General features: G+C 52.1%; 50 protein-coding genes (1 of these 50 running past the window's edge). 26 read left to right on the top strand and 24 right to left on the bottom strand.

Annotated features, from left to right (window positions below; genetic code table 11):
- From porU to DYU11_RS14185, 11 genes are all read right to left on the bottom strand, one after another.
- A protein-coding gene (gene porU, locus DYU11_RS14235) for a type IX secretion system sortase PorU (RefSeq protein WP_119668375.1) crosses the window boundary here: on the bottom strand, positions 1–1,781 show its 5' portion. Its footprint begins 1,627 nt before the window's first position; the window shows 1,781 of its 3,408 coding nt (coding positions 1–1,781); it begins with the start codon at positions 1,779–1,781; the stop codon falls past the left edge of the window.
- The gene (locus tag DYU11_RS14230) at positions 1,759–2,382 is read right to left on the bottom strand and encodes a hypothetical protein (RefSeq protein ID WP_229365831.1); all 624 of its coding nucleotides are present in this window, start codon (positions 2,380–2,382) and stop codon (positions 1,759–1,761) included. Before DYU11_RS14230 ends, porU begins: the two co-directional genes overlap by 23 nt.
- A 65-nt stretch (positions 2,383–2,447) precedes the next feature.
- A complete protein-coding gene (locus tag DYU11_RS14225; protein WP_119668374.1) occupies positions 2,448–2,645 on the bottom strand; it encodes a hypothetical protein in 198 nt (65 codons plus the stop codon).
- 135 nt (positions 2,646–2,780) lie between these two features.
- Entirely contained in the window at positions 2,781–3,275 is a 495-nt protein-coding gene (locus tag DYU11_RS14220) for a GtrA family protein (RefSeq protein WP_119668373.1), read from the bottom strand.
- A 116-nt stretch (positions 3,276–3,391) separates the two neighbouring features.
- Positions 3,392–4,798 carry an NADH-quinone oxidoreductase subunit N gene (locus tag DYU11_RS14215; protein WP_119668372.1) on the bottom strand — a complete coding sequence of 469 codons (1,407 nt, stop codon included), beginning with the start codon at positions 4,796–4,798 and terminating at the stop codon, positions 3,392–3,394.
- 87 nt (positions 4,799–4,885) lie between these two features.
- A complete protein-coding gene (locus DYU11_RS14210; RefSeq protein WP_119668371.1) occupies positions 4,886–6,364 on the bottom strand; it encodes a complex I subunit 4 family protein in 1,479 nt (492 codons plus the stop codon).
- Between the two features lie 21 nt (positions 6,365–6,385).
- Positions 6,386–8,314: an NADH-quinone oxidoreductase subunit L gene (gene nuoL, locus DYU11_RS14205; RefSeq protein WP_119668370.1), complete on the bottom strand. Its 1,929-nt coding sequence runs from the start codon at positions 8,312–8,314 to the stop codon at positions 6,386–6,388.
- A 75-nt stretch (positions 8,315–8,389) separates the two neighbouring features.
- The gene (nuoK, locus tag DYU11_RS14200) at positions 8,390–8,734 is read right to left on the bottom strand and encodes an NADH-quinone oxidoreductase subunit NuoK (RefSeq protein ID WP_009285338.1); all 345 of its coding nucleotides are present in this window, start codon (positions 8,732–8,734) and stop codon (positions 8,390–8,392) included.
- Between the two features lie 153 nt (positions 8,735–8,887).
- Complete coding sequence (locus DYU11_RS14195) at positions 8,888–9,712, bottom strand: 3'-5' exonuclease (protein WP_119668369.1); 825 nt, start codon at positions 9,710–9,712, stop codon at positions 8,888–8,890.
- A gap of 96 nt (positions 9,713–9,808) precedes the next feature.
- On the bottom strand, positions 9,809–11,308 hold the full coding sequence (glpK, locus tag DYU11_RS14190) for a glycerol kinase GlpK (protein WP_119668368.1): 1,500 nt from the start codon (positions 11,306–11,308) through the stop codon (positions 9,809–9,811).
- 44 nt (positions 11,309–11,352) lie between these two features.
- Positions 11,353–12,078: an MIP/aquaporin family protein gene (locus DYU11_RS14185; RefSeq protein ID WP_119668367.1), complete on the bottom strand. Its 726-nt coding sequence runs from the start codon at positions 12,076–12,078 to the stop codon at positions 11,353–11,355.
- Positions 12,079–12,156: 78 nt separating this feature from the next.
- On the opposite strand from DYU11_RS14185, the gene DYU11_RS14180 reads away from it, so the two are divergent.
- From DYU11_RS14180 to DYU11_RS14160, 5 genes are all read left to right on the top strand, one after another.
- Positions 12,157–13,128 carry a zinc-dependent alcohol dehydrogenase family protein gene (locus DYU11_RS14180; RefSeq protein ID WP_119668366.1) on the top strand — a complete coding sequence of 324 codons (972 nt, stop codon included), beginning with the start codon at positions 12,157–12,159 and terminating at the stop codon, positions 13,126–13,128.
- A 57-nt stretch (positions 13,129–13,185) separates the two neighbouring features.
- Positions 13,186–14,301 carry an alkane 1-monooxygenase gene (locus DYU11_RS14175; RefSeq protein ID WP_119668365.1) on the top strand — a complete coding sequence of 372 codons (1,116 nt, stop codon included), beginning with the start codon at positions 13,186–13,188 and terminating at the stop codon, positions 14,299–14,301.
- A 150-nt stretch (positions 14,302–14,451) separates the two neighbouring features.
- Positions 14,452–15,162 (top strand): MotA/TolQ/ExbB proton channel family protein, encoded by a 711-nt coding sequence (locus DYU11_RS14170; RefSeq protein ID WP_009285332.1) that lies wholly within the window; start codon positions 14,452–14,454, stop codon positions 15,160–15,162.
- Positions 15,163–15,200: 38 nt separating this feature from the next.
- Positions 15,201–15,593, top strand: coding sequence for an ExbD/TolR family protein (locus DYU11_RS14165; protein ID WP_119668364.1), 393 nt, complete (start codon positions 15,201–15,203; stop codon positions 15,591–15,593).
- Positions 15,594–15,706: 113 nt separating this feature from the next.
- A complete protein-coding gene (locus DYU11_RS14160; RefSeq protein WP_119668363.1) occupies positions 15,707–17,290 on the top strand; it encodes an FAD-dependent oxidoreductase in 1,584 nt (527 codons plus the stop codon).
- Here DYU11_RS14160 and DYU11_RS14155 read toward each other — a convergent pair.
- From DYU11_RS14155 to DYU11_RS14110, 11 genes are all read right to left on the bottom strand, one after another.
- Positions 17,259–18,386, bottom strand: coding sequence for a mechanosensitive ion channel family protein (locus DYU11_RS14155; protein WP_119668362.1), 1,128 nt, complete (start codon positions 18,384–18,386; stop codon positions 17,259–17,261). The genes DYU11_RS14160 and DYU11_RS14155 overlap by 32 nt on opposite strands.
- Positions 18,387–18,545: 159 nt before the next feature.
- The gene (locus tag DYU11_RS14150; protein WP_119668361.1) at positions 18,546–20,000 is read right to left on the bottom strand and encodes a DUF1501 domain-containing protein; all 1,455 of its coding nucleotides are present in this window, start codon (positions 19,998–20,000) and stop codon (positions 18,546–18,548) included.
- A 51-nt stretch (positions 20,001–20,051) separates the two neighbouring features.
- On the bottom strand, positions 20,052–23,507 hold the full coding sequence (locus tag DYU11_RS14145; RefSeq protein ID WP_119668360.1) for a DUF1553 domain-containing protein: 3,456 nt from the start codon (positions 23,505–23,507) through the stop codon (positions 20,052–20,054).
- 141 nt (positions 23,508–23,648) lie between these two features.
- The gene (locus DYU11_RS33820; protein WP_262697114.1) at positions 23,649–23,774 is read right to left on the bottom strand and encodes a hypothetical protein; all 126 of its coding nucleotides are present in this window, start codon (positions 23,772–23,774) and stop codon (positions 23,649–23,651) included.
- Between the two features lie 77 nt (positions 23,775–23,851).
- A complete protein-coding gene (locus tag DYU11_RS14140; protein WP_119668359.1) occupies positions 23,852–25,381 on the bottom strand; it encodes a c-type cytochrome domain-containing protein in 1,530 nt (509 codons plus the stop codon).
- A gap of 40 nt (positions 25,382–25,421) precedes the next feature.
- Positions 25,422–27,437, bottom strand: coding sequence for an alpha-amylase family protein (locus DYU11_RS14135; RefSeq protein ID WP_119668358.1), 2,016 nt, complete (start codon positions 27,435–27,437; stop codon positions 25,422–25,424).
- The gene (locus DYU11_RS14130; protein ID WP_119668357.1) at positions 27,437–28,495 is read right to left on the bottom strand and encodes a 6-bladed beta-propeller; all 1,059 of its coding nucleotides are present in this window, start codon (positions 28,493–28,495) and stop codon (positions 27,437–27,439) included. Before DYU11_RS14130 ends, DYU11_RS14135 begins: the two co-directional genes overlap by 1 nt.
- A gap of 94 nt (positions 28,496–28,589) precedes the next feature.
- The gene (gene msrC, locus DYU11_RS14125; protein WP_119668356.1) at positions 28,590–29,075 is read right to left on the bottom strand and encodes a free L-methionine (R)-S-oxide reductase MsrC; all 486 of its coding nucleotides are present in this window, start codon (positions 29,073–29,075) and stop codon (positions 28,590–28,592) included.
- A gap of 6 nt (positions 29,076–29,081) precedes the next feature.
- Entirely contained in the window at positions 29,082–29,588 is a 507-nt protein-coding gene (gene mreD, locus DYU11_RS14120) for a rod shape-determining protein MreD (protein WP_119668875.1), read from the bottom strand.
- A gap of 59 nt (positions 29,589–29,647) precedes the next feature.
- On the bottom strand, positions 29,648–30,484 hold the full coding sequence (gene mreC, locus DYU11_RS14115) for a rod shape-determining protein MreC (RefSeq protein WP_119668874.1): 837 nt from the start codon (positions 30,482–30,484) through the stop codon (positions 29,648–29,650).
- 155 nt (positions 30,485–30,639) lie between these two features.
- Complete coding sequence (locus DYU11_RS14110) at positions 30,640–31,665, bottom strand: rod shape-determining protein (RefSeq protein WP_009285320.1); 1,026 nt, start codon at positions 31,663–31,665, stop codon at positions 30,640–30,642.
- 209 nt (positions 31,666–31,874) lie between these two features.
- On the opposite strand from DYU11_RS14110, the gene DYU11_RS14105 reads away from it, so the two are divergent.
- The 8 genes from DYU11_RS14105 (at position 31,875) to DYU11_RS14070 (ending at position 42,476) form a co-directional block, all read left to right on the top strand.
- Positions 31,875–33,377, top strand: a complete 1,503-nt coding sequence (locus DYU11_RS14105) for a GH3 auxin-responsive promoter family protein (RefSeq protein WP_119668355.1) — start codon at positions 31,875–31,877, stop codon at positions 33,375–33,377.
- A gap of 3 nt (positions 33,378–33,380) precedes the next feature.
- On the top strand, positions 33,381–34,718 hold the full coding sequence (locus tag DYU11_RS14100) for an AAA family ATPase (protein WP_119668354.1): 1,338 nt from the start codon (positions 33,381–33,383) through the stop codon (positions 34,716–34,718).
- Between the two features lie 5 nt (positions 34,719–34,723).
- Positions 34,724–35,314 (top strand): HNH endonuclease family protein, encoded by a 591-nt coding sequence (locus tag DYU11_RS14095; protein WP_119668353.1) that lies wholly within the window; start codon positions 34,724–34,726, stop codon positions 35,312–35,314.
- Positions 35,311–36,483 carry a 1-deoxy-D-xylulose-5-phosphate reductoisomerase gene (locus DYU11_RS14090; RefSeq protein ID WP_119668352.1) on the top strand — a complete coding sequence of 391 codons (1,173 nt, stop codon included), beginning with the start codon at positions 35,311–35,313 and terminating at the stop codon, positions 36,481–36,483. Before DYU11_RS14095 ends, DYU11_RS14090 begins: the two co-directional genes overlap by 4 nt.
- Positions 36,484–36,645: 162 nt before the next feature.
- Positions 36,646–37,962, top strand: coding sequence for an RIP metalloprotease RseP (gene rseP, locus DYU11_RS14085; protein ID WP_119668351.1), 1,317 nt, complete (start codon positions 36,646–36,648; stop codon positions 37,960–37,962).
- 4 nt (positions 37,963–37,966) lie between these two features.
- Positions 37,967–38,476 carry a DUF6702 family protein gene (locus DYU11_RS14080; RefSeq protein ID WP_229365829.1) on the top strand — a complete coding sequence of 170 codons (510 nt, stop codon included), beginning with the start codon at positions 37,967–37,969 and terminating at the stop codon, positions 38,474–38,476.
- A gap of 181 nt (positions 38,477–38,657) precedes the next feature.
- Positions 38,658–41,156, top strand: a complete 2,499-nt coding sequence (gene lon / locus DYU11_RS14075) for an endopeptidase La (protein WP_119668349.1) — start codon at positions 38,658–38,660, stop codon at positions 41,154–41,156.
- Positions 41,157–41,273: 117 nt separating this feature from the next.
- Entirely contained in the window at positions 41,274–42,476 is a 1,203-nt protein-coding gene (locus DYU11_RS14070; protein WP_119668348.1) for an AGE family epimerase/isomerase, read from the top strand.
- Here DYU11_RS14070 and DYU11_RS14065 read toward each other — a convergent pair.
- Positions 42,473–43,933, bottom strand: a complete 1,461-nt coding sequence (locus tag DYU11_RS14065) for a glycoside hydrolase family 140 protein (RefSeq protein ID WP_119668347.1) — start codon at positions 43,931–43,933, stop codon at positions 42,473–42,475. The two genes, DYU11_RS14070 and DYU11_RS14065, sit on opposite strands and share 4 nt — an antisense overlap.
- A gap of 85 nt (positions 43,934–44,018) precedes the next feature.
- Entirely contained in the window at positions 44,019–44,816 is a 798-nt protein-coding gene (gene murQ, locus DYU11_RS14060) for an N-acetylmuramic acid 6-phosphate etherase (protein ID WP_119668346.1), read from the bottom strand.
- 117 nt (positions 44,817–44,933) lie between these two features.
- Here murQ and ilvD point away from each other — a divergent pair, with 117 nt between their 5' ends.
- The 13 genes from ilvD (at position 44,934) to DYU11_RS13995 (ending at position 57,534) form a co-directional block, all read left to right on the top strand.
- On the top strand, positions 44,934–46,634 hold the full coding sequence (ilvD, locus tag DYU11_RS14055) for a dihydroxy-acid dehydratase (protein ID WP_119668345.1): 1,701 nt from the start codon (positions 44,934–44,936) through the stop codon (positions 46,632–46,634).
- 32 nt (positions 46,635–46,666) lie between these two features.
- Positions 46,667–46,924 carry a hypothetical protein gene (locus DYU11_RS14050; protein ID WP_119668344.1) on the top strand — a complete coding sequence of 86 codons (258 nt, stop codon included), beginning with the start codon at positions 46,667–46,669 and terminating at the stop codon, positions 46,922–46,924.
- Complete coding sequence (locus DYU11_RS14045; protein WP_119668343.1) at positions 46,906–47,295, top strand: type II toxin-antitoxin system VapC family toxin; 390 nt, start codon at positions 46,906–46,908, stop codon at positions 47,293–47,295. The genes DYU11_RS14050 and DYU11_RS14045 overlap by 19 nt, the downstream gene beginning before the upstream one ends.
- 57 nt (positions 47,296–47,352) lie before the next feature.
- Positions 47,353–49,095 carry a biosynthetic-type acetolactate synthase large subunit gene (gene ilvB / locus DYU11_RS14040; RefSeq protein ID WP_119668342.1) on the top strand — a complete coding sequence of 581 codons (1,743 nt, stop codon included), beginning with the start codon at positions 47,353–47,355 and terminating at the stop codon, positions 49,093–49,095.
- 4 nt (positions 49,096–49,099) lie between these two features.
- On the top strand, positions 49,100–49,633 hold the full coding sequence (gene ilvN, locus DYU11_RS14035) for an acetolactate synthase small subunit (protein ID WP_119668341.1): 534 nt from the start codon (positions 49,100–49,102) through the stop codon (positions 49,631–49,633).
- 30 nt (positions 49,634–49,663) lie between these two features.
- The gene (gene ilvC, locus DYU11_RS14030) at positions 49,664–50,707 is read left to right on the top strand and encodes a ketol-acid reductoisomerase (protein ID WP_119668340.1); all 1,044 of its coding nucleotides are present in this window, start codon (positions 49,664–49,666) and stop codon (positions 50,705–50,707) included.
- 48 nt (positions 50,708–50,755) lie between these two features.
- Positions 50,756–51,334 (top strand): O-methyltransferase, encoded by a 579-nt coding sequence (locus tag DYU11_RS14025; protein ID WP_119668339.1) that lies wholly within the window; start codon positions 50,756–50,758, stop codon positions 51,332–51,334.
- 54 nt (positions 51,335–51,388) lie between these two features.
- Entirely contained in the window at positions 51,389–52,657 is a 1,269-nt protein-coding gene (gene ilvA / locus DYU11_RS14020) for a threonine ammonia-lyase IlvA (protein ID WP_119668338.1), read from the top strand.
- A gap of 6 nt (positions 52,658–52,663) precedes the next feature.
- On the top strand, positions 52,664–54,067 hold the full coding sequence (gene leuC, locus DYU11_RS14015) for a 3-isopropylmalate dehydratase large subunit (protein WP_119668337.1): 1,404 nt from the start codon (positions 52,664–52,666) through the stop codon (positions 54,065–54,067).
- A 12-nt stretch (positions 54,068–54,079) separates the two neighbouring features.
- Complete coding sequence (gene leuD, locus DYU11_RS14010) at positions 54,080–54,673, top strand: 3-isopropylmalate dehydratase small subunit (RefSeq protein ID WP_119668336.1); 594 nt, start codon at positions 54,080–54,082, stop codon at positions 54,671–54,673.
- A 72-nt stretch (positions 54,674–54,745) separates the two neighbouring features.
- A complete protein-coding gene (leuB, locus tag DYU11_RS14005; RefSeq protein ID WP_119668335.1) occupies positions 54,746–55,819 on the top strand; it encodes a 3-isopropylmalate dehydrogenase in 1,074 nt (357 codons plus the stop codon).
- A gap of 11 nt (positions 55,820–55,830) precedes the next feature.
- Complete coding sequence (locus DYU11_RS14000) at positions 55,831–56,970, top strand: 2-isopropylmalate synthase (RefSeq protein ID WP_119668334.1); 1,140 nt, start codon at positions 55,831–55,833, stop codon at positions 56,968–56,970.
- 99 nt (positions 56,971–57,069) lie between these two features.
- On the top strand, positions 57,070–57,534 hold the full coding sequence (locus DYU11_RS13995) for a hypothetical protein (RefSeq protein WP_119668333.1): 465 nt from the start codon (positions 57,070–57,072) through the stop codon (positions 57,532–57,534).
- Positions 57,535–57,671 lie beyond the last annotated feature (137 nt).

Raw genomic sequence — 57,671 nt, 5'->3', positions numbered from 1 at the left:
TCCCCTGCCATTTTATCAACATCCTGCTGATGGATATTGAAATCGCCGTCGTCCGCAACGAGCATAACACGCGTCTGCCAGTCGCCGGTCAGGGTTGGGTCGTTTGCGTATCGGATGAGTTTATCGACAACCGTCCGGGCTTCTTCACGCGATTTCACAGGAAGCCGGCCAATGCCAATATCTACCTTGTGATCGCCAGCGGTGTTTTCTACCCATTCGCCTTCATTGGCATCCATGAATCCGTAGTAATCATCCGACGAATAGCTATAAACCGGGTGCAGCGACTCGCGGCTTTCATAAACGGGCACCATGTTCGCCAGTTCGGCGGGTTTTAGCTGGTTCAGGATATTACGGTAATCGAACGTAGCATCGCCAAATAACAGCAAATACCGTACCTGGCCGGGCTGTTTCTGGTAAAAATACCGCACCATATCCCGGATCGCCGTTGGGTCAGGCTGTCCCGACCCAAATTCGTTGTACACCTGCTGAGTGGTTATCACCGAAACGGAGAGCTTGTCGTGCTGACGCCGGAACTCGGCCAGGCGATCCGCTTCGTCGCGCCAGGTTGCGGGCGTAATGATCAGCAATTCGGGTGCTGCCTGAGCACGAAGGTTCTGGTTTGGCATTGATACCGCCGATACGGGTGTCAACAACTGATTGTCCGAAAAGACGTAGTAATCCCCCAATGTAGCTGAGGACCACATGGCCTCCTGCGCTGCCGAAAGCGAATACATCTGGCTTACCGGGACCAGCGGATTTGTTACGTTCCATACCCGCAGGCTATTGGTTGCCTGCCGAACGGTATAGCGACCAGGAGTCAGCCGCCGAATCCAGACGGGCCGGTCATACTGCCGTAACTCACGCCGAGCCTGGATGCCAATGTAGTCGAGGTAACCCTGAGCAGAATTCACGCCGGCTTTATCGTAAGCAAGGGTTAGCTGCAGAGGGCTCTGTTGAACCGACCTGACCAAGAACGTATCCTGTCTGGCAACCGCCTGGAAATCGTAGCGATAGCCTGACACAGAGTTGAGTCGGATCGTATCGACAATACGGCCATTCAGGCTTAATTGAAATTGGGTTGGCGCAGCCGCACCCGACACGACCGCAGTTCTGATTCGCACAGGCGAGTTCGGTACCAGGCCAGCCATATCAAACGAAAAGGCGCGGGTCGTTTCGAGACTGAAATACTCACCTAATGCAAAGCGTCCGGAACGAACCGAGGTAAGTTTGGTGAGATCTTTTTCATGAAACTGGTAGTCATCAAACGCCGTAATTGCGGTTCCACTTGTACCATTACCGGCGGGTCGTTCGGTAATTCGCAGTCCCGGCGCGGTACCGATTGTCAGGAAGTAAAACGTAGTATCTGAGTAGACGTTGACCTGGTGGGTAAACCGCCGGTTCACTGTATCGTAATGAACAACGTGTGGACTCTGCCCGAAAAACAGCAGCGCATCGCCGGCATCAAACCGACCATCTGCTTCACCGGTCACCTGGATTGCATTTTCCGTCAGATCGGCCGGCCGGGGTACCGCATTGCTTTGCGGCAAGGTGGCGCCACCGTTGCCATACAGACGAAGGAGCTGGGGGTTAGCTGTGGCAAACGCCGGATTCAGCCGGGCTAAGGTAGGCTGGTCAAGCCGGAAGACACCAGATTCAGTTACGCCGATCTTAACCCAGACGCCCGTTTTCAATACCGATTCTGCGGGTTGCGCCAGTGCCGTAACGGCCAGCAACCCGAAGCAGACAGATAGCAGCAGCTTATTTTGTTTCCACCCACGCATGAGCCAGAATTGCGTATGACTTCCCTGAGGGCACCTCTTTACAAACGACGCGAGTCCGGCGCATCGTGCCCCGAACGAAAGTCTTTTTGTTAAGCACAAATGCCTGTCCCTCGGGCACGTCGCGTAATAACCGGCGATCCGTTACGATTGGCTCGGCGATCTGCCTGTCGGCTTTTCGTAATGCCATCATAAGCTCGGGATGAGCGTACGTCGTTGCGGCCGGTTTCTGCATATAATCCTGCAATGGCTTAAGGATGTGAAACGGAAATACGGCCTCGGTTAACAACGGCTGCATCAACCGCTGAAAAGCCGTTTGCCATTCAATACCATGCGGAGCCACTCGACGCCTGCGACGCTGTAGACGCCCGGAAGTTTCAACGTCGGCGTGCGCCACTTCGTGAACATACGTAATCAGGCAGGCAAACGGACTTAAATCAGCATTGACCGTTATCTGCATACGGCCATCCGGCCGAACCCTAAAATCGCCCAAACGCGTCCGACGTGGCTTTGCGACGACAAAATCGAAGGCATATCGTTGCCAGAGCTCCCGGCAATAGATCACTGAAGCCGCCGGCAGGTAGTTTGTGAAGATGTCGGTCAATGTGTAAAAATGAAAAAGCCCTATAAAAATAGGGCTTTTTCGAAAATTCTGGACAACGGAGCTAATTAGTTCGCGCTGTCGGCAGCCATGGTCGATGCTGAATCAGTAGCCATTGTTGACGCTGAATCAGTAGCCATCATGGTAGTGTCAGTCGACATAGTAGCTGTTGAATCAACGCCAGCTTCTTCAGTCTTAGGTTTGCTCTGGCAAGCAGCGAACGTCAGCATGCTACCAACGAACAGTAAAGCGAAAACTTTTTTCATTGCCTTTAGTGGTGTTTAAGGTTTTTCGTTACAAATATACTTTTTTAGAAAACAATACAATATTGACACCTAAATTTTTACTTAGGTAGTACTAGGTCTTAAAAAAATCCTGAAGTCTATAGAACTTATTGAAGATTACAGCTGACGTTCCCGCTGACGTACCGAACGAGCCTTGATGCGGTCGTACACACCCGTGCTACGAAATGTGAGCAGCTTATGACCAAAGTAGTTTGCTAAAAAACTGACTCCCATTCCAACTACGTGCGAGCCCTTTTCGCGAACAAAATTACTTGTCTGAGGCAGCAGTGGCTTAGCAATCCATTCGAGCGTATACTTCGACACCATTACCTGAACTACCAGGGCTACGAGTGCAATGCCCAGGAATTTAACGGCTTCCCGACCGGTGTTGCCTGTACCGCCGGCCGAGAAGGCAAATCGTTTCGTGGGCAGAAACGTAAGAACAGTTGCTGTCAGATACCCACAAAAAACGCTGGTCTCGAAGTTGAAAAAATTACGATAGACGATCTGACTAACAAAATTGATGGATGCGCCCAGCAATGCTGTTAGAAAAAATGTAAACAGACTTCTAGCTTCTCTATTTCCCGACTGTTCGACACCGCTTACATTCACAGGCTTAGGTGGTAGGGGCTGTTATAGCCATTGACTTACAAAAGTATCTACTCGGCCTGAAAACCACCCAAACCTGCATTTATAACTGAGGGTACGGGACATCTAACGGCGCCAGATCAGAATAAACCTTCCAGCAAACCAGGAGCAATTCCCAGGCCAATTGTTAATAAAGTGGCAACTACCAGCACGTACCGATAGAACGGTGCTACCCGAATCGGAGCGGTTGCGCCTTCGCGGAAATACATGGCAATAATTACCCGGAAATAATAATAAATACCGACCGCCGACATTAGCACGGCGACCACCAAGAGCCAGATCTGGCCCCGTTCGACGGCCGTTGAGAACATGTAAAATTTTCCCCAGAAACCTGCCGTGAGCGGAATACCGGCCAACGACAGCATAGAGACCGCCATGGCGAAACCAAGCAGCGGATTTTGCCGGGCCAATCCATTGAACGCATCAAAACTCTCGCTGGAACTGCCCCCCGACGTGATTGTTTCGGCGTTTCGCTGCCGGGCTACCAAAAGCAGCACCCCAAAGGCTGCAATTGTTGCGACCGAATACGCCAGGGAGTAAAAGACGATGGCTTGCTTCGTTTGCTGACCCAGGGCCGCCAGGCCAATCAGTAAGTACCCGGCATGAGAAATGCTGGAGTAAGCCATCATCCGCTTGAAACTATTCTGATACACGGCGGTAATATTGCCCGCTACCAGGGTCAGGGTCGTAATGATAGCCAGAATGGTCCACCAGAAGGTATACACACCACTAAACGAAATTGACAACAACCGAAACAGTGCTGCGAATCCGGCCGTTTTAACCACCGTCGACATAAACGCGGTAAAGAGCGTAGGTGCGCCGTCGTAAACGTCTGGCGTCCAGAAATGGAAGGGGGCCGCAGAGACCTTAAAGAGCAACCCGATCAATAACATCAGCAGACCGACGTAAAACAGCAATGAAAGGCCAACCTGTGGGTTTACGGCATACGCTCGAATACCACCCAGGGTGAATGATCCGGTAGCGCCGTAGAGCAGCGCCATCCCAAAGAGCATGATGCCCGTAGTAAAGGCCCCCATCAGAAAGTATTTCAGCGCGGCCTCGTTGGAACGCAGATTACGCTTGTCGCTGCCAGTCAGGACATACATGGCTACTGACAAAATTTCAACGCCCACAAAAAGCATGATGAGGTTCTCAAACCCGATCATCATGAGCGCTCCAACCAGCGAGAACAGCAAAATACCGTAGTATTCGGCGGGCTGGGCGGATTCGTCTTCCATAAAACTACCCGACAAGGCAACGACCATGAACGCTGAACCAAGAACAATGGCCGTGAACACCATGGACAGGTTGTCGGACAACAGCATGCCGTTAAAATACAGGTACGTTTTGTTCCAGTCGATAAAGTTGACGGCCAGAGAGACCAGCAGAAATAGTAACGCAGCCGGCAACAGGATGGCCCTTGACTTCAGAAAGCCCAGAAACAGCAACAGAATGCCAAAAACTGATAACAGAACGATGGGAAACATATGGTTTAGTTTGTAGTTTGTTGTTTGCAGTTAAAAGGTTCAGGGGGTTAAGCCGGCTTTCAAACTACAAACTCCGAACTGAATAACTCATTTCAGGGATACGGCCGTTGTGCCGATGTATTTCATCAAGTTAACTACAGCCGGTTCTGTCACTTTCAGGAAAGAAACCGGGTAAATACCAATCCAGAATACCATAATGGCCAGTGGCAGCAGCACCCAGCTTTCTGAACCGGTCAGATCAGCAAACGACTCGGTGCGGGTGGATGAAGCGCCGAACATGCTTTTCTGAAACATCCGAAGCATATAAACCGCACCAAAAATAATAGTAAACCCAGCCGCTAAACCGAGGTAGTGATTGAACGTAAATACGCCATGCAGCAGCAGGAATTCACCTACGAAGCCATTGGTGAGCGGCAACGCAACGCTACCCAGCAGCATAATCATGAAATATACGGTCAGTTTAGGCGTCGTTTTCGTAATGCCCCCCAGTTGATCAAGTTGCAGGGTATTGGTCCGCGAGAAAATGACATCAGCGATAAAAAACATGCCCACTACGTTGATACCGTGTGCCAGCATTTGAACCAGTGCCCCCTGCAGACCCGTTTCGGTCTGTGAGAAAACCCCGGCAGCCATCAACCCTACGTGCGAGAACGAGGAGTACGCAATCAGCCGCTTCATATCCTGCTGACGGATGGCGATGATCGAGCCATATACTATACCGATGACCGACAGAATGATAGCTGTTGTCCCCCAGGCTTCAACGCCAATGGGAACGATCGGCAGGATGAACCGGATCAGGCCATACACCCCCATCTTCAGCATAATACCAGCCAGCAGCATGGTAGCGGGCGTCGGTGATTCTACGTAGGTGTCGGGTTGCCACGTATGGAATGGGAATATGGGCATCTTGATCGCAAACGCAATGAAAAACGCCCAGAATACCCAGCCCTGCGCAGTCGGCGTAAGCTTTAAGTTATAAAAATCCGTGATGGCTGACGAATGCGGTGCGCCGTTTATCGGTCCTGTCTGGTAATACAGGTAAACCAGCGCTACCAGCATGAACAGGCTGCCAAAAATCGTGTAAACAAAAAACTTGAACGTAACCGGAATCCGGTTTTCACCACCCCACATGGCCGCCAGGAAGTAAATGGGAATCAGCGCGGCTTCGAAGAATAAATAGAACAGGAATCCGTCGCGGGCGGTAAAGACTCCCATCAACGCAGCCTGCATGTACAGCATGAGGGCATAAAATACCGATGCCCGGCTGTAGTTCCGGTTGAACGTCGACAGGACGATAAAGGGCGTCAGCAGGCCGGTCAGTAGTACCAGCAGCAGGCTAATCCCATCCACACCCGCGCTGAACCGAATACCCAGCGAGCCGATCCAGGGATAATCGAAGGCAAACTGCGTTTTTGCGTCGGGCACGAACCCAACAAAGACGTAAGCCGCCAGTGCCAGCTCAAGCAGAGCGGCCCCAAACGCCAATGTGCGGGATGTTTCCCCGTTCACAAAAAGTAGTAACGTAGCCGCTACGGCCGGAAAAAGTATAAGTGCAAGCGTTAGCATAGGTCGTTCGAGTAGCGGTGGTTAAAAACGGACGAAGAATCGCAGGGCGATGATGGCAACAATGCTCAGTACCATCGCAAAGACGTAGAAACCAATCGAGCCGTTCTGCAGCAGCCGCAGTTGATTCGAGCCGGCCCGTACCAGCCAGGCCACTCCGTTGACAACACCGTCGATGATAAACTCGCCGAAGCTGTAGAGCGCATCGCCCAGGCCCCGGATGGGCCGGACAATAATGGCTTCGTAGAACTCATCAACGTAGTACTTGTTATACACCACCTGTTCAGGCATTGACCGCTCGGTCGTTTCGGGTGCCGGAACCGCCCCGCGACTGACGTACATGACATAGGCAATGATGCCGGAAATCAACGCCACACCGGCCGAAACAGCCATAAGGATGTATTCGGTACTGTGGTCGATCGTTGATTCAGCAAATGCTTCGGGATTTACCTGCCGCGAGCCCTCAAACAGCGGTGCCATGAAATCGCTCAGCCAGCCACCGCCCGGCAGATTCAATACGCCACCAGCCGCCGACAGTATGGCCAGAAATACCAGGGGAGCCGTCATCGTAGCGGGTGATTCGTGGAGGTGATGCCGTTGCTCTTCCGTACCCCGGAACTCGCCGAAGAACGTCAGAAACAGCAGCCGGAACATATAAAATGACGTCAACGCCGAACCCAGCACACCCAGTGCCCACAGCACTTTATTGTGTTCGAATACGTGCGCCAAAATTTCGTCTTTCGAAAAGAAGCCCGCAAACGGTGGCAAGCCCGAAATAGCGATGGTACCGATCAGGAACGTAATGAACGTAACGGGGAGAGACTTCCGCAGGCCACCCATGTTTCGGATGTCCTGCTCATCGGACATAGCGTGAATTACGCTACCGGCACCCAGGAAAAGCAAAGCTTTGAAGAATGCGTGGGTAATAACGTGGAACATCCCCGCCGTGTAAGCCGTCACGCTCAAGCCAAGAAACATATAGCCTAACTGACTGACCGTCGAATAAGCGAGCACTTTCTTGATGTCATTTTGCAGCAGACCAATCGAAGCCGCCAGCAGTGCCGTAGCGATTGCAATACCACCGATGATTTCCAGCGTCAGGGGCGAGAGCGTATACAGTACGTTCGAGCGAACCACCATGTAGATACCGGCCGTAACCATCGTAGCTGCGTGGATAAGGGCCGATACGGGGGTTGGACCAGCCATGGCGTCGGGAAGCCAGGTGTAAAGCGGAATCTGTGCCGACTTACCCATCGCGCCGACGAACAGCAGCAATGTAATCGCCAGAATTTCAGGATCGCCGATAGCGAGGCTGGTAGCCTGCTTGAATACGTCGGTGTACTCAGTCGTACCGAACAGGTTTATGATCCAGAAAATCCCCAGCAAAAAACCCAGGTCACCAATGCGGTTCATGACAAAGGCTTTGCGGGCCGCATTGTTATAATTCGTGTTTGTATTCCAGAAGCCGATCAGCAGGTAAGAGCATAAACCAACGCCCTCCCAGCCGATGAACATGATGACGTAGTTTGACCCCATCACCAGCAGCAGCATGAAAAACACGAACAGGTTCAGGAAAGCCATGAACTTACCAAACCCTTCGTCGTGCTTCATGTAACCGATGCTGTACAGGTGAATCAGCGAGCCAACGCCCGTAACAACCAACAGCATCAGCAGCGAGAGCTGGTCGATCTGGAACGAGAAGCTGATATCCAGGTCGCCGACGCTAATCCAGTCGAACAAAACGGCTTTCAGCGGACCGGCGGTACTGGTAAGGTTGGCATTACCCAGAAAAGCGCCGAACAGAAAACAACTCGTCAGAAACGACGCGAGAACAGCTACGGTTGCAATGGCCCCAGCCAGGCTTTTGGGTATCCGACGAAACCCGAAGCCATTGATGATGAAACCAATGAGAGGAAAGAGCGGAATTAAGGCACAGAGTAAGTCTGTCTGCATAGGTAGTCAGTAAATCGGTAGGTCAGTACGTCAGTACGGTATGAACAGGAGCGCTCATCGACAGCCTGACGGTGTTTACCATTTTAATTTATTCAGTAAGCCCACGTCGATAGAGCGGGTATTTCGGTAAATCATCACAATGATGGCCAGCCCGACCGACACCTCAGCGGCTGCCACGGCCATGATAAAAAAGACGAACACCTGCCCGGACGAATCGGAGCGATACGACGAAAACGCAATCAGTAACAGGTTGACCGCGTTCAGCATCAACTCGATGGACATGAAGATGATGATGGCGTTTCGCCGGGTGAGTACGCCGATGATGCCAATGACGAACAGCGCCGTACTGATGATGATATAATAGGTAAGCGGTATTTGCTGAATGACTTCCGGGATCAGGACGTTCTGCGTGGGTTGCATGTTAACCGGTTGCTAAAAATTGCCGCAAAGTTACGGATTATTCGACTTCCTCAAATGTATCATAGAATACCAATGCCACAGATTATGCTTATTGCCCGCGGAGACCGGTCAAACCGGCCAGATTTGCTAATCCGCCGATGCAATAAGCGGAAGCTATTTCTTCCCGTTGAACCCGTTGGCAAACATCCGTAGCCGGATTTCGGTGAGTCGGCGCTTGGTATCGAGCGGAAACTCCCCTTTCAGCATCCAGTCGTAAAACGACGGTTCTTTTTTCAGCACATCCAGCACGGGCAATCCTTTGTGCTTGCCGAAGTTGAATACTTCTTCGCCTTTCTCATTGACAATCATCCGCCCGGCCAGATCAACATTCTTATTGGCCGTCAGATTGTGCAGCATGTCAACATCGTTCTGAAAGACAACATCCTGGCCATTATCATCCTTTGCCATCCGGCCAACGTACTTCTGCACCTGCGCGTCGAGCACCTCCAGCGTAGCCAGTGTATCGGCTTCGGCGCTGTGTGCGTTCAGGAGTTCCTTGCCGCAATAGAACCGGTAGGCTGCCGACAGGTTGCGGGGCTCCATGAGGTGGAAAATGCGCTGGGCGTCGACTAACCGCCGGTTTTTCATGTCGAAGTCGACATTGGCGCGAAGAAACTCCTCGACCAGCAGCGGTACGTCGAACCGGTTGCAGTTGAACCCGGCCAGATCGCAGCCTTCCAGAAATTGCGCCAGCGTCCGGGCAACCGATTTGAACGGGGGCGCGTCTTTCACATCCTCATCGAAAATACCGTGGATCATGCTCGATTCTACCGGAATGGGCATGCCAGGGTTGACCCGATGCGTTTTGACAACCACTTCGCCATTGGGCAATGCCTTGGCGATGCAGATGTCGATGATACGGTCTTTGGCGATATTGATGCCGGTTGTTTCGAGGTCGAAAAAGGCCAGCGGCTTTTTGAGTACAAGTTGATGCGTCATGACCAATGCGGGCTTTGCGCGGTATGACTACAAAGGTATATAGGTTTCGGTGGAATTGTTGACTACCAAAATCGAAAACAATCGCACCGTCAGCGTCTAGTCCTCCCAGCCGAACGATCGTTCAACGGCTTTTTGCCAACCGTGCAGCAGCCGACTTCGGGTATCCGGCTCCATTTTTGGCTCGTAAGTCCGGGCAATCCCCCAGTTCTGGCGCAGGTCGTCCAGCCCATTCCAGTACCCAACGGCCAGCCCCGCTGCGTAAGCCGCTCCGAGGGCGGTTGTCTCCGTAATGGTCGGACGCACAACCGGTACGTCGAGTACGTCGGACTGAAACTGCATCAGTAAGTCGTTGACGGTCATACCCCCATCAACCCGGAGCGAGCTCAGTTTCACACTGGCGTCCTGCTCCATGGCGCGCACTACGTCGACGGTCTGGTAGGCGGTTGCTTCCAATACGGCCCGCGCCAGGTGACCCTTGTTGACAAACCGGGTTAGTCCGGCAATGACGCCCCGGGCATCAGCTTTCCAGTAGGGCGCATACAAACCGGAGAAAGCCGGCACAAAATACGCTCCGCCGTTATCATCCACTGAGCCGGCCAATTTTTCAATATCGACGCTATTTTTTATAATCCCGAGATTGTCGCGCAACCACTGTACCAACGCGCCCGTAATGGCGACACTACCCTCCAGCGCGTAGTGTACGGGCTGACCTCGAAACTGATACGCCACGGTGGTCAGTAATCCGTAGGTTGAATGACGTAGCTCCGTACCGGTATTCATCAGCAGAAAACAGCCGGTGCCGTACGTATTTTTGGCTTGCCCGGGCTCGAAGCAGGTCTGTCCAACCAGCGCGGCCTGCTGATCGCCCAAGATACCGGCAATGGGTACCCCCGGCAATACTTCCGACGAAACCGTACCGAAATCACCACTACTCGGCCGGATGTCGGGAAGCATCGCCCGCGGTACGTCAAAAGCCTGCAGCAGTTCATTGTCCCAGTTGAGTGTTTCCAGATCCATAAGCTGCGTTCGGCTCGCGTTGGTCTGGTCCGTCAGGTGCAGCCCACCCTGCGGACCACCGGTCAGGTTCCAGACCAGAAACGTATCCATATTACCAAACAAGGCATCGCCCCGCTCGGCATCAGCTCGTAAACCGTCAACGTTGTCGAGCAGCCAGCGAAGTTTCAGACCGCTGAAATACGTAGCCAGCGGCAGACCCGTCTTGGCCCGGAAACGATCCTGACCACCGTCGTTCGAGAACCGCGATACGTAGTCGGCCGTCCGCATATCCTGCCAGACAAGGGCATTGTAGTAAGGCTTCCCGGTCCGACGATTCCAGACGACGGTTGTTTCGCGCTGGTTGGTAATCCCTACGGCCGCAATATCGCCAACCTGAAGTTTGGCTTTGATACGGGCCAGCGCAATCACCTCAAGGGTATTACGCCAGATTTCGTCAGGGTCATGCTCGACCCAGCCCGGCTGAGGATAAATTTGGCGGTGCTCTTTCTGAGCTAAGGATACGATAGCGCCGGAGCGGTCGAATACGATGCAACGCGTGCTGGTTGTGCCCTGGTCAATGGCAGCTATGTAGGTGGGCATAAGAAATGGTTAGATCCGTATGAAAGTTCGTTAGCCTATTTAGTTTACAACGCAAACCACCGGATTAATACCCCGCCCAGCGCGCCACCGATCAGGGGCCCTACGATGGGAATCCAGCCGTAGCTCCAGTCGGACGACCCTTTGCCGGGAATCGGTAGGATAGCATGGGCGATGCGCGGTCCTAAATCGCGGACGGGGTTGATGGCGTATCCGGTTGTGCCGCCCAAGGACAGACCGATGCTCCAGACCAGCACACCGACCAGATACGGTCCAACCCCGATAGCCAGGGTACCCAGATTTTTGGATGAAATCCCGGCCAGACCCAGAATCAGCACCAAAGTAGCCAACGACTCGCTCAGCAGATTGGCACCCGTGTTGCGAATGGCCGGTCCGGTGGCAAAACAGGCCAGTTTATCGCCGGGACCTGGAGTAGCCGCCCAGTGAGGAGCGTACTGTAGCCAGACGAGAACGGCACCGAGAAAGGACCCGATCAGCTGCGCCGGAATGTAGGTTGCAATAGTGTTGTACTCGTTGGTGGCTACCGCAAAGGCAACCGTTACGGCAGGGTTCAGGTGAGCATCGACGCTGCCGAATGCTTTGGCGACAAAGACGGCGATGGTTACGGCAAAGGCCCAGCCGGTTGTTATAACCATCCAGCCGGCCGCTTCACCTTTGGTTTGTTTCAGCACTACGTTGGCAACAACACCGTTGCCGAGCAGGAGCAGCACTGTCGTTCCAATAAGCTCACCCAGGAAAGGAGACGTTTGCATCAATAAGCTTGGTTTAGGAATAGTTTGTGCGAATTAAGCCATATTTTTGGGCCAAACGCAACTCATTTTCTCAACTCCATGAAAACCATTGTCTTTGAGCAAACTGGAAAACCCACCGACATCCTGAAAGTTACTGATTTGCCGGCTCCGGAACCTAAACCGGGCGAGGTTCGGGTGAAAGTGCTGGCCAGTCCGATCAACCCCTCCGACCTGATGTTTGTGCAAAACATGTATGGCATTCGGCCGCAGCTACCATCCGGGGCCGGGTTTGAGGGCGTCGGTATTGTGGATGCACTCGGGGAGGGTGTACAGATGCGAACCGGAATGCGGGTCAGCTTCACCAGCGTCGGGACATGGTCAGAGTATGCCATTGCGCACCACCGTAGTCTGATTCCGGTACCGGAGTCAATCAGCGACGACATAGCGGCTCAGTTGTTTGTGAATCCGTTTACGGCCTATGCATTGGTGCAGGAATCGAAAGTTCCGGAAGGAGGCTGGCTCATGCTTACGGCGGCCGGTTCCGCATTTGGTAAACTGGTGATTCAATTGTGCAAAATGCGGGGTATTCAGACCATCGGTACCGTCCGGCGCGATACCCTGAACGATGAACTTAAAACGCTCGGTATTACTGAGATCATCAATACGGAGCATGAGAACCTGCCCGCTCGTGTGAAGCAGATAACCGATGGGAATGGGGTTGCCTGCGTGCTGGATGCCGTCGGTGGCCACACGGCCAGTGAAGCGATGAAATGCCTGAGTAAAGGCGGTACCATGATCATTTATGGGTTGCTCAGCCTGCAGGACCCAACGCTGAATGCCGGTATGATGATCTTCCGCGAACTGACCGTCAAAGGGTTCTGGCTCACCGACTGGATGCGCCGGGTCGATAGCCAGACGCGCCAGGACGTAGCCCAGAATGTCATTCAACTGCTGGCATCGGGTCAGATTCAGCTACCGGTCGAAGCCAGCTACTCCCTCGACGATATCACGAAGGCCGTTGAACATGCCGAACAAACCGCCCGGTTTGGAAAGATTCTGGTGAAACCGTAATTTTTGGGAGGCTAACCCGTTTGAAGAAAGCTGGTTAGCCGCTTAAAAACACGTACCATGAATCCATTCAAAAAACTTGGTTTTCTGTGGTCGTACAGTTTGCTGGCTGTTATTCTGGCTGGCTACTACGTCGGCGACTCGCCGTGGACCTGGGCGGGTGCCTTCTACGTATATTGTGTTGTACCGCTGCTCGATTTTCTGGCGGGCCGCGATCGATCCAACATCAGCCGCGACGCTTTTGAAGCCACGTTGACCGATCGCTACTTCGACGTGCTGCTGTACTCGTCCGTCTATCTCCAATACGGTCTGCTGCTCTGGGGCTGCTACGTCCTGACGACTGATCCGCTGACTACGATCCAGAAAGTTCGCTTAATGATCAACATCGGACTATTTTCCGGCACCATCATCAACGTAGCTCATGAACTGGGGCACCGTAGTAGTCGTATCGCTCAATTTCACGCCAGGATGGCACTGCTGTCGGTCAGCTACATGCATTTCCTGATTGAACACAATCGGGGCCATCATGTCCACGTAGCAACCCCGGCCGACCCGGCCACTGCCCGCAAAAATCAGACGTTGTATGCGTTCTGGCGGCAAAGTCTCGTGGGCAGCTACCGCAGTGCATGGCAGATCGAGAAAAAACGGTTGATGAAGTCAGGGCACTCCGGCTGGAGCCGCCACAACGATATGATCTGGTTTACCATTCTCCCGGTTCTGCTTTGCGCGGCACTAATGGCCGGGTTCAGCGGCTGGGCTGGTAGGCTGGTCTGGTTGGTACCTGTTTTTTTTGTCGTTCAAAGCTTTGTAGCCATCCTGCTGCTGGAAAGTATCAATTACATCGAGCATTATGGTATAACCCGGCGGGAAGTAGCGCCCGGCCGGTATGAACGCGTTAATCCTCTGCACTCGTGGAATGCCAGCGAATTGATCAGCAATCTGGTTTTGTTTCAGCTTCAGCGCCATTCCGATCACCACGCTTATGCATCACGACCGTATCAGGTGCTGCGTCACTTCGACGAAAGCCCCCAGCTTCCCTCCGGCTACCCGACCATGATTCTGCTCGCACTGGTGCCGCCCCTGTGGTTCCGGGTTATGAATCCACGGCTCGAACGCTGGCAGCAGCGAGCCTGTAGTGCCGACGAAATTGCGGCCGTTGTCCGGCAGTTCGCATAATGCATTTTACTCGGCCAAAATCGTGGACATTTCCTAAGTTTCTCTTCTGAATTTTGGCAGCTTCCTTATCTTTGACAACAATATCCGAAAACCAAAGTCGTTTGTTTCCTAACGACCATTGGTTGAACCATTTTCACTTGTATCGTCTGTATGCTATTGCTTCAGGTTCCGGCCACCGACACCACGGCCGCGTCGTTATCGGCCGCTTCGGGGGCTGCTCCTCAACAAAGTCTGCAACTGCTGGACTTAGTAGCCAAAGGCGGCTGGGTAATGATTCCCATCGCTTTTCTGTTCTTCTGCGCTTTATACCTGATCTTCGAGCGATTCTTCATCATTCGGGCTCAAACCCGGACTGATGCCGGCTTCATCGACAACGTGAAGGATATGGTGCTGCAGGGCAACATCAAATCGGCTGAGTCATTCTGCAAAAACCAACGTACCGCCACTGGTCGAATCTTCGAGAAAGCCATTGGCCGGATTGGTTCACCTATCCGGGAGATCGAAGCCACGGTCGAAACGGTCGGGCAGATTGAAATCGGTCGACTGGAACGTAATCTGGGGTATCTGGGCATCATCGCCGGTATCGCACCGCTGCTGGGCTTTATCGGTACCATCTCGGGTATCATTCGTATCTTCTACGATATCTCGCTGTCCGACAACATCAGCGTTGGGATTATCGCCGGTGGATTGTACGAAAAAATGATCACGTCCGGGGCCGGTCTGATTGTGGGCGTAATTGCCTACACGGGTTACCACCTGCTGAACATGATGATCGAGAAGTTCACGCTCGCGCTGGAAATGAATGCGTTTGAGTTCATTGAAGTCCTTCAGAAGCCGACAGAAACGGTTCGGATGCGTTAGACATTTACGGGCTAAGCAGACCCTTGGCCCCGACTATTATGAAACTCCGAAGAAAACGCAAGTTTGCCGCTGAGGTAGCGACTTCATCGCTGAACGACATCATGTTCTTCCTGCTGTTGTTCTTCCTCATCATCTCAACCGTAGCAAATCCTAACGTAATCAAGCTATTGCTGCCAAAGGCATCGTCCTCTCAGCAGCTGAGTAAAAAGCAGGTAACGCTCTCGGTAGACGGCAACAAGCAGTATTTCATTGATCGTAAACCGGTTGACCCGGCCAATCTGGAAACTGAATTGCAAACGATCATGGCCGGTATTGCCGAGCCCACCGTAGTCGTTCGCTTTGACAAATCACTGACCGTTCAGGATTTGGTCAATGTGTTGCAGACGGGGGCCAAACTGAATATCAAAATGGTGATGGCTACGTCGAAGTAGCTGCTCACTTTTTGATCACTAACGCAAAAAGCCGCTCTGGAGCGGCTTTTTGCGTTAGTGATCAATCAATTTGGCCGGGATGGTAGTTTATATCTGCACTGACCCATTCATCTATGACTACCAACTTCACCGAGGCTGCTGTGTGCAGCGTCTCTGATTTGCTTGATGGCCAATTAAAAGAAGTACGCGTTGGCGATACGGATGTGCTGCTGGCTCGTGTTGAAGGCCAATTCTATGCGTTTCCCCCTAAATGTACGCACTACCAGGCCCCGTTAGCCAAAGGGCTGCTGCAGGGCAATCGACTGATTTGTCCGTGGCACAACGCCTGTTTCGACGTTCGCACGGGGCACCGTCTGGAATCGCCCGCCTTGAACGGATTACCTACGCATGAAGTACGCATTGAAGGCGATCAGGTATTCGTTCGCTTAACGACGGATCAGGAAAGTACGCCAAACCCTATGGCGGCACCCGACGAGTCCAATACCGACACCTATGTGATTATTGGCGGTGGCGGGGCCGGGGCTTTTGCTGCCGAAGCCCTACGCCAGGGCGGGTTTACGGGCCGGATCGTTATGCTGACGCAGGATACCGAAGGCCCATACGACCGCCCTAATTGCAGTAAAGATTTTTTGCAGGGCGAAGCGCCGGACGAGTGGATGCCGTTGCGCGACGATGACTTTTACGAATCATACGGCATCGACATTCGGCGTGGTCAGCAGGTAGCCTCGCTGGACCCACAACAGAAACGTATCGACCTGACCTCCGGCGAAAGCATAACGTACCAGAAAGCGCTGGTCTGCTCCGGTGGCACCCCTAATCCGTTAAACGTACCGGGAGCCGATCTGGATGGCGTGCACACGCTGCGGAGTTTGCAGGATAGCCGGATGCTACGCGCCATGGGCCAGATCCGCAAGCGAGTTGTCATCATCGGAAGTTCGTTTATTGGTCTGGAAGGCGCCATGAGCCTGCGCAAGCTGGGCTGCGAGGTCGACGTAGTAGGGTCTCACCCAGTACCTTTCCAATCAGTACTGGGTGAAAAAATGGGTCGCCTTGTTCAGGGCTGGCACGAAAAGAAAGGAGTCCGGTTCCACCTTGGCCAACGCGTTGAGCGGCTTGAAGGTAATGCCGGCCACGTTACGCATGTTGTTCTCAGCAATGGCCAGCGCCTTTCCACCGATTTTGTACTGGTAGGCCTGGGAGTAAGCCCCCGGACCGACTTTTTACAGGGTATTCAGCTGGAGAACGATGGCGGAGTTAAGTCAGATGAATACCTGCAGATTGCCGATGGTTTATATGCCGCCGGTGATATTGTCCATTACCCGACCGCCGACGGTCCTCAGCGGATTGAACACTGGAAAGTGGCCGGACTCCAGGGGCACGTAGCAGGCCTGAACATGGCCGGTCAGGCTACTCCTTACCGTAGCGTACCCTTCTTCTGGACGAATCAGCAGGGAACGCGAATCAACTACGTTGGCCATACTGATCGCATCGACGACATCATCTACGACGGCGACCCTGAGCAGGACGAAGCATTTATTGCCTTCTACGTACAGGCAGGGCAGGTTAAAGCCGCGGCCGGCGTTAAGCGCGATCAGGACATGATCGCTATCCGGGAATTAATGCAGACCGGTCGTTTGCCGTCCGTTGAGGCTATCCAACAGGGTGTCAGCTGGCCGGACTTGGTACAGCGTCTTTAGGTTTGAGTTCTTCAGCCAGCAGAAGCCGGGTCTGGGGCAGGCTCTGCGGGTATTCATCGCGGATGAATTGAATGAGTTTTTCACGCATGTTGCAGCGCAGGTCAAAAGCCGACGGTGCATCGGCCGCCGACATCAACACCCGTACGACAATGCAGGTAGGCTGCGTATCGACCACCTGAACGGCGAAGACTTCGCCGTTCCAGAGTGGATCGTTTTCAGCCAGCTCATGGGCTTTTGCGCGTAGTTTGTCCACCGGCAGGTTGTAGTCGAGGTAAAGCATAACGGCACCGGTGATCGACGCATCGGAACGGGTCCAGTTTTCGAACGGTGTTTCGACAAAATACGTAATGGGCAGAATCAGGCGTCGTCGGTCCCAGAGCCGCACAACTACATTGGTCAGGTTAATTTCCTCAATTCGGCCCCATTCTTTCTCGACAACAACGGCATCGTCCAGGCGAATTTGCTGCGTAAAGGCAATCTGCACGCCCGCCAGGAAGTTACCCAGGGTTTTCTGGGCCGCAAAACCAATCAGTACCGAAACGACCCCCGCGGACGTCAGTACGCTCAGGCCAACTTTCCGGCTTCCCTGAAACGTAATCAGCAGCAACGACGCACTGATGATGACTACGGCCAACCCGATCGTGCGCCGAATGAACCGTACCTGCGTCACAAACTTCCGTTGCGACAGATTGATATCTTTCGAGGTGTCATACTGCCGAATCAGGAGCACCTCCCCAAATTTCAGCAGCTTAATGAGTAGCCAGGTTGTCGCGATCAGAAAGAATACCTCCGCCGTTTTATCGGCAACGGGATGTCGGCGGATGAACCGTTCGGACTGCAGGTTGGTCGCGATCAGAAAAAACAGCGACGGCACAAATACGTAAAACGCCCATCGCAGATGACGGCGTAAGATCAGCAGAAAGTCAGGGTTCTGTCTTTTCAGAATCGACCGAATCACCCACGTTACGATCACGTTAACGATCAGGCCAAGCACGACGGCTATAATGAGCAATATCCAGCCCGACAAATCTCGGTTTGGTACGAAACCAAACCAGCGTATTATCTCCCGAATCCAGCTATCTATCTGTTGTTGCATACCTTCCGTATCATTTGATGGTGGGCATTCCCTGAAAACCGGCTTCTCAACAAGCCTTACACACCTGCAAAATTAAAAAGCCGACCGGTTGGTCAGCTTTTTAATTGAGCAACTGAACCGGAATCTGATAAGACCACCGGTTCGGGTTGTGGTATATGATCAGGCTAACAGGGGCTTAACGACCTTACCATGAACGTCCGTCAGCCGGTAGCGACGGCCCTGATGTTTGAAGGTTAATTTCTCGTGGTCCATCCCCAGCAGGTGCAGTACCGTTGCCTGAAAATCATGGACATGGACGGGGTCTTTGGCAATGTTGTAGCCAAATTCATCCGTTTCGCCATAGACCATCCCTTTTTTGATGCCGGCACCTGCCATCCAGATCGAGAAACAACGGGGGTGGTGGTCGCGTCCGTAATTATCTTTAGTCAGTTTACCCTGCGAATAATTCGTTCGGCCGAACTCTCCCCCCCAGATCACCAGCGTGTCGTCGAGCAAACCCCGCTGCTTCAGGTCCAGGATCAGGGCGGCCGAGGGCTGGTCAACGCTCTTCGTCTGAATTTTAATGTCGTTGGGCAGGTTGCCGTGCTGATCCCAGCCCTGGTGGTAAAGCTGCACAAATTTTACATCCTTCTCAATCAGTTTCCGGGCCAGCAGGCAGTTAGCCGCAAACGTACCGGGTTTGCGCGATTCAGGACCGTACATATCGAAGATGTAGTCGGGCTCCTTCGAGATGTCGAGCGTTTCGGGCACGGAGGTCTGCATCCGGTAAGCCATTTCATACTGGGCCATGCGGTTATTGATTTCCGGATCCAGTACGTGCTTATATTGCTCCTGATGCATTTTGGCCAGATAATCGAGCATCCGCCGACGACTGGCTTTATCAATGCCCGGCGGATTGTTCAAATAATAAACCGGATCTGGCCCCGACCGGAACACAACCCCCTGATGCACGGAAGGCAGAAAGCCATTGCTCCATAGCTTCGCATACAGGGGCTGATCGCCGTCACGCCCCTTCGACAGCAACACCACGAAAGCCGGCAGGTTCTGGTTGTCCGACCCAAGGCCGTAGCTAATCCATGACCCAAAACTCGGCCGGCCGGCCTGTTGACTACCCGTCTGGAAGAACGTAACGGCCGGGTCGTGGTTGATTGCTTCTGTATGCATCGACCGGATAAACGTCAGGTCGTTGACAATGCGGGAGGTATAAGGCAACAACTCACTGATCCACATCCGGCTGGGACCGTACTGCGCAAATTTATAGCGGGATGCAGCCAGCGGGAAGTGGCTTTGCCCGGCTGTCATACCGGTCAGCCGCTGTCCTTTCCGCACGGACTCCGGCAGGTCTTTGCCCCACATGCTTTCCAGCTTAGGCTTGTAATCGAACAATTCCAGCTGCGAGGGCGCCCCACTCTGGAACAGGTAAATTACGCGTTTCACCTTGGGCGCAAAGTGCGGTTTACCCAATTCCGGCATTTCGCCGGGAGCCGAGGCCCCCGCAAACAGGTTTTTAGGATTTAAAAGCGACGCCAGCGCAATGGTACCTAAACCGGCGCTGCTCTGACCCAGAAAAGTCCGGCGGCTAAGCTGATCGTGGATTTCGTCCTGAATGTCCATAGTCGTTTATCAGTGGGTCGTTGAGCACAGAATGACTCAGCAACCAACAGGCTATCGTTTAATAATCGCTTCGTCAACGTTCATGATGGTGCTGGCAACTACCGTCCAGGCTGCCAGCTCCTCCGGGCTTAGTTTTTTATCAACGGGGTACTCCCCTACGGAGAGCAACTCACTGGCCCGTTTAGGATTACGACGAAAATCGGCCAATTCGTCGGCGTACAACTGCTTCATCAAACTCATCTCCGCCGGCCGGGCCGGACGACTTACTACCGCTTTGAAGGCATTACTGATGAAGACGTCGCCGGTTTGCCCCTGCGCCAGCCCCCGCTGGGCCAGCACCCGGGCCGCTTCGACGAACTGCGGGTCATTGAGTGTTACCAGCGCCTGCAAGGGCGTACTAGTTTTCTGACGCTTCACCGTGCAGAAATGGCGTTCGCTGGCGTCGAAGTTAAGCATCATCGGTGGGGGCGAACTCCGCTTCCAGATCGTGTACATTGACCGGCGGTACAGGCTGTCGCCGTGGTTCTGAACGTACTTCACGGCATTACGGGTGGCTAACGCTTCCCAGATCCCGGCCGGCTGATACGGATGCACACTGGGTCCGCCAATGGTTCGGGTAAGCAGGCCACTCGCGGCCAGCGCATTGTCGCGAACCTGCTCCGCCGACATCCGGTAGCTCGGTCCACGCGTCAGGAACGAGTTGTCGAGATCCAATTCGCGGGCTTTCTCCGATACCGCCGACGACTGCCGGTACGTTGCTGACATCACGATCAGCTTCTGCATGGCCTTCACATTCCAGCCACTCTCGCGAAATTGAACGGCCAGGTAGTCCAACAACTCGGCGTGGGTTGGTAAGGCCCCCTGGTTACCAAAGTCATCGCTGTTTTTAGCCAGCCCCTGCCCAAAATAGTGCTGCCAGAACCGGTTTACCATAACCCGGGCAAACAGCGGATTTTCGGGCAGTAATAACCACTGAGCCAGACCCAACCGGTTCTTCGGCAGGTTGTCGGGGATTTTATAGAACTTGTCAGGCGTATCAGGGCCAACCGGATCGCCGGGCGCATCATAAGCCCCACGCTTCAGAATAAAGGTAGGCCGTGGGTATTTACGCTCCCGCATCACCATGACGTCGATCTGTTCGCTCAGCACCCGGGTTTCTTCACCCAGCTCCTGCTCCCGGGTTAGCCGGCGTTCCTGCGCTGGTCGGTCAACGTTAGTTACGTAGTAGTCGAACAGAGCCGTTTGCTGGGCTGGTGACCGGCTGGGTGTTTTAAGCGCCTGAAGCAGGTGATTTTGCTGCGTATATAGACCCTGAACTTCCAGCGGAGTTAGCTTCCGGGCGTAAACGCGCAGTTCGTCAATTGAGTAGCCTTTAAAGTTATAATCGTGGCGCTGGCCCATGGCCAGGTTCGGAGCCCCAGCCCCCCAGCTTGAGCCTTCTTTACCCCAAACGGTACTCTGCGTCAGGTTATCGGTCATGATCCGCGTACGGGCCGGCTGCCCGTTTACGTAGATGTGCATACCCGACGCCCGGCTGGTTCCGTCGTAGGTCATGGTCAGCAACGCCCAGCGGTTAAGCGGCAGCTTGTCCAGCGTTTCCACGTCGATGGCATCGTCGGGCCAGACGTAGCTGAACCGAAACGCCAGGCGGCCATCCTCCAGCCGAACGCATTCGTAGCCCCGGAAGCCATTGAAGGGGCCCATGTTCCGGTTAAAAAGCGGACCTTTCAGCTTAGGGTCCTGCACGTTGACCCACAAGCTAACCGTGAAGGGCTCGTTTCGTTCAAACCAGGTTGGCTGCTTGTATTTTTCGTCTTTTTCCGGCTTTTTGGCACTGTTGACCCACTTCAACTCCAGGTAGCTTTCGCCAATCAGCTTCACTCCCTGACCAACCGGGCCTTTCACGTACGGAACCGGGAAGTCCAGATCGCCATGGGTTTCGAGCGGAATGGTATCGTTGGCCAGGTTCTGGAAGAGCCGGCGAACACGCGGTTTCTTTGCTACCTCATCCTCTTTCTTAGCTGCTTTTGCTGCTTTTTGAGCCGCTTCTTTCGTTTTGTTGTCCTCCTTTTTTGGCTTATCGGCTGGTACGTCCTTGCTCTGGTCAAACGGAACGTAAACGATCAGATCCTGATTGCCGGGCATCAGCGCTTTGGCCGGATCGCGCTGCGCCTGTGTCAGCCAGGAGTTGAACCGCTGCCGGGCACCCGCTTTCATTTCAGTAGCCAGCTGGCCATCTACCGATCGGATCTGCTCCCGAATGTATTTGAGTTTGGCCTGCGCTTCCGGCTTCGGGATGGTTATGTGGGGCGATGGTTCACCGTTGTATGGTATCTGGCCGTATTCGTTATTCTGAGCGAAGAATGCTCCCAGTGCGTAGTAATCCTTCTGGCTGATGGGATCGTACTTGTGGTCGTGGCAACGGGCGCACTCCACCGTAAGGCCCAGCATGGCTTTCCCGAACGTATTGGCGCGGTCGGCGATGTATTCAGCCAGGTATTCTTCCGGTACGATACCACCCTCCTGGCTTTGCTGGTGATTGCGGTTAAAGGCGGTCGCAATCATCCGGCTTCGGTTCACATCCGGATTGGTAGACTTTGGCAGCAGGTCGCCGGCTAGCTGCCAGGTGATGAACTTGTCGAATGGCAGGTTCCGGTTGTATGCTTTGATGACCCAGTCCCGGTAAGGCCACATTGTCCGCAGGCCGTCGTCCTGATAGCCGTGCGTATCGGCGTAGCGAGCGACATCGAGCCACTCAATAGCCTGGCGTTCGCCGTAATGCGGACTGGCCAGCAGCCGATTCACCACCTTTTCGTACGCGTTCGGGGATGTATCGGCCAGGAACGCATCCACTTCGGCTGGCGTAGGTGGCAAACCCGTCAGGTCCAGACTGACCCGACGCAGCAACGTCGCTTTATCGGCTTCGGCTGCATGGCTTAGCTTTTTGGCTTCCTGCTTGGCCAGTACAAAGCGGTCAATGTCGTTTTTGACCCATTTTTCGTCGGATACTTTGGGCAACTCGGGTGTAGTCGGGGCAATGAGCGACCAATGCTCTTTGTATTCGGCACCCTGCTCAATCCAACGGATAAGCAAGGCTTTTTCTTCGGCGTTCAGGCTCAGATTCGATTCCGGCGTCGGCATCACATACTCCGGATCGGTGCTGGTAATCCGGTGAAATACCTCACTCTCGCCGAGATCGTGCGGTACAATCGCCTTTTTACCGCTTTCCGCCAATGCCTCGTAAGCGCCTTCGGGCGTATCGAGCCGCAAACCTGCCTGCTGCTTGTTCTTGTCGGGCCCATGGCAGGCAAAACAGCGATCCGACAGTATGGGCTTGATGTGCAGATTATAATCGACCTTTTCGGGCAGGTTAACCTCCGCAGTCACCACGTCGGCCGGTTTCTCGACCGAGCTATGGCTGCACGATGACCATACCGTTACGCCAAACGCGCCAATGGCTACTGATAGCGCTGCGTATTTAAATCGTATGTCAGACCAGATGGGCATACGTTGAGACATAGCAGGTTATAAGTTATAAAACTACGTTTTTATTGCGCGAGTTAGAAGTAAAACCTAATTTCATTATCGAATCGTTCTATCGTTTCATAATTACTTTATTATGATTCATGACGGCACTCACCACGATTGTCAGGCCGCCAATTCAGTGGCCGGAATGTGAGAATCGGGTTTTGTATCGCCCACAGTGAGCAAACTGACCGCCTGCTGCGGGCGTCGCCTAAACGCAGCCTTCTCTTCGGCATACAGCTGCTTCATGAGTGCAATCTCCTTCGACCGTGCCGAATGACTCAGGGCCGACAGGGTCGAACAGGGCTCCTAGGTATTCAAACGATTCAGTTTTTCTTGTCCTCGTCAGGCTGTGCATTCGCGGCTCCGGCTTTTGTAAATTCAGCCACCGCCTGTTCACTGATGCCACCCACAAATTCGACGTCAGGAAGGGCTTTTTTCAACTCAGCAAGCGCCGGCTCCGTTACGTTCGTTTGCCAGAGATAAACGGTTTTCAGGCTCTTTAGCCCGGCCAGTTCTTTCAACCCCGCGTCCGTAATGGACGTGCCATAGAGATTCAGATACTCCAGGTTAGGCAATGCCTTCAGTTGCTTCAAACCAGCGTCAGTCACTTTAGTCTGCTCCAGATGCAGTTTCTGTAGGTTTTTAAGTTTAGCGATCTGCGCCAGCGCTGCATCCGTAATGGCCGTTTCACCAAGCTTCAACCACACAATCTGATTTGAAAGTTTGGGCAGTACCGCAGCTTGGGCATCATTGAAGGCTTTGGCATTGACAGCACTGACTTCCAGCTGGTTCTGCTCTTTCGACAGGGGCAGGACCAGCAGGCCCGTTTGCTTCAACTCATCGACGGCTTTAGGATCAGGGGTCGGGAGCTTCATTGTCAAAACGGGCGATACGGGCGCGGGACCCGACGCAGCCAGCCCGGCACCACCAGCCGGTGCCCCGGTTCCCAGCGAAGCCAGCACGGGTTTGATAGCGTCATTCACGTTGAGTTCAGACACCTTTTTGTCGAAAGGGGCACCCTGGTCAATCCACCAGGTCAGCAGCGCTATCTGGCCTTCGGTAAGCTGAGTCTTTCCCTTGGGCGGCATGTGATGATCGTCCTCTTCGGGCAGCAGGCACCGCTTCACCAGTTCGCTGTCAGTCCCTTTGCCCGCAACAAAGACGGGGCCGTTTTCACCCCCTTTTTTCAGCATCTCGGCGGTATCAAAGCGCAGATCCCCTTTCGATTTCTCCGCGTTATGGCACTGTACGCAACGGGTCTTTAAGATCGGGTTAACAATCTGCTCGTAAACCAGTGCCTGGTTGACATCCGTAATGGGCTTGATGGCGACTTCCTGCGTCCGGGGCGGAATACCGGCCAGCGTGCGGAACGGCTCCGGGGTGTACTGCGTCAGGTAGTCGGAGCCGTGGGTCAGCGAGCCGCCGAGGTGGCCGGCGGTACCAAGCAGCACAATCGCCACCACCAGCGCAGGCAGGTAAAGAGCCGACCCGAACGGGATGCGATCGCCGACGTAGTCCGATTTAACCGCCCAGGCGATCCAGGCAAATACCGCTACCCCGATGCCCTGCCACATGTGGCTATCCAGCGTTTCCTGTTCGTACCCTCCACCCAGCGACAACAGATAGCCAAAAAGACAGGCCACCGTAGCACTCACCGCCGACCAGAACAATACGTTGGTAATGGCCGAATCGCTGACGCTGACTTTCCCAAGCCGCCGACCTGCTTCAAGAATACCAGCAACAAGTAAGAAACCGATGGGCAGGTGTACAATCAGCGGGTGAAAGTGTCCGAAAAACAGGACCCAATCGGATGGTGATGTAGTTGCCTGGAGCAAGAGGGTAAACTGGTTCATGGTAAGGTCTACTCAAGAATGGCCGACGTAGAATAACGTGCTATTCTATAACCAGCACAGAATGAATGTCTAATTTCGGAATTATTAATGATATTTTATCACTTTTCGCTGTGAACTGCACCGGAACGTTTCCCGGCTGAAGTGTAATGCGTTTGGGTCGGGACGGGCTCCGCAGGTTCACGGTCAGCGGCCCTACAGGTGTAATGTCATCGTAGGTATGAACGGCTTTATTGCCGTGTACGCCCGTCATGTTGATAAGGTTGACCAGCAGCTGACTACCTTTCCGATTCACCGCTACGTGTACTTTACGGGAGCCCTGTACGTCAACCAGCGGCTTAGCAAACACCTCACGAACGACCGCCTTCAGGAAATCCCGATTCTGTACGGTTTCGCGCTTTAAATAGTTAGCGCCCATATTCACATAGATAGCCGCAATACGCCCTTTTCCTACCGAGGCCACCGAAGCCGCGGGCCCTACGTAACTGCGCATATCCCGCCGACGATACAGGCCACCAATTGTCCGCGTACCGACCGACGGGGAAAATGTCTGGTAGGCTTCGGGCGTGCCCGTAATCTGATTTGCGAGACCAACCGACAGGCCCCCTTTTACTACGTCGTTCAGTTGTACGCCCAGCACATCCCGAAAGTTGAGGACCGCTTCACTCCCTATCACCAGCAGGTTGCCGCCGTTTCGGGCGTACTGCACCAGTTCATCCCGGAAGGCTGGATCGAGCGTTGCCCACTCAGGAACAACAATAACCGGATACGCCTGCATTCGGCCCCGCAGGTGGTGCTCCATCAGTACCTCCGTTGGGTACTGATTGTAAAGCAGCATATCAAGAATCCCGATCAGCGCCTGATTAATGCCATTGGAGCCGGGATATATACCCGTACTAAGTTTTTTATACCCAACGGATGAGTATAGCAGAGCGATCTGCGGCACAGGAGCCGCCTTGTGCGTATAGGCCTGACGAGCGCGGCAGAACCGGGCCAGTTCTTCCATAACGTCCACCTCCCAGAGCTTGATGCTGGCGTCGCGCTGCTGAGTATAGTAGGCCTGAAAACCGCCCCCCATTGCCATCACCTGCGCGGCTTCCTGACACAACTGCCGGGCGGGCTTGGGCGAATGTACTTCGTCATAATTACTGCCAAAGCTCCACGCCATCAGATCCCAGGGTTTTCCCTGTGGCGCAATGCACCGGGCTTCGTAGGCCGCACTGTTAACGCTGTTCGTCGGAGCCAGATCGCCCGAAATAAAATCGACGTTGATGTCCACCGGTTCAGGCATGAACGACGAAAACGCCCAGTTGCTGGCCACCTGAAACGCTGGTTTGTAGCGATGCAGTTCGTCAGCGTAGTGTCCCACGTACCGCCGAAAAGCGCGACGCTGGGTTTCCAGCAGGGCATCATAGCCGGTGTCTGCTTTCTTCCTCGGTACGTCCTGAAGGCCCGTTTCGGCCCGAAACGCATTCTGCGCCACTGGGCTATAATCAGGCACGGTGGCCCAGCAGTCGCCATCGACCCAGACGCCATCGACACCGTACTCGCTGATTTCTTTCAGCTGTGGAATCAGCAAACTGTCCACGTAAGGGCCATACACCGACATAGACCTTGCATCTGGCTTACCATCTGGGTCAACCCGCGCCCAGTTAGCATGGTGCCGGAGCGCTTCAAAGTCCCAGATACCTGAATAGTGGACGTAGAGCCCTACACCATGCCGACGCGTTACGGTGCGAAACAACTCCAGGGTGTTTTTGACAAACCGATCGGGCGAGTAGCCCACTTTGGTCGGGTAACTCGAAATCCCCTGATGCCCTTTACAATCAACCTGGATGAAATCGGGCCTGACGCGGGTCAGCAAGGTGTCGATCATGCCCTCGGTCAGGGTTCGGCCAATGAGGGTATCGTTTTTTTCGGCGTGAAAATCAAAGTGGAGCCCGAAAAAACTATCGGCTCGCCGAAGCGGTACCTGTCGTTTTGCCGGAGCCGACGTTCGCTGCTGCGCCGTTGCGGTCATACAAACCCCTGCCAGAATCAACAAAAAAGCATACTTCATCAGGCGACGCGTTCCAGTTTGACCGGATACGTTTTCCGTGAATTCCACTGCGCTACGTAGAGATTATCGTCCTCATCAACCAGTACGTCGTGCGGATGCATAAAAATGGTAGCGCTGCGGTCCTTACGTTGTTCGCCCAGTTTACCGTTTGCATAAACCGGCTCCGATCCGCCCGGCGTCGATATAACCCGGTCGTTTTTATCCAGAATGGTTATGTATCCGGAATCCGGGTACGAATCGGACGTACTGCGGAACACCGCCCCGTAGATGTTGTCGCCATGAATCACTGGCCGGCAGATGTATGAACCGGGCAGCGCGATGGTGGACATATACTTGCCATCCAGCGAGAAACGCTTTAGGGCGTTACGTCGACGGTCGGTTATCAACAGGGTTGGGGATGCCGTGCGTCGATCCACCACAATGCCGTGGCAACAGTCGAACGTTTCTTCGCCGGCGCCTTTGCCGCCCCAATGACGGATAAAACGGCCTTTCTGATCATACTGCATCACGTAGTTCAGCCCATAGCCATCGACTACGTAAATATCGCCGTTGGCGGGGTTAACCGCCGTTTCGGTTGGTTTGTACTGCGAGGGGTACGCGTATTTGCCGGTTTCTTTCGGGTAATCGAGTTTCATGAGCTCCCGGCCTTTCAGATCCGTCTTGATGACCTGATGCCGGTCCGGATCGCAGATAAGGAGAAACTGGTCATTGCCGTCGCCAGCCAGGGTCAGGCCATGTCCACCCGGATAGTCATGTCCCCAGGTTTCGAGGAGCTTGCCCGACTTATCATAAACTAAGATATTGTTCTTCGTTTCGTTGGTAAGCAGGATAATCCGCCCTTTGGCGTCCTGTACCATTTCATGACAATCGTTGACGGGGTTAACGCCGGCATCCAGCAGGCCCCAGTTGGGCACAACCCGATACCGGTGGGAATTATGGCCCAGTACGACCGTTTCGTTGGCGGCCGAAGCGAACAGCAACGACGGAGTGGACAGGCCTGCAGCTGTGAGTAAGGAAGCCTGCCTCAGGAATGACCGGCGGGACGAACGGAAAATCATGGTCGTTTGTCAGGGTTTACCTAAAAAAGACAATTTTAGGTGGACTTTACCCTTACAGCGATCCCAAAGTCCTGGCCAGACGGAAGGGAATAAATTACAAAAACGCTGTAATCAGCGCTGCGACTCGTTCAAGCCCTTTTACATCAACGTCGCTAAAATCATCAAGCTGATCACTGTCTACATCCAGCACCATACGAACGTCGCCCAGGCGGTCAAATACGGGAACGACCACCTCCGACTTCGATGCTGAACTACAGGCAATGTGCCCCGGAAACTGGTCTACGTCGGGCACGAGGATGGTTTCCCGGCGCGAGTAAGCGGCTCCGCACACGCCTTTATCAAAGGCAATACGTGTGCAGGCAATTGGTCCCTGAAACGGCCCAAGCACCAGTTGGTCGTCTTTTTTCAGGTAGAAACCAACCCAGAAAAACCCAAACGCTTCTTTCAGCGCGGCCGCGATATTGGCAAGATTCGCCGTCAGATCCGGCTCACCTTCCGTCAGGGCGGCTATCTGCGGAATCAAACTTTCATAAATGGCTTCCCGATCGGCAGTTTGAGGAATAAGCAGGGTCTCCGCCATAGTCAATTATCGTTTGGTAAAAAAAGTAAGCAGCATGATGCTGATCGTAGTGAACAATACGCTGGCACCAATCCGGATGAGCGTAGGCATCAGTAGTGTAATGGTGCTCGCTTCAATAAAGAACAAAGCCGTGTGGTGGATTAAGGCCAGTATGAATACGTACCGGAAAAACTGGCCGGTTTCCAGATCCTGTAACATTACCTCCGTGCGAAACTCCTGCCCCGACTGATCAATCTGCGTTCGGGCGATGACAGGCCGAAAATAAGCCATCAGCACCGTAGCAGCCGCGTGCATCCCCAACGTATTGTAGAATGTATCGACGATAAGGCCCGTCACGAAAGCCGTCACCAGCAGGACGGTCAGACTGGTATCCAGCGGCAGCATCAGGATGCAGGCTATGTACACGAAGCAAAACGCATAATCGAACAACACAAGATTGCGTACCAGCAAGATTTGCAGAGCCAGATAAAAGACAAACAGTAGCGTGGTTCGTACAATCTCACGTAAGGTCATAGTCATGCGTAGCGGTGTATTGTCGGATGTATGGTGGTTTACGGATGCTTGTGACCCGGTTATTTTTCGGCCTCCAGTTGTTTTTCCAGTTGCTCCTGCTCAGGCCGTAACAGGTTCTGAACGACATACACAAAAGCCAGGTTGCCAAAATTGGTGGACAGATTAAGCGTAATGTCATGGAAGGTCTGGTTCGGCTCTACGCCAACAGAACGCACCCGACCCACCAAAATTCCGGGGGGAAACGTAGAGTTAAACTCCGACGTAACCACCGAATCGCCCTTGCTTACCGGCTTGATACGGGAAATGTCGCGGAGCTTGACCAGATTTGGATCGACGCCATCCCAGCGCGCCGTTCCGATTTCATTGGCCTTGATCAGTTTGGACGACACCAGAAATTCGGAGTGCAGAATGGACGTGATGACCGAGAAGTGTCTGTTGCAGATTTTTACTTTTCCAACAATGCCGGTTGGCGAAATTACACCCATACCCGGCTGAATGCCGTCGTCCGTTCCCTTGTCGATGGTGATGTAATTGTTGGCAAACTGGGTGGTGTTGTTAACTACCTTCGCAACCGTGTATTTAAAGCGATTGGCAAACAACGAATCGGCCTTATACTGAGCAGGAGCAGCCGGCTGCGCTTGTTTAAGCCTCGTAAGTTCCTGATTAAGCCGTTGGTTTTCGGTCGCCAGATCAGCGTTCACCTGACGTAGCTGGGTGTACTCGCCAACCGCGTTCGACCAGGCCAGCATCTGCGCTGCGTACCGGTTGGATGTATTAAAGTAGGTCGCGCTCCAGTAATTGCTCGTGTTGATGATGAAGTAAAAGCAGATCACCTCCAGCAACACAAACAAAATGAAATTCCGGCTACGGACAATAAAATCAAATAACTCTCCCATGCGTCGGGCAACGGTGGAATGATGGCAGAAAACGGCGATAGGTTTGAGCCAGTAACTCAAACCTATCATGTAGCCTGGGCTTCAGTCCGTGTAGACCAGGCTGACAATTTAAAATAATGCACCTAATCGGCTCCGGACAGCTGTTCGGAGTACAATTAGCTAATCAATACTGACTTGTACATGTCGAGGTTTTTGATCACCTCCCCGGTACCTTTTACAACGGCCTTGAGCGGATCGTCAGCTACGTGAATAGGCAGTTTGGTCTTGGCGGCCAACCGCTTGTCCAGGCCATGCAGCAGCGCCCCTCCGCCCGTCAGGTGAATCCCGTTGGTGTAGATATCGGCCGAAAGCTCCGGCGGTGAAATTTCAAGGGCCTTCATTACGGCCTCTTCGATCTTTGAAATCGACTTATCCAGTGAATACGCAATCTCACTGTACGTCACCTTGATTTCTTTCGGAATACCGGTCATCAGGTCACGACCGCGAATCTCGTAGTCCGACGGCGGGTTGTCGAGTTCGGGCAGAGCCGATCCAACCTCCATCTTGATCTGCTCGGCGGAGCGTTCGCCGATGAGCAGGTTATGCTCCCGACGCATGTAGTCAACAATATCGCGGGTAAATACGTCGCCGGCAATACGGATCGACTGTTCGCAGACGATACCCGACAGGGCGATCACGGCGATCTCGGTCGTTCCACCGCCGATATCAACGATCATCGTTCCGTTCGGCTGGGTGATGTCGATGCCAATGCCGATGGCGGCTGCAATCGGCTCGTGCACCATGTAGACTTCTTTGGCACCAGCGTGTTCGGCTGAATCCTTTACGGCCCGCTTTTCTACCTCTGTAATACCCGACGGAATGCAGATAACCATCCGGTGCGACGGCGAAAACAGTTTGCTGCCGGTATCGATCATCTTGATCAAGCCGCGAATCATCAATTCAGCAGCCGTAAAGTCAGCGATCACCCCGTCTTTCAACGGCCGAATCGTTTTTATATTCTCGTTCGTTTTTTCGTGCATCTGCATGGCCTTGTGGCCAATTGCCAGCACTTTACCGCTGACCTTGTCCATCGCGATAATCGAGGGTTCATCCACCACAATCCGATCCTTGTGAATAATCAAGGTGTTCGCCGTACCCAGGTCAATCGCAATGTCGCTGGTCAAGAAATTGAAAAGTCCCATTTCAGGTTTGCTAAGAAGCTTCGTTACGCGTACAGTTTTTTGAAAGGTTTGCAAAAATATGGATTATTCGAGATAATTCATGCCCACTATCTGAATAGAGTATTGTATTTTTCAAATGACTATCAGATAAATGGATTCGGGGCTGCGTAAAATGAGCTATTGGGCTTATACGTTATCCATTGTCTATTATCCATTACTTTTGCAGGACTATGGGAGTACGATCAGTATTGAGCCGACCGCTGGCTAAATGGGTGGTCCAACGGCAGCAGGAATGGATGTACCGACCCGCCGAAGCACAGCAACGCTGGTTCAGGCGGCTGGTCCAGGGAGGTCGGCAAACCCTGTTTGGCCAGGACCATAAGTTCCGCGATGTGCAAACCGTTGAGGAGTTCCGGCAGGCCGTTCCCGTCCGCGATTATGAGGAACTGAAGCCTTACATTGAAAAAGTTCTGGCCGGTCAGTCCGACGTACTGTGGAAAGGCAAACCAACGTATTTCGCCAAGACCTCGGGTACCACCTCCGGCACAAAATACATTCCGATTACCAGCGATTCGATCCCTAACCACATCGATTCGGCCCGCGACGCGCTGCTGAACTACGTAAACGAAACCGGCAACGGCGCCTTTCTGGACAAGAAACTCATTTTTCTGTCGGGCAGCCCCGAACTGGACGAAAAAGCGGGCATCAAAACCGGACGGCTGTCGGGAATCGCGAACCACCACGTACCGGCCTACCTCCGTACCAATCAGCTACCCTCCTGGGAGACCAACATCATTGAGGATTGGGAAACCAAGCTGGATCGGATTATCGATGAAACGATCGACCAGCCCATGTCGCTGATCTCGGGCATTCCGCCCTGGGTGCAGATGTACTTCGACCGGATTCAGGAACGTACCGGCAAAAAGATCAAAGACGTTTTTCCCGACTTTTCGGTGTTCGTGTACGGTGGCGTTAATTTCGAACCGTACCGCGCCAAACTGTTCGACAGCATCGGCAAACGCATTGATTCGATTGAAACCTACCCGGCATCAGAAGGCTTCATCGCCTTTCAGGACTCACAGACGGAAGAAGGTCTTTTGCTGCTGTTAGACAGTGGCATTTTCTTCGAATTCATCCCGGCCGATGAGTATTTCTCTGAGAATCCGCGCCGACTGACGATCGATGAAGTAGAGTTAGGTAAAAACTACGCCGTAATCATCAACAACAACGCAGGACTTTGGGGTTACTCGATCGGCGATACGGTCAAGTTTGTGTCCCGCGATCCGTACCGACTGGTCGTAACGGGACGTATCAAACACTTCATCTCGGCCTTTGGCGAACACGTCATTGGTGAGGAAGTAGAGAAAGCGCTGCAATACGCCATGGAACGCCATCCCGAAACCGAGGTAGTGGAGTTTACGGTTGCGCCAATGGTGAGCCCGGCCGAAGGGTTGCCGTATCACGAATGGCTGATTGAATTCGCTACGCCACCCAACGATCCGGCTGCGTTTGCACAGGATGTGGATAACCGATTGATTGAACTAAACGTTTACTACGACGACCTGATTACAGGTAGCATTCTGCGCCCGTTGAAGCTCACTACGTTACCACGCGGGGCGTTTCAACGGTACATGAAATCGCAGGGCAAGCTGGGCGGTCAAAACAAAGTACCGCGGCTGGCAAACGACCGGAACATTGCGGAGGGGTTGCTGGAAACAAAACAAACGGTTTAGCTGATGAAAATAACCGGTATTGAAATTGGAGAATATCGCCAGTTTAAAAATATTAAATTTGATTTCACGTATCCGGAGGGCCACCCGAAAGAAGGTCAGTCTTTGGAAAAGGTGTGCTTTATCGGTCAAAGTGGGACAGGAAAAACTACGTTACTAAATATTATCTGGGATTTCTTCCAAGTTTTTATAGATGGTTACCAGCGGGTAGCCCTTGAAAATATCCCTGTAAACAATGAGCCTTATAGTACATTTGAAGGAATAAAAGTTGATGCTATTTATGTTGAGAAGAAAATAAGTTTAAACTATACCACACTTAAAGACTATGTAGAATCAGGATATGCAAATTTAGGCTATCATTGGTTTAAAGATCTTGCTATTTATGAAATTTTAAAAAACCAAGAAAATACGAAGAAATTTTGCCTATATATAAAAGAATCTATTGCTCATGAAGCGGATGCATTTTTATTCGAACAAAAAAATCACCCACAAACTATTTCTGATTTTGTAAAAACAGATACCCAGATTGAAAAAGAAAAAGTTTTACAGAATGACCGGATGAATGCAGTAGGGTCTAAAAAAGCTATTTCTTTAGGCGATATGCAATCTGTCTCTGTATGGCAATATTTGCTTAAAGATATTGACGAATACGATGAGGCTACAGTAAATCAGATCACTAATATCATTCAAAATACAGCAAAGAGTAAAGTACCGGAAGAGTTACAAAAGTGGGTAGAGTCTGATCCACGTATTAAGTTAGCGGAAGAATGTTTGAATCCAATTCTACACAATTTTTTTCTAGAGGTTAATGATAGCGAAAAAGGTAAAGTTCCTATTACACTACGTACCAGGCAGGGGGTAAAAATCGACAGTTCTTACCTTAGTACAGGTACTCGGCAACTATTGGCTACAGTTATTCCCCTCTACAAATTCAACACAACTGATTCAGTTGTTCTCTTTGATGAGCCCGAAAGATCTTTATTTCCGGACATTCAACGTAAACTAGTCAATTATTACACCTCTCTTGCTCCAAAAGCTCAGTTCTTTTTTGCTACGCATTCACCCATTATCGCATCGGCCTTCGAGCCATGCGAACGTTTCATTCTATATTTCAACGAAAACGGCGAAGTAAAATGTCGCAATGGTGTTGCGCCAATTGGTGATGATCCAAACGACATTTTAAGTGAAGATTTTGGTCTTACCGAACTGATGCTTGATGAAGGCTTGGAAGCTTATCAGAAATATCGTCAATTAGGCATGCAAATTCGAAATGAGACGGATGAGCAAAAGAAAAATCAATTAATAGCAGAACGGTTGGAATTAGGTAACCGCTATAATTTTTGAATTGAATGCGTCGAGTGAATAAACCTGCCAATTCAGAAATTCTGGTTAAGAACCTGAAATACAAAAATGGCGGAGATAACAGGAATTTGTCGGAAGCCTTATGTCAAGAACAACACAACATTTGTGCTTATACAGAAACGTATTTAGGACGTACTGATAAGAAAGATATTGAGCATTTCAATCCTACATTAAAAGGTCGGCCTAACGATAGTTACGAAAACTGGTTTTTAGTCAAAGCCCAGTGGAATACCGAAAAGGGAGCAAAGTGGGGACAATATCAGCCCGTTCTGCATCCTACTGCAACTGATTTTGAACAACGAATTATCTACTTTGAAGGCGACTATGACGCAGCCTCCTCGACCGACCAAGAGGCAGTTAACTTGATCCGTTTATTGAAATTAGATGATGCTGATCTAGCTTCAACCCGCAAACGGTATATCAAACGGCTAAAAAGCACGATTTCAATGTCTCAAAAGAATCCACAGGATTTTATCGATGATTTGCTACGTACTGACCCAGATGCTCTTTACTTTATCCGGGCTATCGAAGAAGAACTGAACGTCAAAGTTAACTTTGGCTTGTTAAAGACTACATGACTGAATTAAAGAAACGCCATATCGCCATCCTCGGCAGCACGGGCTCAATCGGTACGCAGGCCGTTGAGGTGATTAAAGCCCATCCGGATATCTTTCAGGTCGAGGTGCTAACGACAAACAACAATGCCGACCTGCTTATCCAACAGGCCATCGACCTGAAGCCTAACGTAGTCGTTATCTGCAACCAGGACCGTTACGATCAGGTATTTGCCGCCCTTGATCCGCTGAATATTAAAGTGTACGCCGGCATTCAGTCGATTGCGTCGGTCGTGCAGATGGATAGCATTGACATCGTCCTGACGGCTATGGTCGGTTACGCCGGCTTACTGCCAACGATCAAAGCCATCGAAGCCGGTAAACACATCGCCCTTGCCAACAAGGAAACGCTGGTAGTGGCGGGTGAATTAATTACCGCCTTGGCTCAACAGAAAGGCGTAAATCTCTACCCCGTCGATTCTGAACACTCGGCAATTTTTCAGTGCTTGGTGGGTGAGTTCCATAACCCCATCGAAAAAATTATTCTGACGGCTTCCGGCGGGCCGTTCCGGGGAAAATCGCGGGAGTTTCTGGCCAGTGTTACCAAAGAGCAGGCGCTGAAACATCCGAACTGGACGATGGGTGCCAAGATTACGATCGACTCGGCTACGTTGATGAACAAGGGCCTGGAAGTGATTGAGGCCAAGTGGCTGTTTGGTCTTCGTCCGGATCAGATCGACGTTATCGTTCACCCGCAAAGTATTATTCACTCCATTGTGCAGTTTGAGGACGGCAGCATGAAGGCGCAGATGGGTCTGCCGGATATGCGGCTACCGATCCAGTTTGCCTTAGGCTACCCCAACCGCTTATCGTCTACTTTTCCCCGTTTCAACTTCGTCAACTATCCGTCCCTCACATTTGAGCAGCCGGACACCGAAACGTTTCGCAATTTGCAGTTAGCGTTTGATGCGTTGGAGCGGGGCGGCAATGCTCCGTGTATCATAAATGCCGCGAATGAGGTAGCTGTTGATGCGTTTCTACACGATGCGATCGGGTTTCTCGAAATTTCGGAGGTTATTGAAAACTGCCTCGCAAAGGTTAACTTTATTGAAACCCCGGCTTATACCGACTACGTCCTGACCGACGAAGAAACACGACGTGTAGCGGCTGAGCGAATCAAAAGTTTAGTTTAAGTGTTTAGACAATAGGGGCTTCTCTCAACGTTCATATCGCATGGAATATTGGATCTGGTTTATCATCGGCATTGCATTAGGCCTGTTTTTGCTGCGCTTTTTCAGACGCCGTTCCTAAACTATTGACAAAAAGAAAGTTAGTTAATCACAGTTCAGACATACATGGAAGTATTAATAATGGCGGGGCAGCTCATTCTGGGCCTGTCCATCCTGGTAGGACTGCATGAGCTAGGCCATTTACTGGCTGCTAAGGCGTTTGGCATGCGGGTAGAGCAGTATTTTATTGGGTTTCCGCCCAAAATCTGGAGTACGAAACGGGGAGAAACGGAATATGGCGTGGGGGCTATCCCGCTGGGAGGATTCGTAAAAATATCCGGTATGATCGACGAATCGCTCGACACCGAACAAATGAAAGCCGATCCTAAACCCTACGAGTTCCGGGCTAAGCCAGCCTGGCAGCGGTTGATTGTTATGCTCGGCGGTATCATTGTCAACGTCATTGTGGGTATCATGATTTTCGTGTTCATGACCTATAAGAATGGGAATACTTACATTGCCGCTGAAGACGCTAAATACGGTATCGTTGCCGGAAAATTAGCTCAGGAGATCGGTCTACGGACTGGAGATAAAATTGTTAAAATTAACGGCAAACCGTACGAGCGTTTCAATGACATCACGAGTACGGACGTATTGCTCGGTACCAACAGCTATTATACAATCGAGCGGAATGGCCAGCAGGAAGAGATTTATATCCCTAACAACCTCGTTGATAAACTGGCCGACCGGAAAAGCGCCGGCGAGTTCATCGACATTGCGCAGCCGTTTAAAGTCGGCGAACTCGTTCCCGACCAGCCGGCGGCTAAGGCCGGGTTGAAAGTAGGCGACGTAATTACCAGCGTGAATGGAAAGCCTATCCGGTTCTATCACGAGTTTGTTGAAGGCGTAAAGCCCTATCCCAACAAGCCCCTTTCCCTCGGCATCAATCGAAACGGCCAGTCGCTGACGCTCAACGTAACAACCACCGAAACCGGTACAATTGGCTTCTACCCAAAAAGTTTGCTGAAGTACACCACTCAGGAGTACACCTTCGGCGAAGCGCTGGTTGTCGGAACGGAGCGGGCTTTCCAGGTCGTGTTCGACAATATCAAAGGCTTTGGCAAAATTTTCCGGGGCGAAGTATCCGCTTCGAAAGCCCTGAGCGGCCCGATCGGTATTGCTCAGAATCTGTTCGGTGGCATCTGGGTATGGGACCGGTTCTGGACCGTAACGGGTCTGTTATCCATGGCCCTGGCGTTCATGAATGCGTTGCCGATACCGGCCCTCGACGGCGGTCATGCTACCATCCTCATGTATGAGATTGTATCGGGCCGGAAACCGTCTGACCGGTTCCTGGAGGCCGCGCAACGGGTTGGTATGGTTATCCTGCTCGGACTGATGGCCTTTGCTATTTTCAACGACGTTTTTAAAGCCGTTTTTTAAGGACTTGATTAAACGCAGCGTTTCAATCGTTCTTTTGTTTGCAGTGGCCGGCTGCCTGTTGGGTGCCCGGCCGCTGCATTTGCATGACTTTCATGCCAGCGTTACGCAGATGCAGTTCAACCCGAAGGAGAAAGCCTTTGAGATCAGTATCCGTTTGTTTACAGACGACCTGGAAACAGCCCTGGCTCGGGAAAGCGGCCAGAAAGTACACCTGTCGACTGATGAGAAATTTGACCCGTTAATAGAAAAGTATATCAGAGCTCATTTTGCTTATGTAACTTCCGACCGGCAGCGCAAACCCATTGACTACGTGGGCCATGAGTTGGAAACTGACGCTTGCTGGGTGTATATCCAAATGCCGTATGCCGAAGCTTTTCAGGGCGGTCAGATGAAGCAGGATGTGCTGATGGAACTGTTTGATGATCAGGTAAACATGGTCAATATTCAACACTCTGGCCAGAAAAAAACCTTTGTATTCCGCAAAAATCAACCCATACAGCCCGTTTCTCTCTGAAAGTAAATTTTATAAATGATAACCCATTAGTTTTAGTTATTTTGTGTATTGCGCATAATCACTGGCGTTCCGTCAGAATAGCCCATTCTGGCACGACCCTTGTAAACACTTCATACACTAGCCTTTTCATTTTTAAGACACCGACAAACGAATTGATAGCTGTCAGTTTGGCAGTCACTATATGATTTCAGATAAAGATTTAACAGCCCGCCTGTTGCTGGCCGATTTTGATTCGGACAACCTGGAGATTGTGCCCCTGGGGTCACCCGAAGGCCTTGACGATGATTACGAGTTACCGACCAACCTGCCTATTCTGCCGGTTCGAAACACCGTGCTTTTTCCGGGCATGGTCATCCCGGTAACGGTTGGTCGTCAGAAATCAATCCGGTTGGTCAAAAAAGCATACAAGGGCAATCGCATAATCGGCGTTGTTGCACAACTGAATCAGCAAAAAGACGAACCAACAGCCGATGATTTATACCGGCTGGGCACGGTGGCGTACATCATCAAGATGATTACCCTGCCCGATGGTAATATTACCATTATCATTCAGGGTAAAAAGCGGTTCGAAGTTCAACAAATCGTTCAGGAAGAGCCGTTTATGACGGCGCAGGTACGTCAGATTGATGATGCCTTCCCTAATGTTAACAAGAAAGAAGGAAAAGCCCTGCTCCAGTCGTTAAAGGATGCGGCTTATAAGATTCTGCGGCTAAATCCGGAAATTCCACAGGAAGCCCGTATTGCGCTGGATAACATCGAAAGTCCTACGTTTCTGCTTCATTTCCTGTCGTCGAACATCAACGCGGAGGTAGCGGATAAGCAACGGCTTCTCGAAACACTGGAAGGCAATCAGCAGGCACAGCTTCTGCTGGAATACATGCTTCGCGAAGTGCAGCTTCTCGAACTGAAACGTGAAATTCAATCGAAAGCCAGCTCAGACCTCGACCAGCAGCAGCGCGACTATTACCTTCGTCAGCAGATGAAAGTGCTGCAGGACGAACTGGGGATGGATAATCCCGACCGCGACCTGGAAGAACTTCGGATCCGGGCCGATCAGAAAAAATGGTCGGCGGATGTCCGGGCGCATTTTGATAAGGAACTGAACAAGCTGCAGCGCATCAACCCAATGGCGCCGGAATATCCGGTAACGATGAATTACATCGAACTGATGGTTGATCTGCCCTGGAACGAGTATACGAAAGACAACTTCGATCTGAAGCGGGCGCAGAAAATTCTGGATACGGACCATTTCGGCCTGGAAAAGGTTAAGGAGCGGATTATCGAGTACCTGGCCGTTCTGAAGCTGAAGAACGACATGAAGGCACCCATTCTGTGCCTGTACGGCCCTCCGGGCGTTGGTAAAACGTCGCTCGGCCGGTCTGTTGCGAAAGCATTGGGACGTAAATACAGCCGGATGGCCCTCGGTGGCGTTCACGATGAAGCCGAAATACGTGGCCATCGGAAAACGTACATCGGTGCTATGCCGGGAAAAATCATCCAGAATATTCGGAAGTGTGGCACGGCCAACCCGGTTTTTATTCTCGACGAGATCGACAAGGTAAGCTCTGATTTCCGGGGCGATCCGTCGTCGGCGCTGCTGGAAGTACTCGACCCCGAGCAAAACTCTACGTTCATGGATAACTACCTGGAGACAGAGTTTGACCTGTCGCGGGTATTGTTCGTAGCTACGGCCAATACACTCGATACTATCCACCCTGCCCTGCGCGACCGGATGGAAATTATCGATATCGCCGGCTACACGGTTGAGGAGAAAGTTCAGATCGCAAAGAAGTATTTGATTCCAAAGCAGCGAAAAGACCATGGTCTGAAAACCAAGGATTTGCAGATTGAAGACAAAGCCATCCTGCGCATCATCGAAGGGTACACGCGGGAGTCGGGAGTTCGAAATCTGGAGCAGAAGATTGGGGCCCTGGTCAGGAAGGTAGCCAAATCCATTGCTATGGAGGAGGAATACAATCACGTAGTCAAAGCCACCGATATTCCAAAGATGCTTGGTGCAGAACTATTTGATAAGGAACTATATGCCGACGACGACATTGCCGGTATCGTAACGGGCCTGGCCTGGACACAGGTGGGTGGCGAAATCCTGCTTATTGAATCCAGTCTGAGCCGTGGCAAAGGTACGTTAACGCTTTCGGGCCAGTTGGGCGATGTGATGAAGGAATCGGCGATTACGGCGCTTTCTTACTTGAAGGCTCATGCCGACGATCTGGGCATCGACTACCGGATTTTCAACCACTACGACCTGCACATTCATATTCCGGCGGGTGCAGTACCAAAAGATGGTCCCTCGGCAGGTATTACGATGCTGACCTCGATGGCATCAATCTACACCCAGCGCCGGGTACGTCCGTACTTAGCCATGACGGGTGAGGTTACACTGCGGGGCAAGGTGCTTCCCGTCGGCGGCATCAAAGAAAAGATACTGGCAGCTAACCGAGCCGGCATTAAAGAGGTTATCCTCTGTTCCAAGAACCGCAAGGACATTGAGGAAATCAACCAGACCTACATCAAAGACCTGACTTTCCACTACGTCGATACGGTGGATCAGGTACTGGAGACGGCCTTGTTACCGGGTCAGGTTGGCAAGCCCATGAAGTTTATTTTCCCGGAAGAGCGCGACTCGCAACGGGAGCGCGAAGTCGAGCGAGCGTATTAATTCCGTTAAAACGAGGTTGCTGTAGATTGCGCTGATGAACACAGATTTTTATCTGTCTGCATTCATTAGCCCGCCGATGCGGTAATCTGCGGCAACCTCGTTCTATATTTTACAGGTATGCTCGATTTTCAAAAACTTTCCGCCGATTACCAGCAGGCACTCCTGAGGCAGGTCGTGCCGTTCTGGCTGAAAAACAGCCGGGACGAGCTATGCGGAGGGTATTTTGATACACTTACAACAACGGGCGACATTGTTGAAACCGATAAATACATAACCAGTCAGGCCCAGCAGGTGTGGGCGTTTGCCTGGTTGTACAATCGGCTGGATGGTCAATCGGCCTGGCTCGATCATGCCCGCTACGGCGCTGCCTTCCTCAGCCAGTTTGCGCATAACGAACACCTCGACTGCTACGGTATTCTCGACCGCCGGGGCCGTCCGGTCGCTGCGGCAGCTGACGTAGTTCCTGATAGTTTTACGGTAAGGGCCTATGTGCAGATGTACCAGGCCACTGGGGATGACGAATGGTCTATGCTGGCGCAGCAAACCTTCCGGACGCTCCTGCACCGGCGCGCCACGATTCGGCTCGATCAGGTAAAAACCCTGGGTGGTTTCCGGCAGTTACGGCATCTGAGCGAGCCAGTAGCCGTGCTTTCTGCTGTGTTGGACATGCAGCCACTTCTGAGCGAAGAGATCTGGAAAGAAGCCATCGACGCCCTTCTGCTGGAACTGCTGCGTGAATTTCTGGACCGACGTACCGACACCCTACGCGAGTACGTTCTGCCAGAAGGCGCGTTTGTGAATACGCCCGAAGGCCGCCGGTTGAACACGGGTCTGACTTTCCGGGCGGTGAGCGTCCTGCTTGATTTATGCGATCAACTGCCCAACCGCAAGCTGGCCATGCAGACGGTTACCTGGGCGCTCCGGGCGTGTGAACAAGCCTGGGATGAGCCTAATGAAGGTTTTTTTCAGTACATCGATTTTAAAGAACAGCCCCTCCCCTTTCCGGACTGGCGACAAAAATGGGCCTGGGTACATCTGGAAGCGTTATCGGCTTTGACGAAAGGTTATTTTCATACCCGACATCCCGAGTGCCCAAAATGGTTTAAGCGCATACACGACTACGTTTTTCATGTTTTCCCCGATCCCAGGCATATTGGCTGGCATCTGGTACTTGACCATAAAAATCACCCATTCATGCCAGTCAAAGTTACCCACGAAACGGGCTGCTACTCGGCTATACGATGTTTGGCCGAAACAGCGCAGACCTTGAGTAAGTGCGGCCAGTTGCAACCCCTTGGCCGAAACGTTCGGGTCGCTTAGATCTGGCCGGGCGCTTTGTACTTTTTCGATGCATCGTCCACTACCAGCACCCAGTCTTTCCCGTTCGAGGGTGGCGTAAATGACTGCGCACCTACTTTTTTCATTAGTCCGCCGGATGTGGCTTTCCCCGTGCGGGGATCGTACCACCAGACACGCATCTGGTTTCCGGACAGCTTCTCCAGATTGAGGCTGACCGGCTGATTCTGTGGCAAGTACACCATCAGGTAGGTTCCATCAGCATCGCGGGTAGCTTCGACGCGGTCAACATAAGACGTACCAGCCGCCGATGCAATTACGCTTTGATCACCAATCCGTGAACTATACGGTCTTGACAGCATCAGGCGCTTCAAATACTGCATCTGGTTAGCGGCTTCGGCATTGGCGGCTTGTTGCCACGGAATGAGTGTATCGCCAATGTTGATCGGCTCGTACAGGGCTTTGTTCACAAATTGCCAGATCTGATGGTGACCATACGTTACACCACAAGCCCCGGCAAAAACGCCCCGGTACGTACGAGCACGAACATCGTAAGCCGAAAAGTAGCCGCGTTGGCGGGTCCATTTGCCATCCCAGGGATTCACCGGGTGATCTTCGTAACACGGCTCCATATCCAGCGTTGGCTTTTGTAGCTTGATAGCCAGATCCCGCGCAACCAGATCCCAGGCCTTGATTTCCCGCGACCCATGACCAGACTGGAACGCATTCATATCCAGCCAGAGTTCGTTATGAACGTACTGCGAGGTTGAATTTGGGCCACCGGGTGGATGATACGTAATAAACGGATCATGCCCAACTCCCTCGACAATACCCTCTGCCATCGCCCGCCAGATGGGACGGTCGTCGAATTCTTTGTCTTTGTTCTCCTTACGTCCTTTGTAAATGGCCGGACGATCGCCACCCAAAATCCAGATAACATTGTACCGGCCGTACCGCTGCCCCAGTGTTCGTCCGTAAACGCGCGCGTTTTCAGGCGTGAAAATAACCGGACCAGCGCCCCAGTCACGGGTCAGCTTGTCGCCCCAGGTAGGCAGCAATCCGATGTATAACCCTTTCCGGCTGGCCGTCTGCACGACATAGTCTACATGGTCCCAGTAGTCGTACTGCGCTGGTTCTTTAGGATCAGCGCCGGGAGTAATGGCCAGCTTTGCCGGGTCTTCGTTTACAAGCGGAACATCTCCATAGCGGTTTGGCGTACGGACACCGTCAAATTCAGCTAGTGCCACCGCCTGAATGACGTTAAAGCCCTGCTTTCGGCGAGTTTCCAGAAAAGCTTCGGTTTCCTCCCGGTTCAGACGATGAAACAGCTCCCAATCGGTATCACCTAACCAGAAAAACGGCTTTCCATCGGCCGTCTGTAGATAGCGCTGATTTTGGTTGACTGTAATTTCGGGTAATGATTGAGCACCGGCAGTGGTGATGGCTAACCAGACGGCCGACAACAGGATTTTATGTTTCATGTGGGTTTAGGAATAGCTTATGGGCAACGGCTGCTGGTATTAAGCCGGCCAGACTAATATGATCTAAAGCAAAGACGCGCCTGGTTTACTGCTGGGCCTCAATGGCACCCCGTACGTTCCCGTACTTGGCCAGCAGCTCTTCGGCTTTTTCGCGGCTGACGTCTAATTCACTCATCACCATCTTCGCAGCCCGGTCCTGCAATTTGATGTTCGTCAGCTGCATATCAACCATTTTGTTTCCTTTCACCCGACCCAACTGGATCATAACCGACGTCGAGACCATGTTTAATACTAGTTTCTGTGCCGTACCCGCTTTCATGCGTGTGCTCCCAGTCACAAATTCAGGACCAACAACCACCTCAACCGGGAATTCGGCCGCCTGAGCTACCGCCGAACCAGGATTGCAGACAATACAGCCGGTCAGACAGCCGGCCGCCCGGGCCTGATCCAGACCACCAATAACGTAGGGTGTACGACCGGAGGCAGCAATACCAATTACGGTGTCGACGGCTTCGATATGATACGCCTGTAAATCCTTCCAGGCTTGATCCGGGTCATCCTCAGCAAATTCAACGGCTTTCCGGATAGCTCCATCGCCACCGGCAATCAGACCGATTACCAGATCATGTGAAACGCCATAAGTAGGCGGGCATTCAGATGCATCGACAATGCCCAACCGACCACTCGTACCAGCGCCGATATAAAAAAGCCGTCCGCCTTCCTTCATTCGCGCTACGATCTGAGTGACCAGTGATTCAATTTGAGGAATGGCTTTTTCAACCGCCAAAGGCACCGTTTTGTCTTCCTTATTAATGTTCGTCAGTAGCTCATGTACTGACATAGATTCTAAATGATCGTAATGCGAAGTAGTTTCCGTAATCATGTATCAAAGGTAATCTCCTGCCAGTAAAGCTACAATTAACCTAAAATTTCTTGCATAAGTGGTTCAAGTCTTATTTATTTGAAGCGTTATTACGCCAACAGCGAAATTTCGCTAATTATGAACACCGAAGTCGTCACCATTCAATTAAACCGATTCAGTCGTATTCTGACCCAGGAAGTAAGTAATCCTGCCGCCCAAGCCATGCTCTATGGAGTTGGTTTGACAGAAGCGGATATGGATAAACCGCAGATCGGGATTGCCAGCACAGGTTACGAAGGTAATACCTGTAATATGCATCTCAACGGCTTATCGGTTTATGTGAAGCAGGGCATTCAGGCGAATGATATGGTCGGTTTGATCTTCAACACCATTGGCGTTTCAGACGGCATGACGAACGGAAACGACGGCATGCGTTACTCCCTGCCCAGCCGCGATCTAATTGCCGATTCGATCGAAACGGTGGTAGCGGCCCAGTGGTACGATGGCGTGGTGACAGTAGTTGGCTGTGATAAAAATATGCCCGGAGCTATCATGGCCATGGCACGGCTCGACCGGCCAAGTATCATGGTATATGGCGGAACAATCCGGTCCGGACACTATAAAGGTCAGAAATTAGACATCGTTTCGGCCTTTGAAGCCCTGGGCAAGAAGCTCGCCAACAACATATCCGACGAAGATTACAAAGGCGTCATCCAGAACTCGATTCCGGGTGCGGGTGCCTGCGGAGGTATGTATACCGCCAATACAATGGCTTCTTCCATCGAAGCGATGGGCCTGAGCCTGCCCTTCAGCAGCAGCTACCCGGCTACGCACGAGGGCAAGCAGCAGGAATGCAAGAAGATCGGTGCGGCTATGAAGGTACTGCTCGAGCGTAACATTACGCCCAGAGAAATCATCAGCCGCGAATCCCTCGAAAACGCGCTGACAATAGTCATGGCGCTTGGCGGTTCGACCAATGCCGTGCTGCATTATCTGGCTATTGCCCGGACAGCGGGCATTTCCTTAACCCTTGACGATATTCAGGCTATCAGCGACCGTGTGCCTTTACTGGCCGACCTGAAGCCGAGCGGAAAGTATTACATGGAAGACATGCTGGCCATTGGTGGCGTTCCGGCGGTAATGAAGTACCTCTACGCGCAGGGCATGATCCACGGCGATTGCCTGACCGTAACGGGCAAAACTGTTGCCGAAAACCTGTCCGAAGCCCCTGATCTCGACTTCGACGCGCAGAAGATTATCTTCCCCTTGTCGCAGGCCATCAAAAAAACAGGTCACATTCAGGTTTTATACGGCAATCTGGCTCCCCAGGGCGGTGTTGCCAAGATTACAGGTAAAGAAGGCGAACGCTTTGACGGCATTGCCAAAGTTTGCGAACACGAAGGCGAAATCATCGATGCCCTGGCCAAAGGCGAAATTTTGCCCGGGCAGGTCATTGTGATCCGGAACGCGGGCCCTAAAGGTGGTCCGGGAATGGCCGAGATGCTGAAGCCTACCTCCGCCATCATGGGTGCCGGATTGGGCGACAAGGTCGCTTTGATTACTGATGGCCGTTTCTCAGGGGGTACACACGGCTTCGTGGTAGGTCACATTACCCCCGAAGCGCACGAAGGCGGCCCGATTGCATTTGTTAAAGACGGCGACCGTATCACGCTCGACGCTGTTTCGCGCAACATTACCCTACACGTATCAGACGAAGAACTGGCCGAGCGCCGGAGTCAGTGGACGAAGCCCGAACCTCGGTTTACGCGGGGTATGCTTGGCAAATACATCCGCGACGTGAAGCCGGCCAGTGAAGGGTGTGTAACGGATGAAGTATGAACGTTGTTAATGCATAAACAAGCAACGAAGCCATGAACATCATCGAAAAAACGGTTGAGCCAAAAAACGGAGCCATCGACTTACACTTTGATGTACCCGCGGAATGGAATGGTAAACAGATAAAGCTGCGTATAATTTTTGAAGAAGATACAGGTGGGCTTGTTGACAAAGATACGAAACCAGATTTAACGCGATTTCGCGGCAAGTGGGCGCATTTACCGCTGGAAGAACGCCTGGAAATGCAAAAGCAGTTAGATGACATGCGAAACGAATGGGAAAGGCCTATTTAATTGACACATCGGCCTACAGCAAATATCTGAGTGGTTTGCTACTCCCTGACAAGCTCGATTTAATGGCTGAAACCGTAGAGATGAACCCGATTATTTCTGTCATTACAAGAATCGAGCTTCTTAGTTGGGTAGCAGTTGTCAAAGAAGTGGAAGCAAGTGTTCGGGAGTTCATTACAGTTTCCAGCGTACTATCGCTTGATGAACCAGTCATTCTTCAGACCATCCGCTTACGACGACAATACAGAAGTGTAAAACTGCCCGACGCCATTATTGCCGCTACAGCGCTGGTTTATGACTTTACCTTGCTGCCTACGAACGATAGTGACTTTCAGAAAATAGACGGGTTGAACTACCAAAGCCTGAGTAAATAGACCGAGGGGGTTTATTCACAGTGAACAACAGAAAACGATATTTAAACGCGTAGATCCATGGAAACGGTTAGCGTCGTACCAGAGAAAGAAACGATAACGGAAGAGGTGAAGCTGATCACTGGTTCCGAAGCGCTCATGCGGTCACTCGTCGCAGAGGGAGTTGAAACAATTTTTGGCTATCCGGGCGGGGCAATTATGCCCGTTTATGATGCGCTTTACGACTTTCAGGACCGGCTCCACCACATACTGGTCCGCCACGAGCAGGGAGCAGCCCACGCGGCCGAAGGGTATGCCCGCATCACTGGCAGGGCGGGTGTATGCCTGGTTACGTCAGGCCCCGGAGCGACCAATCTGGTTACCGGCATTGCCGATGCGTTGATTGACTCAACCCCTATGGTTTGCCTGATCGGTCAGGTTGGTAAAAACCTGCTGGGTACCGATGCGTTTCAGGAAACCGATGTAATTGGCGTTACAATGCCAATTTCCAAGTGGAACTATCAGGTTACCAACGCTGACGAAATTCCGGATATTGTTTCCAAAGCGTTCTACATTGCGCAGTCGGGACGGCCGGGACCAGTCGTAATCGATATTACGAAGAATGCACAGCAGGAGCTGATGACCAGGCCGTTTCAGTACCAACGCTGCCAGACACTCGTCAGCTACCGCCCGCGCCTGATTCCAAAGCAGGAACAGGTAGAAAAAGCGGCTGAACTTATCAACAGCGCCAAAAAGCCCTACATGCTGGTTGGTCACGGGGTACTGATTGCCAAAGCCGAAAAGGAACTGTTGACGTTTGCCGAGAAAACCGGTATACCAGTCGCCACGACGTTGCTCGGTCAGTCGGCCTTCCCGGCCGATCATCCGCTGTATGCAGGCTGGCTCGGTATGCACGGCAACTACGGCCCGAACGTAATGACCAGCGAGTGCGACGTACTGATCGGCATTGGGATGCGCTTCGACGACCGGGTAACGGGCAATGCCAGCTTATTCGCCCCTCAGGCTAAGGTGGTTCATATTGAGATTGACCCGTCTGAGATCGACAAGATAATCAAGGCGCACGCTCCGGTTATAGGAGATGCTAAAGAGGTGCTGGACCGCCTGACTCCATTGGTGCATCCGAACGATCACACCGTCTGGCGCAACGAGTTCCGGAAATACGACGCCATTGAAGACGAAAAGGTGAAGCGCCCGGCACTGGCCCCAACCACGGAGAAAATTAAAATGCCGGAGGTAATCGACCTGCTGTCTAAAAAGACCAATGGTGAAGCCGTGCTGGTTGCCGATGTTGGTCAGCACCAGATGATTGCCTCGGCTTTTTACCAGTACAAGCGTCCGAACAGCCTTATTACGTCGGGTGGCCTCGGCACGATGGGCTTTGCCTTACCCGCGGCCTTCGGAGCCAAAGTAGGCGATCCGAGCCGGGAGGTTATCGCGATCATCGGTGACGGTTGCTTCCAGATGACCATTCAGGAGTTGGGTACGATTGCCCAAAGTAAGCTACCGGTTAAGGCGATCATCCTCAACAACAATTACCTCGGTATGGTACGTCAGTGGCAGCAGTTGTTCTTCGAGCGTCGGTATTCGTTCGTGGAATTACAGAATCCCGACTTCATTACCATTGCCCGGGGTTTTGGCATCGACGGCCACACCTGCAACCACCGCGAGGATTTGTCAGCTTCGCTTGACACGCTCCTCAACTCCGACAAGCCGTACCTGCTCGAAGTCATTGTTGAAAAGGAAGAAAACGTATTTCCTATGGTTCCGGCCGGCACAAGCGTAGCCAGCATTAGACTCGAATAGCCCGATGACGACCTACACCATTTGCATATTCACCGAAAACACGATCGGACTACTCAACCGCATCACAATTATTTTCACCCGGCGACGGATCAACATCGAAAGCCTCACCGTATCGGAAACCGAGCGGAAGGGCGTGTCCCGGTTCACCATCGTCATCAAGCACGAGTCGCGGGAGACCGTAGAGAAACTGGTGCGGCAGATTCGGAAGATCGTGGAAGTTCTCGCGGTCTTCGGCTATCTGAACGAAGACGTCGTGTACAACGAAATCGCCCTGTTCAAGATTGAAACACCACTGGGCGCAAAGCCACTGGATATTGAAACGATCAACAATCAGTACAAGGCCTGGGTGGTGTACTGGGGGCTGGACTACGTCGTGATCGAGAAGACGGGGACCGAAGAGGAAATCTTTACCTTTTTCGAATACATCAAACCGCACAGCATTCTTGAATTCGTACGATCGGGTCGGGTCGCGGTAGGAAAAACCGAAAAAGGGCTCGTGGAATACCTGCCGGAAACGGAGTGGGAATACTATCTGTAATTTGTTTAACCTTTTATAAAACTGTCTGTCATGGCAAAAATTAACTTCGGCGGAGTAGAAGAAGACGTAGTAACCCGCGAAGAGTTTCCTCTTGAGAAAGCCCTCGACGTACTCAAAGATGAAGTCATTGCCGTTATCGGCTACGGCGTTCAGGGACCCGGTCAGTCGCTCAACATGCGCGACAACGGGTTCAACGTAATCGTCGGCCAGCGCAAAGGCAAAACGTACGACAAAGCCGTTGCCGACGGTTGGGTTCCCGGCGAAACGCTGTTCGAAATCGAGGAGGCTCTGGAGCGCGGTACGATCATTTGCTTCCTGCTGTCGGATGCCGCCCAGATTGAACTGTGGCCGACGGTTAAGTCATACCTCAAACCCGGCAAATCGCTGTACTTCTCACACGGCTTCGGCGTAACGTACAAAGACCAGACGGGAATTGTTCCGCCGACTGATGTGGATGTATTTCTGGTTGCCCCGAAAGGTTCCGGTACGTCGCTGCGTCGCCTGTTTGTCGAAGGCAAGGGGTTGAATTCCAGCTTCGCCATCTATCAGGACGCTTCAGGTCATGCTCGTGAAAAGTGCATTGCTATGGGTATCGGCGTAGGTTCAGGCTATCTGTTCGAAACCGATTTTTACAAAGAAGTTACCTCCGACCTGACCGGTGAACGTGGTACGTTGATGGGCGCGATCCAGGGCATCTTCGCGGCTCAGTATGAAGTCCTCCGGGCCAATGGCCACAGCCCCTCCGAAGCCTTCAACGAAACGGTAGAAGAACTGACGCAGTCACTCATGCCGCTCGTTGCTGAGAACGGTATGGACTGGATGTACGCCAACTGCTCAACCACTGCCCAGCGGGGTGCTCTCGACTGGTGGAAACCGTTCCGCGATGCCACAAAGCCGGTCTTTGAACAGCTCTACAACTCGGTAAAAGCCGGCGAGCAGGCGAATATTTCGATCACTCGTAACTCTCAGCCCGACTACCGGGAGAAGCTGGAAGAGGAGCTGAAAGAACTGCGCGAATCGGAAATGTGGAAAGCCGGCACCGCCGTTCGGAGCCTGCGCCCCGAGCGAAGCTAACATCATATGGTGCCGGGTTTTCGAGCCCGGCACCTTAGCCAACGTAGCATGACTTTCGATACCATCACCGAAACCATTGATCCGCATCAGGGCATAGTCGCAGCGTCAGCCGTCCTGGGTTTTGCAATGAACGCCGACGTACTGACAGCCTCACTGCTGCGGACGCTGGCGCGGTCGAAACCCAGCGGTACGTTTCTGGAGCTAGGCACTGGTACGGGCCTGTCGACAGCCTGGCTGCTGGATGGTATGGACCAGCATTCGACGCTGATTTCGGTCGACAATGATGCTGCCTGTCAGGCCATTGCTGAACGGTTTTTAGGCCATGACAAGCGGCTGACGCTGGTTTGTCAGGATGGTACCGAATGGATTGATGCGAATACGGAAACGTTTGACTTCATTTTCGCCGATACCTGGGCCGGGAAGTATCTACAACTCGATGAAACGCTGGCCATGCTGAAGCCGGGTGGTCTGTATGTAATTGACGACATGCTCCCACAGCCCAACTGGCCCGACGGTCATGATGCCAAAGCACAACAGTTAGTAGCTCATCTGGAGGATCGCGAAGACATCGTTCTGACGAAACTAGCCTGGTCAACCGGCTTGATTATAGCGACAAAAAAAGACTGATGAAGATTTCGTAAATTTGAAGGATAACGTCATCAGTAGTAAACAAAACAGGCGGTGGTAGAAGCAGAGAAGAAAATAACGTTTCCCGACCTCGACAATATATACCTTGCGGCCGAACGGCTGCGGGGAGTCGTGACGCACACGCCCCTCCAGGAAAACGTGAACCTGTCGGATCGGTACCAGGCCACCATTTTCCTGAAACGGGAAGATTTACAGGTTGTGCGCTCCTATAAAATTCGGGGAGCCTACAATAAAATGGCCAGCCTGCCCAAAGAAGCTCTGGCCAAGGGGGTCGTGTGTGCGAGCGCCGGTAACCACGCGCAGGGACTGGCCTATGCCTGCCGCAAAATGGGTGTTAAAGGCCGGATTTTCATGCCGACGACTACCCCCGCCCAGAAGGTAAAGCAGGTCCGGATGTTCGGTAAGGAGTTTGTCGACGTAGTGCTTACCGGTGATACGTACGACGATGCGTACCATTCGGCCATCGAATACGTCAATACGCACGACAGTACGTTTGTCCACCCCTTCGACGACGTTCAGGTGATGGAAGGTCAGGGTACGGTCGGGCTGGAGATCTTCAAAGATTCGAATTTTAAGATTGATTACCTGCTAATGGCAATTGGCGGGGGCGGTCTGGCATCGGGCGTTTCAACGGTTTTTCGCCAGCTGAGCCCCAAAACCAAGCTGATCGGGGTTGAGCCGCTGGGTTCACCGTCCATGAAAGTTTCGATGGACGAGGGCCACGTAGTAACCCTGGAAGAGATTGACAAGTTTGTGGACGGAGCCGCCGTTAAGCGCGTCGGGGACATGACCTTCGAGGTGTGCCGCCAGAATCTGGAACGCGTCGTGCTGGTTCCCGAAGGCAAAGTCTGCACAACCATTCTGCGGCTTTATAACGAAGAAGCTATTGTAGCCGAGCCGGCAGGAGCGCTTACTATTGCCGCGCTGGACTTTCTGAAAGACGAGATCAAAGGTAAAAATGTGGTCTGTCTCGTCGGCGGTGGTAATAACGACATTACCCGAACAGAGGAAATCAAAGAGCGGTCGCTGCTATACGAAGGCCTGAAGCATTATTTCATCATTCGGTTTGCCCAGCGGGCGGGTGCTATGCGCGAATTCCTGAGCGACGTACTCGGTCCCAACGACGATATTACGCTCTTTGAGTATTCTAAGAAAACGAATCGCGAACGCGGCCCTGCTCTGGTTGGCATAGAACTGAAAAGTAAAGCCGATTTTGAGCCGCTCCTGATACGTATGCAGGATGCCCGCATTCACTTTGAATACCTCAACGATAAGCCGGATTTATTTGAGTTCTTGATTTGAGAATCTATGCATACGCCCACAACTCTTTTTGATAAAATCTGGGATGCGCACGTCGTTAAACACGCCGAAGGCCACCCGGATGCGTTGTTTATTGACCGCCATTTCATCCACGAAGTAACCAGCCCGCAAGCGTTTGACGGGCTCCGGAAGCGGGGTATCGGTGTATTTAACGTCAGCCGCACAACGGCCACCGCCGACCACAACGTACCAACTAAAGATCAGCACCTGCCGATCAAGGAAGCGCTGTCGCGTCATCAGGTCGAAACCCTGCGCAAGAACTGCGCTGACTTTGGCATTGAACTCTACGACCTTGGCCATCCGTTCCAGGGCATTGTGCACATCATCGGACCCGAACTTGGCCTTACACTACCGGGTATGACTATTGTTTGTGGCGACAGCCATACCAGTACCCATGGGGCCTTTGGCAACATTGCGTTCGGCATCGGTACGTCGGAAGTAGAACAGGTACTGGCCACGCAATGCATTTTACAATACAAGCCCAAACGGATGCGCATCAGCATCAATGGCAAGCTGGGCAAAGGCGTTACGTCGAAAGACATCATCCTTTACATCATCTCGAAAATTTCGGCCAGTGGCGCAACCGGTTACTTCGTTGAATACGCCGGCGATACGATCCGAAGTTTGTCGATGGAAGCGCGGATGACCATTTGCAACATGAGCATCGAAATGGGTGCTCGTGGCGGTCTGATTGCCCCCGACGAAACGACGTTCGACTACATTCGTGGCCGACGGTTTGCTCCGCAGGGTGAAGCGTTCGAGAAGGCGGTCGACACCTGGCGTACGTTAAAAACCGACGAAGGCGCTACGTTTGATCGCGAACTGGACATCAACGCCGAAGACATTGAACCGATGATTACCTACGGTACCAACCCGGGTATGGGCATCGGAATCAGTCATCACGTACCGAATTTGAGCGAAATTCCGGAAAGCGAACTGGCCTCATACACCAAATCGCTGGCCTATATGGGCCTCGAACCAGGTATGGAGTTAGTAGGCAAGCCGGTCGATTACGTCTTCATTGGCTCATGCACTAACGCCCGTATTGAAGACCTGCGCCAGGTCGCTGAATTTGTAAAAGGTAAGCAAAAAGCCAACGGCGTTGAGGTATGGATTGTGCCGGGCTCTGTACAGGTAGCTAATCAGGCTAAAGCTGAAGGCCTTGACAAAGTGTTTGCCGAAGCCGGTTTTGAATTGCGCGACCCTGGCTGCTCGGCCTGTCTGGGCATGAATGAGGACAAGATTCCGGCCGGTAAGTATTGCGTCAGTACATCGAACCGCAACTTTGAAGGTCGGCAAGGGCCCCAGTCACGTACGTTTCTGGCATCTCCGCTCACGGCGGCCGTTGCCGCTGTTACGGGCAAAGTCCAGGATGTCAGAGCGTTTGTATAACCTTCAGGAACCATGAGCAAAGAAACATTTACAAAACTGACGGCAACTGCGGCTCCCCTGCCTATCGAAAATATTGATACGGACCAGATTATTCCAGCCCGCTTTCTGAAGGCCACTACCCGCGAAGGCTTCGGCGATAACTTATTCCGTGACTGGCGGTACAACGCTGATGATACGCCCAAAGCCGACTTTGTACTGAACAACCCTACCTACACTGATGCCCAAATCCTGGTAGCTGGCAAAAACTTCGGTATGGGTTCCAGCCGGGAACACGCAGCCTGGGCTATCCACGACTATGGGTTTAAAGTCGTTATTTCCAGCTTTTTTGCCGACATTTTTAAGAACAACGCTCTGAATACCTTTGTGCTGCCTGCTCAGGTTTCAGACGCTTTTCTGGCTGAAATCTTTAAAGCGATTGACGCAGACCCGCATACGCCCATAACGGTTGATCTGGCGAATCAGACCATTACGCTGGCAAACGGCCTGAATGAGTCGTTTGACATTAATACGTACAAAAAAACGTGCCTGATGAACGGCTACGACGATATTGATTATTTACTCAGCCTGAAAGAAGAAATCAATCGGTTTGACTTAGCTCACGCATAATGAATGACTGAGCCAGCGAATGACGTGTATAACGACTCAAGCATTCACTAGCTCCGTCATTTAACCAGTAGAATGAAGAAACACATTTTAGTTATTGCCGGCGACGGAATCGGTCAGGAAGTGACAGCAGTTGGTAAACAGGTGCTGGAGCGAATTGCCGGGAAGTTTGGCCACGAATTCACATACGATGAAGCGTTGATTGGTCACGCGGCTATCGAAGCCACTGGAAATCCGCTGCCGGAAGCAACCATCACCAAGTCTAAAGCATCAGATGCCATCCTGTTCGGAGCCGTCGGCCATCCGAAGTACGATAACGATCCATCAGCTAAATTACGGCCGGAACAGGGGTTGCTGGGGATTCGGAAAGCGTTGGGATTGTATGCGAATTTGCGTCCAATTAAACTTTTCGATGAGCTCTTAGGCGCTTCGAGTATCAAGCCGGAGTTTTTGCAGGGGGCCGACATTCTGTTTTTTCGCGAGCTAACCGGCGATGTCTACTTTGGCGAAAAAGGCCGGAATGAGGATCGAAGTACGGCTTATGACACCATGATTTACAGTCGCTACGAAGTTGAACGGATTGCCGTAAAAGCGTTTGAAGCGGCTATGACTCGCCGAAAGAAATTGTGTTCAGTTGACAAAGCAAACGTACTGGAATCGTCACGCCTTTGGCGCGAAGTAGTACAGAAAGTAGCCAAACGTTACCCGGAAGTAGACGTCGAACACCAGTTCATCGATGCGGCCGCTATGCTGCTCATCAAAGATCCGCGCCGATTTGACGTAGTGTTGACTGGAAATCTATTCGGCGATATTTTGACCGACGAAGCATCGCAGATTGCCGGCTCAATGGGTATGCTGGCTTCGGCTTCGGTGGGTGACACAATTGGTCTTTACGAACCCATCCACGGATCGGCGCACGACATTGCCGGCAAAGGAGTGGCTAACCCATTGGCGTCTGTCCTATCGGTTGCTTTGATGCTGGATATTTCGTTCGGTTTGAAATCCGAAGCCGAAACAGTTCTTACCGCGGTAGATACCGTTTTGAAAGCGGGGTATCGGACACGCGACATCGCCGACGGGAACACATCGTCTGAAAAAATTCTGGGCACTGAAGCTATGGGGGCCCGATTAATTGCTGAACTTAACTAATAACACATACAATGAGCCAGCGAGTCTATATTTTCGACACTACTCTGCGTGACGGTGAACAGGTTCCGGGCTGCCAGTTAACCACTGAAGAAAAAGTGGTTGTGGCCAAAGAACTGGAGCGTCTGGGCGTTGACATCATTGAGGCCGGCTTTCCAGTATCCAGTCCCGGGGATTTTCGGTCCGTCGTTGAAATCGCCAAAGCAGTATCCAAGCCTACAGTTTGCGCACTCTCCCGCGCCAAGCTCGATGATATTGATGCCGCCGGCGAAGCGCTAAAACATGCCAAACATGGGCGTATACATACGGGAATTGGCTCGTCAGACATTCATATACGTAATAAGTTCAACAGTACCCGGAACCAGATTCTGGAACAAGCCATTTCGGCCGTAAAGCATGCACGCAACTACGTCGATGATGTAGAGTTTTATGCTGAAGATGCGGGTCGTGCTGATCTTGACTTCCTTTGCCGACTAACCGAAGCGGTTATTCGGGCGGGTGCTACCGTTGTCAATATTCCGGATACGACCGGCTACTGCCTGCCTGACGAGTACGGTCGAAAGATCAAGTACATCTATGACAACGTACCCAACGTAGACAAGGCGACAATATCCATTCATTGCCATAACGATCTTGGCCTGGCGACTGCCAACTCACTGGCTGGCATCATGAACGGCGCTCGTCAGGTTGAAGTTACTATGAATGGCATTGGTGAGCGGGCGGGCAATACGTCTTTGGAAGAGGTTGTGATGGCTCTCAAAGTGCATAAAGAACTCGGATATGAAACAGGCATTGATACAACCCGCCTATTCCCGGTAAGTAATCTTGTCTCCCAGATGATGCGCATGCCGGTTCAGGCCAACAAAGCGATTGTCGGTCGTAATGCCTTTGCTCACTCATCAGGCATTCACCAGGATGGCTTTCTGAAGCACGCTGAGAACTACGAAATCATAAATCCTCATGATGTCGGCGTTCCTAAGTCATCTATTATTTTAACAGCCCGCAGCGGTCGTCATGCTTTAAAACATCGGCTTGAGTTATTGGGCTATCGATACGATAAGCCAACGCTCGATGGTATTTATAAGCGTTTCCTCGATTTAGCTGACGTCAAGAAAGAAGTGAATGATAAAGATTTAATGGAATTAGTCAGATAAAAAAAGCCGGTTTATAGCCGGCTTTTTTTGTACTGATTCTTAAAGAACAAAACTTAATAACAGAGCGTTAGGCAAGAAACCATAAAACCTTGTACGAAAATGGCACGACCGAATCCTGACTTAATAAATGCTTTGCGCCGGACTGCCAAGAAGCTAAAAGAAGGCGCTCCTTATCAATGGGGTCACATGGGCGGCTGTAATTGTGGTAATCTGGCTCAGGAGCTAACTAAGCTTAGTAAAGATCAGATCCATACCTACGCCATGCAGCGTTATGGCGACTGGAATGAACAGGTAGATGATTATTGCCAAACGAGCTCACTCCCCATCGACATTATAATTAATGAGATGCTTAACGCTGGTCTAATGCTGGAAGATTTAAAGCACCTCGAGAAACTGTCTGATAAGCAAGTTCTTGCTCGATTTCCCGTTGAAAAGCGACTTGCACTTAAGCATAATGTACGCGACGACGTTGTAGCCTACATGTATGAATGGGCGAATTTGTTAGAAGAACGTTTATTGGAAAAAATACAGTTGCCAGTTCTTGAAGAGCTTTCTTTCGCTTAATTCTAAACGTCTATAAAGCAGGAAAGCCGTCCTTGTGGGGACGGCTTCCAACTACAAATGACAAGAGGTGGCAGTTACCTACTCTCCCGGAAACGACTCCAGTACCATCGGCAGTGCGGGGCTTAACGGCTCTGTTC

The sequence above is a fragment of the Fibrisoma montanum genome (assembly GCF_003583365.1).
Taxonomy (GTDB): Bacteria; Bacteroidota; Bacteroidia; order Cytophagales; family Spirosomataceae; genus Fibrisoma; species Fibrisoma montanum.
Note: the sequence above shows the minus strand (reverse complement) of the source record. Positions and strands in the feature narration are given on the sequence as shown.

Coding starts and splice junctions, on each gene's coding strand:
- DYU11_RS14225 (WP_119668374.1), bottom strand. CDS start 2,645: ATGAAAAAAGTTTTCGCTTTACTGTTCGTTGGTAGCATGCTGACGTTC.
- DYU11_RS14215 (WP_119668372.1), bottom strand. CDS start 4,798: ATGTTTCCCATCGTTCTGTTATCAGTTTTTGGCATTCTGTTGCTGTTT.
- DYU11_RS14210 (WP_119668371.1), bottom strand. CDS start 6,364: ATGCTAACGCTTGCACTTATACTTTTTCCGGCCGTAGCGGCTACGTTA.
- nuoL (WP_119668370.1), bottom strand. CDS start 8,314: ATGCAGACAGACTTACTCTGTGCCTTAATTCCGCTCTTTCCTCTCATT.
- nuoK (WP_009285338.1), bottom strand. CDS start 8,734: ATGCAACCCACGCAGAACGTCCTGATCCCGGAAGTCATTCAGCAAATA.
- DYU11_RS14195 (WP_119668369.1), bottom strand. CDS start 9,712: ATGACGCATCAACTTGTACTCAAAAAGCCGCTGGCCTTTTTCGACCTC.
- glpK (WP_119668368.1), bottom strand. CDS start 11,308: ATGCCCACCTACATAGCTGCCATTGACCAGGGCACAACCAGCACGCGT.
- DYU11_RS14185 (WP_119668367.1), bottom strand. CDS start 12,078: ATGCAAACGTCTCCTTTCCTGGGTGAGCTTATTGGAACGACAGTGCTG.
- DYU11_RS14180 (WP_119668366.1), top strand. CDS start 12,157: ATGAAAACCATTGTCTTTGAGCAAACTGGAAAACCCACCGACATCCTG.
- DYU11_RS14175 (WP_119668365.1), top strand. CDS start 13,186: ATGAATCCATTCAAAAAACTTGGTTTTCTGTGGTCGTACAGTTTGCTG.
- DYU11_RS14170 (WP_009285332.1), top strand. CDS start 14,452: ATGCTATTGCTTCAGGTTCCGGCCACCGACACCACGGCCGCGTCGTTA.
- DYU11_RS14165 (WP_119668364.1), top strand. CDS start 15,201: ATGAAACTCCGAAGAAAACGCAAGTTTGCCGCTGAGGTAGCGACTTCA.
- DYU11_RS14160 (WP_119668363.1), top strand. CDS start 15,707: ATGACTACCAACTTCACCGAGGCTGCTGTGTGCAGCGTCTCTGATTTG.
- DYU11_RS14155 (WP_119668362.1), bottom strand. CDS start 18,386: ATGCAACAACAGATAGATAGCTGGATTCGGGAGATAATACGCTGGTTT.
- DYU11_RS14150 (WP_119668361.1), bottom strand. CDS start 20,000: ATGGACATTCAGGACGAAATCCACGATCAGCTTAGCCGCCGGACTTTT.
- DYU11_RS14145 (WP_119668360.1), bottom strand. CDS start 23,507: ATGCCCATCTGGTCTGACATACGATTTAAATACGCAGCGCTATCAGTA.
- DYU11_RS33820 (WP_262697114.1), bottom strand. CDS start 23,774: ATGAAGCAGCTGTATGCCGAAGAGAAGGCTGCGTTTAGGCGACGCCCG.
- DYU11_RS14140 (WP_119668359.1), bottom strand. CDS start 25,381: ATGAACCAGTTTACCCTCTTGCTCCAGGCAACTACATCACCATCCGAT.
- DYU11_RS14135 (WP_119668358.1), bottom strand. CDS start 27,437: ATGAAGTATGCTTTTTTGTTGATTCTGGCAGGGGTTTGTATGACCGCA.
- DYU11_RS14130 (WP_119668357.1), bottom strand. CDS start 28,495: ATGATTTTCCGTTCGTCCCGCCGGTCATTCCTGAGGCAGGCTTCCTTA.
- msrC (WP_119668356.1), bottom strand. CDS start 29,075: ATGGCGGAGACCCTGCTTATTCCTCAAACTGCCGATCGGGAAGCCATT.
- mreD (WP_119668875.1), bottom strand. CDS start 29,588: ATGACCTTACGTGAGATTGTACGAACCACGCTACTGTTTGTCTTTTAT.
- mreC (WP_119668874.1), bottom strand. CDS start 30,484: ATGGGAGAGTTATTTGATTTTATTGTCCGTAGCCGGAATTTCATTTTG.
- DYU11_RS14110 (WP_009285320.1), bottom strand. CDS start 31,665: ATGGGACTTTTCAATTTCTTGACCAGCGACATTGCGATTGACCTGGGT.
- DYU11_RS14105 (WP_119668355.1), top strand. CDS start 31,875: ATGGGAGTACGATCAGTATTGAGCCGACCGCTGGCTAAATGGGTGGTC.
- DYU11_RS14100 (WP_119668354.1), top strand. CDS start 33,381: ATGAAAATAACCGGTATTGAAATTGGAGAATATCGCCAGTTTAAAAAT.
- DYU11_RS14095 (WP_119668353.1), top strand. CDS start 34,724: ATGCGTCGAGTGAATAAACCTGCCAATTCAGAAATTCTGGTTAAGAAC.
- DYU11_RS14090 (WP_119668352.1), top strand. CDS start 35,311: ATGACTGAATTAAAGAAACGCCATATCGCCATCCTCGGCAGCACGGGC.
- rseP (WP_119668351.1), top strand. CDS start 36,646: ATGGAAGTATTAATAATGGCGGGGCAGCTCATTCTGGGCCTGTCCATC.
- lon (WP_119668349.1), top strand. CDS start 38,658: ATGATTTCAGATAAAGATTTAACAGCCCGCCTGTTGCTGGCCGATTTT.
- DYU11_RS14070 (WP_119668348.1), top strand. CDS start 41,274: ATGCTCGATTTTCAAAAACTTTCCGCCGATTACCAGCAGGCACTCCTG.
- DYU11_RS14065 (WP_119668347.1), bottom strand. CDS start 43,933: ATGAAACATAAAATCCTGTTGTCGGCCGTCTGGTTAGCCATCACCACT.
- murQ (WP_119668346.1), bottom strand. CDS start 44,816: ATGATTACGGAAACTACTTCGCATTACGATCATTTAGAATCTATGTCA.
- ilvD (WP_119668345.1), top strand. CDS start 44,934: ATGAACACCGAAGTCGTCACCATTCAATTAAACCGATTCAGTCGTATT.
- DYU11_RS14050 (WP_119668344.1), top strand. CDS start 46,667: ATGAACATCATCGAAAAAACGGTTGAGCCAAAAAACGGAGCCATCGAC.
- DYU11_RS14045 (WP_119668343.1), top strand. CDS start 46,906: ATGGGAAAGGCCTATTTAATTGACACATCGGCCTACAGCAAATATCTG.
- ilvB (WP_119668342.1), top strand. CDS start 47,353: ATGGAAACGGTTAGCGTCGTACCAGAGAAAGAAACGATAACGGAAGAG.
- ilvN (WP_119668341.1), top strand. CDS start 49,100: ATGACGACCTACACCATTTGCATATTCACCGAAAACACGATCGGACTA.
- ilvC (WP_119668340.1), top strand. CDS start 49,664: ATGGCAAAAATTAACTTCGGCGGAGTAGAAGAAGACGTAGTAACCCGC.
- DYU11_RS14025 (WP_119668339.1), top strand. CDS start 50,756: ATGACTTTCGATACCATCACCGAAACCATTGATCCGCATCAGGGCATA.
- leuC (WP_119668337.1), top strand. CDS start 52,664: ATGCATACGCCCACAACTCTTTTTGATAAAATCTGGGATGCGCACGTC.
- leuD (WP_119668336.1), top strand. CDS start 54,080: ATGAGCAAAGAAACATTTACAAAACTGACGGCAACTGCGGCTCCCCTG.
- leuB (WP_119668335.1), top strand. CDS start 54,746: ATGAAGAAACACATTTTAGTTATTGCCGGCGACGGAATCGGTCAGGAA.
- DYU11_RS14000 (WP_119668334.1), top strand. CDS start 55,831: ATGAGCCAGCGAGTCTATATTTTCGACACTACTCTGCGTGACGGTGAA.
- DYU11_RS13995 (WP_119668333.1), top strand. CDS start 57,070: ATGGCACGACCGAATCCTGACTTAATAAATGCTTTGCGCCGGACTGCC.